The following is a 44,666-nucleotide window of genomic DNA, read 5'->3' on the forward strand; positions in this document are numbered from 1 at the left end:
ATGAGCATGCTAGTATATCCTTTCATAGCTTCGCTACTTTTTATCGCAATATCTTTGATTCCACAGTGGAATACGTCAATGCTTAGTTTTTCAACTGTTTCTACTGCTTCAACAGGCACAGGATATTTTGGAACGATATTGATGATACTACCAATCATAGTATTCTCGTTTAATCATTCTCCTATGATTTCATCATTTGTTATGAAACAGAGAGCTACCTATGGAATAGAAGCTACTGATGCCAAATGTGCTCAAATACAAAAGGCTTGTTATATCATGACATTCGCTGTTGTTATGTTCTTTGTTTGGAGCAGTACCTTGAGTTTGACTCCAGATGATCTTATAATGGCAAAAAAAGAGAACTTGTCAATCCTATCATATCTTGCTAATGAGCTTAATTCACCTATAATCACTATTGCAGCTCCTCTTATTGCTTTTATGGCTATAACAAAGTCCTTCCTTGGCCATTATATAGGAGCATATGAGGTAATGCGTGACATGATTATCAAGTCCGGTAAAAAACGCGGAAAAGATATGGGAGAAAAAACAGTTAAGACAATGATCCTTACTTTTGTCGTATTAACATGCTGGTATGTTGCTTATGCAAATCCAAGTATTCTTGGAATCATTGATGCCCTTAGCGGTCCATTAGTTGCTGCTATCTTATGTCTATTACCAATGTATGCGATCCATAAAGTACCAGTACTAGCTAAATACAAAGGGAAAGCGAGCAATGTATTTGTTATTATTATCGGTATACTTACTGTCCTAGCAAGTATTAAGTCATTATTCTAATTCACTATTTAAACCAAAGAAATCATAGATAAGATCTATCTGTTTTTGGACAGACTTCTCACCTTGAGGAGTTTGTCCTTTTTTGATCATATGCATAACTTCTATTCCAGCAATCACTTTTTTAGCTGTTTGCAATGATTTTAATCCAAGCATATTTGGTGCCGCCCCATGTCCATCAAGCTAGTATTTTGAAGTATCCCCAAAACGAAAAGTTTATATCACTACAACAGTTATTTATGAGAATTTAGTGCATTTTTTGCGTTTTAGGGAACAACCAATTTCTTAAGTTGATAGGTATGTAAAGTGACCCCTATTTAAGAAAACATCTTGTCAATCCAATTATAAATCGCATACAATTTCCCTATTTTGAACGCCACCTTAAATAAAACAGTGCCTGCCCCTACTAAAGCAAATGCAATTATTTTCCATTTATTTTTTACTTTCGGCTTTTTTTCCATTCTATATTCCCTCTTTATCTCTTTATCTCTTTATCTCTTTATCTCTTTATTAATCAAACGTTTGTTTAATAGATTTCACAAGCCTTTCCCCCAACTAATCAAACGTTTGTTTAAATTTCAAAGCAGTAAGAAATGCGCCTTTTTAGGCGCATTTCTATGTCAATCTCCACCGCCGCCATCTCCACCACCACAGCTGCCACCATCTCCGCCAAAAGAACCTCCACAATCTCCTGAGCTGTCACTAGAGTCTGCAAAAAATATTGGTGCACTATATCCTGTACTATCCGTTGAGCCGGAATTGTATCGGTTTCGTCCCCTTTTTCTTCCACTCGATGCATTTGCTTTTACAATAATGGCAAACAGTAAAATAAAAAACATAATGCCTACTACCATTTCCATTTCCACCCTAAAATCCCCCTTTCACTCTTCAGCTAGAGTTCGATTTATCCCGCATTAACGGGCAGTAAGACCCCCACCTCAAAAATCGGCGAAAGCAAAGAAGTTAGGTGGGAGATAAACTGCCTGTAAAAGCCCGATTGGTGAGGGCTGATAATCAGTGGGGGATGCAGAACCCCCCACTGATTAAAGTTTCACTTTATATTTTTCAGGGAAAACAATCACAACTAAATATTTCGCCAAAACTCCCTCCATATCCTCTAATAAAATTACATTTTTACCTAAATTAGGATAATTTTCGAGCTAATTGTACAGATAGCAATCGTTCTCTATTATTTACTTCAAAATCATACGAGCTTCCTTACAAAAGTTTTCGAAATATCTTATTGCGATATATACCAAATGAAGCTGTTCCTTTCATTTTTTTCCTTTCGATCAGTTGTTGAAAACGAAGTGATTTCGCCGTTAATTCTTCTTGTAATTGTTGTCTCTCTTCCTCATCGTGACAACAAGCAATTAAATCTTCTATTTTTAACATCTCTTTTTGTAACTGCATTTCTTCAGGGATCATACCCGCATTTTTTAAAATTTTGTAACTCATACGAAGTTCTTCTGGTATCGTTGATAAATCTTCTAACTCAAGAGGTTTCCCTTTCCCTGGCAGGTCTTCAAATTCACCATTTTTCAGCGCTTGCCGAATACGTTCCTCCGCAAGAATCGAAAAAATATCCATAACACACCTCCTTCTTTCTTCTATAATTTATCCCGCATTAACGGGCAGTAAGACTCCCGCCTCAAAATTCAGCGAAAGCAAAGAAGTTAGGCGGGAGATAAACTGCACGTAAAAGCCCGATTGGTTCAACTAATAATCAGTGGGGGATGAAGAAAACCCCCACTGATTAAAGTTTCACTTTATCCCGCTATTCGCGGGCAGTAAGACCCCCATCTCAAGATTGAGAGAGATGCGAAGAAGAAAAGTGGGGGATGAAAAACCCCCACACTGATGGAAGTTTCACTTTATGCTCTTAACTGGAAACACTTTCCTCACCTATTAAACGCGGTTACCCCAGTCCTGCACTGTCCAAACTTGCGTCACCCATTCTTCATAAAAATCTGGTTCATGGGAAACGAGCAGAACCGTACCTTCATATTCCATAAGAGCTTGCTTCAGTGCTTTCTTTGCCTGAACATCTAAATGATTTGTCGGTTCATCTAAAACAAGTACATTACTTTCTGTTAACATTAATTCACATAAGCGTACTTTCGTTTGTTCTCCGCCGCTTAAAGAGCAAAGTGGCTGCAAAATGTGCTCTTCTGTTAAACCGCACCTTGCCAGTGCTTGCCGAATTTGTTTTTGCGTCATACCCGGCCGCAGTGACCATACTTCCTCAAGCGGTGTTTGCTCGGAAGCAAATTCTTCTTGTGCAAAATATGCTGGGTTTACTCGCTCTCCTATTTGCACCGTGCCACTTAAAGGCTGCAAATACCCAAGTAATGTTTTTAACATTGTTGTTTTTCCAATCCCGTTATAGCCGACGATCGCAATTTTTTCACCGCGCTTTATTTGTAAATCAATTGAACTGAATAAAGGCTCTTTATAGCCAATCTGCATATTTTTCGTCTCTAAAATCCGGCTAACAGGATCCAAATGCACTTGAAACATAAAACGTGGTTGCAGCGCAGAAGTTGGCTTTCCGATTTGATTTATTTTTTCTAACACTTTTTCACGACTTTTTGCTTGTTTTGCTTTACGAATTTTATTCTTTTGAATAAAATTCTTTAACCTTCCAATTTCCCTTTGCTGCCTATCATACGCTACTTGTAATTGCTGTTTATGTTGCTCATAGTTTGTTATGAATGTTTGATAATTACCTATATAGCGTTTCAACCCTTTATGTTCTAAATGATAAATGACATTCGTAATTTCATTTAAAAACCTTTCATCATGCGAAACGACAATATAAGCATGTTCGTAATTTTTCAAATACCCCATCAGCCATTCAATATGCACGTTATCGAGATAGTTTGTTGGTTCATCTAGTAATAAAATATGCGGCTCTTCTAGCAATAATTTGCCTAATAACAGTTTTGTTCGTTGGCCACCGCTTAGTTGTTCCACATCGCGGTCCATCCCAAGTTCTAAAATTCCTAATCCCGCAGCAATCATTTCGATTTTTTCCTCAATATGATAAAAATCAGAATGCTCTAATGCACTTTGTAATTCTCCGTATTGCACTAACAATTGTTCCAGGTTATCACCTGTTGCCATTTTCTCTGCGATTTGCAGCATCCTACTCTCGATATCATACAAGTGAGTAAAGGCACTTTGTAAATACTTCATAATCGTTGTGCCAGCCTGCAAATCGATATGTTGCTGTAAAAAACCGATCTTCATCTGAGGAAACCATTCAATCGTTCCCTTATCAGGAAGTAACGTTCCTGATAATATACGCAGTAACGTTGATTTTCCCGCTCCGTTGCTCCCAACAAGACCAACATGCTCACCTCGAAGTAATCGAAAACCAATATTTTGAAAGATTATTTTATCCCCATACATATGGGTAAGACTTTCAACTGATAACATACTCATTTTACTCTCTCCTTTTCGCTTTACATAGAAAGCCAAACGAGAGAACAGTACAAAAAAACAATATTCAATTCGCTAAACGTAAAAATGGATAAGGCAAACACACCTTATCCATTACAAATTATTATCGTAAAAAAGGAATAAGGTTCTTTATCTACTGTCTTTCGGTTGGCTTTTACTCAAAAATTGGGCAGACTACTCCCTTATCAAGCCAAAACCATTTGAAGAACAGTTGATAAAGTCATCTTATCCTTTCACCTCTTTATAAATTATTATTTGTATATAGAATAAACAAAAATCATACATTTATTCTATCATATGCTAAATTCTGCAAATTTGTTAAAATTCCTTCTTATAATCTAACAAAAAACCCCTTAACAGTAATTGTAGCAAAAACCATTAAGGAACAATGTCTTATTTCCTCATATAAGGAGCTAATATTTTTAAGATCTCTGTTTTATCTTCTTTTAATTCTTCTGACGTTAACATGTCCATCGTTCTAGGGCGCAGCAAGTTCACTTTCACTTCGCCAACAATTGTTGATGGTTGCTGTGACATAATGAAGACACGATCTGATAACAAAATCGCTTCGTCTAAGTCGTGCGTAACCATTATGATCGTCTGTTTCCCTTTTTGCCACGATTCTAGTAACCAGCTATGCACTTCCATTTTTGTAAATGCATCTAGTTTTCCAAAGGGTTCATCAAGCAGCATAATCGGTTTATCACATAAATACGTCCGTAGGAAGCTAACACGCTGCCGCATTCCACCTGATAAAGCATCTGGATAATGATCTGCATACTCATCAAGTCCAAATTGCCTTAGCGCTTCCATACCAATTTCTAACCGCTTTCTTTTTGATTGCCCTTCAATTTCTAAAGGTAATACAATATTATGAAGAGCAGAACGCCATGGAAGCAGGAGATCTTGCTGCGGCATATAACTAACAATATCACGATTCATAACGGATTGGTTTTCGTAACGTACATCTCCATCATTTGCTTGTTCAATTCCAGCAATAATGTTTAATAACGTACTTTTTCCGCAACCACTTGGTCCAACAAAAGAGACGAATTCACCCTCTTGAACCAAGACGTTCATATGTTCTAGCACTGTTTTCCCATCAAATGTTTTCGTAACGTCTTTTACTTGTAATCCGCTCATTTTTCACTCGGAAGGAATTCGTTCGTAAAGGCCGCTTTCACATCAATTTTCTTTTTAATAACTTTATTGTCATATAAGAAATTCATATAATTGGTCCATACTTCTTCCTTCTGTACTCCCCACGCTTTCGCATCATCTTGGTATTTCGTACTTAACCATTTTTGGCTTTCTTGTACGAGCTCTTTATTAATGTCTGGTACATTTTTAATTAAAATATCCGCCGCTTCTTTCGGTTCCTTAATTGCAAAGTTATAGCCATCTGTTGTTGCTTTCATAAATTTCTTCACGAAGTCTTTATCTTGTTTTGCATGCTTTTCACTTGTAATCATAACAGGGCTATAAAAATCTAAAGCCGGATTTAAATCTTTTACCATAATCGTGTTTAGCTCAATGCCTTTTCTCTTTGCTTCAATACCATCCCAGCCATAATAGATCCACTCAAAATCAGCATCACGTCCAATAGATTTAAGGAAATCCGTTTGTCCGAGTACAACCTTTTGCACTTTATTAAAGTCTGCTTGATGCTTATCCATAATTGTTTTTAATGTTGCTTCTTCTGCTGGTGCTCCCCAACCGCCATATCGTTTTCCTTCGAACGCTTTTGGAGATGTGATGTTATCCTTTTTTAGAGATGCAAATGCAGATGTATTATGTTGAATAACTGCACCAATTGATACAACTGGAATATCTTCAACTCTTGCTGTCGTTACGTTCTCTTGATAACTTACACCAAAATCAGCTTTTCCTGATGCAACCATTTGTTCAGCAGAAGTGTTTTCACCTGGCTGAATAATTTCTACATCTAACCCTTGTTTTTTATAGTAGTCTTTCGTCTTCGCTACATATAAACCAGTATGGTTTGTATTTGGAAACCAGTCCAATACCACAGTTACTTTCTTCTCTTTACTCTCTTCTTTCTTCCCTGCTGAGCAGCCTGCAAATGTAAATAATAAAGAAGCTGCCAACAACATTTTTAACCCTTTTTTCATTTTCTCCCATCCTTTCTGTAAACCCACGGTGCTGTTAGTCTTGCCATAAATTCAACAATAAAATACAAGAGTAGCGTCACACAGACAATAACAGCAGCTATTCCAAACACACGCGCTGTTAAAAAAGATTTCGTTGCCCTCGTCAGCATAACCCCTAAACCTTCACTTGCACCAAGCCATTCCCCAATAATGGCCCCCATTACGCTATATGTAACGGCAATTTTTAATCCCGAAAAAAAGTATGGCAGTACTGCTGGAAATTTCACTTTTTGATATACTTGCCACTTGCTTGCCCGCATTGTTTGAAGTAACTTTAGCATCGATTTATCTACCGTTTGAAAACCTTCTAAAATACTAAGTGTAACAGGAAAGAAGCATACGAGAATAACAACCATTACTTTTGGCAGCATTCCGTAGCCAAACCAAATGATAAATAAAGGTGCTAGTACAACAATCGGAACTGTTTGTGAAATCACTAATAATGGATTCATTAACACACGGAATAATGGAATAACATCCATAATAATTGCAATGCTCGTTCCAAGTATAATTGCAAAAAATAATCCTATGAAAACTTCCTGCAAGGTCTGCACTGTATTAGGAAGTAGTAAACCTTTCATTTCTATAAGTTCATGTACAATTGCAGAAGGCTTCGGTAAAATCCACGATTCAATATGGAATATTGAAACAGCTCCTTCCCATATTGTAATGAGAAGGAAAAGCCAAATTGTCGTAATCGCTATGTTAGATCGCTTCTGTTTTTTCATACTCTTCACGATACTTCCACACTTTTTCATCAATCGTTACGCCTGTGCTTGGACGATAGTGAATTTTAATAGAAGTAATTACTTCTTCTGCCCCATCATCTATGCAAGCTTGCTGCGCACGTTTAATAACGGCAAGAAGCTCGTCTAAATCCCCTTCCATCGTCGTTTCCATCGCGCCAACTTCATAGCGCACACCTGATTGCTGAACAACCTCAATTGCTTTATCTACAACCGCATATACATCTTTATGCTTTGCTTGTGGTACAACTGAAAATGAAACTGTAACTTGCTGTGACATACTAAATTCCTCCCCATATTAAATAAAGTGAAACTTCCATCAGTGGGGGTTTTCTTCATCCCCCACTGATGGTTAGTTGAACCAATCGGGCTTTTACGGGCAGTTATCCCCCACCTATCTTCTTCGTTTCTCTCTTAACCTTGAGGTGGGGGTCTTACTGCCCGTTAATGCGGGATAAATTTCATACAAAAAGAAAAGGCTTTCCTGCCGCGAAGCAGGAAAGCCTTATATACAAGTTATCATAGAATAACAATTGCTACGATTCTTGATACAACTCCCTACGCTGGCATTATCCAGATCAGGTTAAGGGTCGATGTATTGTTACATCCTCTCAGCCACATAGGCTCCCCTGTTTCAATTCGTCTTCATTGTAGCACGTATTATTTTTATGAACAAATAAATTTACTTTTTCTTCTCATACTACTGCCTTCAAGTTGAGTTTCATATATCCTATTGTACGCACAAATTGGTAGATATGTATTGAATCATAACTTTCCCGCCTTCCTAGATTAAAAATTTTTTTGTCTTTTGTTCTCTTTTTCAAAGCCATCAAAATCTGGGTATTCAATTTTATAGTGTGTGGATTGAAAAAACATTGCTAGTAATAAAAGTCCTACTGACATTATTCCCATTGTAATATCTCCACCTAATTTATCACCAAAATTTTTATTTAGTTCCGTATTCACAATATGACCTGAAAATCCTGCAGCTCCCCCTCCTATAAATCCTATCCCATATACAATTTTTCCGACTATTGTTTTCGGATTAAGAGCTTCTTTTAGAATTACTTCACGATATGCAAAGCCAATTATTTTACATAATACAAAGCAACCAACAATTCCAATACCTATACTTATTTTGCTCTCCCATCTGTACCAACTTGCAATAAGAACGAATACACAGGATAAATCAAATTGAATAATGACAAAATAAATACGCCAAGCTAAGTTATTCTCTAATTTTAAAAAATAAGATGTAGCCGTTATAATAATGTCTAGAAGGACAATACTAATAATATATATCCCTATATTTGTCCATGTACTAAAACTAATTATGCCAAAGAAAATCGGAAAAAATATTACTCCATACACGCCACTATACAACCTATTTTCTTTTACATGGTGCATATTTGCATCACCACTATATTTATAAAGTTTTTTATGCAAAGATAGACGTTAATTTTTTTCCTATTATAAAGTCATTTAATTTATGTAAAAACAAACAAGTTAACCATAATTATACACACGAAAGAATGGCTTATCTAACCATAAAGAAATTTATATATCAATTTTTCGTTTTTGTATATTAAAATAATATACTCTTCAATTATTTCCATACTATTAAAATATAATTTGAAATCCTTTTTATTTATATTGTTCCTTCCCTCAGGAACAATATAATGAAGAGAATGAGATGATTCACACACCAAATGATTTTACATACGCTTCTTTATATGAAAAGTAGCTTTATTCCTTTCTCACTGAACGAGTTGAAGGATATTTATAGGAATTACACAATTCTCTGTCCACAGATCACAACCTCTAAATCGTTTCGTCTATTTATTAACACATAAAAATATAAAATTCCAAAATAACCCTCTTGTAACATAATTTTAACAAATAGAGTAAATCATATTTTTGATGTGTTATATAATGAAAAAAAAAGCTATTTTTAGAGATTTATTTTATATATCCACTTTAATTTTTCGACATAGAAGTCGCTGCTATGCAGAAGACAACATGATGGTAGGAAAAGGCTCTGACCGTTTCTATGCGCGGCCAGATGCTCTCATCTCCCACCTAAAAAGACAGGTTTTTTATGTCGGGTTCTTAACTTGTATATATATCATTCAACTTTCGAATCATGAAACAAATTAATTATTTGATAATAACGATTAACTATTATCCCGGAGGTGCTATACTATGTTCTGGCTACAGTTTATCATCTTATTACTCTGCATTTTCATCGGTGCGCGCCTTGGAGGTATTGGCCTTGGCGTAATGGGAGGTGTTGGGATGACTATCTTTGTCTTCTTCTTCCATTTACAACCAACCTCTCCCCCAATCGATGTTATGCTTATGATTTTAGCAGTGATTACAGCCGCTGGAGCCTTGCAGGCTGCTGGGGGGATGGACTATCTTGTTCATATTGCGGAAAAAGCGCTCCGCAAAAATCCGAAACGTATTACGTTCTTTGCTCCAATCGTCACTTATTTATTTACGCTTTGTGCAGGAACAGGCCACGTTGCCTATTCCGTTCTTCCTGTCATTGCTGAAGTATCGCGTGAATCAGGAATTCGACCAGAGCGTCCGATGTCAATTGCTGTTATTGCATCGCAGCAAGCGATTACGGCAAGTCCAATTTCAGCAGCAACCGTTGCACTTCTCGCTATGCTTGCTAACTATAAGATTACACTATTAGATATTTTAAAAATTAGTATTCCATCTACCTTTATCGCTTGTATGTTAGCTGCTTTCGTCGTAAGCAAAATGGGGAAAGAGCTAAATGAAGATGAAGAATATTTAAAGCGCTTACAAGAAGGCGTGATTCCAAAACTAGAAGAAAAGAAAGACTTTATTATCCCGAAAGGTGCAAAACTATCTGTTATCCTCTTTTTATTTGCAACAGTTCTAGTTGTTCTTCTTGGATCTTTTGAAACATTACGTCCTGGCTGGATGATAGGCGGAAAACTTGTACGCCTTTCTATGCCAAACACCATTGAAATGGTTATGCTAACAATCGCTGCACTTATTGTTGTTTTTTGTAAAACAAATGTAGAAAGCATCGTGTCTGGTAATGTCTTTAAAGCAGGCGTAACAGCAGTTGTTGCAATTTTCGGTATCGCATGGATGGGGGATACATTCTTTAATGGTAACTTACAAATGATTCAAGGTTCTATCCAAGATCTCGTAACGAGTGCACCGTGGTTATTTGCAATTGCACTATTCGTTCTATCAATCTTGTTATATAGCCAAGCTGCAACGGTACGTGCGTTAATACCACTTGGGTTAACACTTGGCATCTCACCGGTACTATTGATTGCAATGTTCCCAGCTGTAAACGGATATTTCTTTATTCCAAACTACGGAACAATCGTTGCGGCAATTAACTTTGACCGTACAGGTACAACGCGTATCGGTAAATATGTATTAAATCATAGTTTTATGATTCCAGGATTGGTCGCAACGTTTGCTTCCATTGGAATTGGGATGTTCTTAATCTCAATCATGTTTTAACGAACAAAAAGCACAAACTTTTTCGAATAAAGTTTGTGCTTTTTTCTTTTAATCAAACGTTTGTTTAAATTTTTTATTCAATAATTTCTACATTATACCTTTTTTCTCTCACAGGTACTTTTTGATATAGTAGCGCTGCTAATGAACTAGCACTGGATCCCTCTACTAATAATTTATTGCGTTCAAGTAGCATTAGCATCGTTCGCGCAATTTCCATTTCATCCACACAAAAAATATTATCTACGTAGCGCTCTACAAACTGAAAAGTAAAACTTTAATCCATGGAATTTCTTCCCCTGACTATTTCTATATCATGAATTAGAACTTTGCTGAACATTAATCTCTCACTTCACCGCTTTGCTTTCTAGAAATTTCAAGATAAGAATATTAATGCACCAAAGTTCCTGCTAAAACCCTTACTTCTATAAAAACTACATACATCAAATATGAAATGTATAATACCTTTGTAATTGAAAAATCTTTACCGCAATATAACCACATAATAAAGCTGTATCTTCAATGACTCCTTGAATTGCCATTGAGATTTTCAATATAAACTCTTCATAGCTATCTCTTTTAAAAGATATAGAACTAAGAGCATCTTTAATTAATCCTCTTCTTTGGTCTAAGGCAACTTGTAAAACTGCTTGAACCCAAACAGCAAAAGCAGGTGCCCCTTGAATAATTGGTTGCGCAATATAATATCCCATACCTGGCTTAATATCTTCATCTAATGCCATTACAAACTGTTTTTCTCTTTCTCTCACATACCCTGAATAACTACCTTCAAAAGTTCGAATAACATGTAATAATTCATCTATTTTTATAATGTCATGCTTAATCAAATTTCTCCCTCCCTAAATTAAAACCCATTAAATTTTTGATTGCCCTTTCCAAAAGCATCAAAATTCGGATGATCAATTTTATAATGTGTGGATTGAAAAAACATTGAGAGTAATAAAAGTCCCACCGATAATATTCCTAATACAATTCCACCGCCTACATGTTCTCCATATCTTCCCTGCAGCTCTGTATTTAAAAAATGTCCTGCAAACCCTGCATTTCCCCCCCCTAAAAAACCTAATCCATAAATAATTTTTCCAATTACTGTTTTAGGATTTATTGCTTCTTTTAAAATAATTTCCCGGAATTTATAACCTATTATTTTACATATCAGAAAACACCCTACCATTCCAACACCAATTTCCCACATACTTCCCCATCTATACCACGTTGCCATCAAAGTAAATATGCAAGATAAATCAAACTGAATAATACCAAAATAAATTCGCCAACCTAAATACTTCTCCCACTTAAATACATAAGAAAGTACAGCTAACAAAAAGTTTAAAAGCAAGCCAGAAATAACATATAACATACTATCCGGCCATGTAACTAAACATGCACACCCAAAAACGAACGAAAAAAAAACACTATAATAAATCCCTTTATATGGCCTTATATCTTTTTTTGTGTTCAAATTTTCACTTCCCTATATACGTTATATAAATCTTTCAAGAGAAGATTGAGATTACGGATTTTCCAATTGAATTTCCAATTCCTTTTACTTTATCTGAAATCGAATTTCCAACATTTTTTATAACTGCTGATGAACCTTTTAGAAAATCATTTACTCCTTTTTTAAACAGACTCGTTACATCAAAACTTTCTTTTAAAGCACTTTTCACACCATTTCCCAAACTATAATATTTTCCTAATTTTGTATTATCATAGTTATATCTCGTCCCATTTAAACCAGATGTTTTCTTCCACCCTAAATACTGCCTATCCACTATTTTTAGAAAAAAACCTGCACTTTTCTTTAATTTTCCTCCATCTGAAAATCCAGTAAATGGTCTTTTTTGCCCATATAAGTATGTTTTTCCCTTCACAGCATCCAGCTTTATCCTTAAGCCTTTCGCAATTGAACCATATCCAGGTATAATCCCTTTATAGTAGACACCACTTAATGTTTTATATAATTTCCCTAAACCTAGCGCGTTATCTGCATTTAAATTAGAAATACCCCTACTTTTCTGCTGTGAAAGTGCTCCTTCTCTATCTGCTTTCGCAAACTCTTCAGCCTTCTGTCTTAGTTTATCTCCGAGCTCATACTGTTGCTTACTGATATTTTTAGCCACAGTAGAGGCTTGTTGTATTGCATGTTCAACCCGATTCCTTACCTTTACTTCCCATTGTATTTGAGCGTATGAACTTTGAAGTTGCCCACTTGTTTGTTCGATAAAAAAAGCAAAATCCTGTATCTTCTTTGCTAACTGATATAATTTCTCTGGTGTTACTACAATTTTTGTCATCCCGGTAATCACCTTTTTCAAAAAAATAGAATAATCAGTTTTAGCAATTCGATTATAGCATACCATTTTCTCATTACCATAAAAAGGAATAATATAATGATATACACTTCTCATATATATTAAAATGATATTCGTCCTCTCAAAATAACCTATTACTATATAAGAAAAAGCAGCTCATTTCTTTTTAAGCTGCTTTTTCTTTCTTATTTATTTACTTGTTCCATAAGTTTCTTTGTGCTTTCACACGGTGAATCCGCTAAACTAATTGCAGAAATAACAGAGACTCCATCAGCCCCTGCCTCTATAACAGAAGCGGCGTTTTCAATTGTAATTCCACCAATCCCAACAATCGGGATTGTAATCTCCGTCTTTCTAAAATGACGTAATCCTGCTGTTCCTTGTACCGCCTTTGCATCCTTTTTCGTGTTTGTTTGAAAAATTGGTCCTACTCCTAAATAATCCGCACCATTTTCAATTGCAAAACGAGCTTCTTCTATTGTATGTGCGGATACACCAATTATTTTATCGCCCATTTTTTCACGCACTATCTTAATGTTTTCATCATCTTGCCCAACATGAACGCCATCTGCGTCTAACGCTATTGCTAATTCCACATCATCATTTACGATGAATGGAACATTATATTCTTTACATAAAGATTGTAGCTCCCCTGCAAATGCATACCGTTTTTCTCCCGTTAATGCTCCATTACCTTTTTCACGATACTGAAAAAGTGTAACTCCGCCATCAAGAGATTCTTTCATAACTTGTAATGGATCTTTTCTGCAATTATTACTGCCCATAATGAAATACACTTGTAGTAACTCAGACATACGCTGTTTATCAATACGTGCCATTTCTCTCACCCTTTCTTACCAAACTTCTTCGACATTTCCATATTGTTCAACGTCTACTGCAGTGGCGTTTGCTAACTGATTTAAAAATTCAATTTGGAAACTTCCCGGCCCTTGTTCAGCTGTTTTACTTGCCGCAATTTCTGCCGCTACACCGTAAAATGTTACCGCCGCAACAGCTGCTTTTACATAATCTTTTTCAACTGCTGTAAACGCTCCGATAACGGATGTTAATAAACAACCCGTTCCTGTTACTTTCGTTAAAATGGGATGGCCATTACGAAGAATGAAAATTCTTTCTCCATCTGTTATAACGTCTTCTTTTCCAGTAATAACGATGATAGTATTTAGCTGCTTGGCTGCTTGTTTCGCAATGGAAACAACATCACCATTTCCTCCCCCTGCATCAACCCCTTTAATCTCCCATCTCTCATCAATAACATTTGCAATCTCTGCTGCATTGCCACGGATGATTGCTAGCTTTACTTCACTTGGAATATGCCTTGCCACTTCTGTTCGATACGAAGTTGCCCCAGCACCGACAGGGTCAAATACAATTGGTACATTATACTTATTTGCTGATTTCCCAGCCATAAGCATCGCCTCTACTTCCTCTTGGCGAAGTGTTCCCATATTTAAAACGAGCGCTCCAGCAATACTTGCCATTTCAGCTACTTCTTCTTTTGCATACGCCATCACAGGCGATGCACCTAATGCTAGTAAGCCATTGGCAGTAAAGTTTGTCACCACTACATTTGTAATATTATGAACGAGCGGATTTCTTTCTCGTACTGTCTCAACTACTTGTGCAATTTCTTTCATTTTCATATGTATCTCTCCTTCTTTATAATGGGAGATATAGCAAAAAAGACACTTTTGCGCATGCAAAGTGTCTTCATAATGTGCTTTCTACACTCTCCCTACGCTGGCATTACCCAACAGGTTCAAATGGTCAACGACGGATTAGCCGTACTCTCAGTTTGCATCCACAAACTCCCATGTGTTTTCTTATTCATTTACTTCAGAGTCTACTCCGATTCTGTTGAAATAACAAGTTGAAAAAAAGATATAAAAACCCCTTTTTTCGGTAGGCGAGAGCAACTGGTCATGCATAGCAGCGACTTATATGCCGGAAATTTAAAGATGTATGCTATAGTTAACTTACGGAAATTGAAAGGATGTTTGAAATATGGTAAAAAGTATTGTAATTGCTGAGAAACCTTCTGTTGCACGTGATATTGCACGTGTATTGAAGTGCGATAAAAAAGGAAATGGTTACATTGAGGGCAGTAAATATATTGTTACGTGGGCTTTAGGGCACCTCGTTACATTAGCAGACCCAGAAAGTTATGATGTGAAGTATAAAACATGGAATCTTGAAGACCTCCCAATGCTGCCAGAACGCTTAAAATTAACCGTGATTAAGCAAACTGGTAAGCAATTTAATGCGGTGAAAAGTCAACTGACTCGAAATGATGTAAATGAAATTATCGTAGCTACAGACGCTGGTCGCGAAGGTGAATTAGTAGCTCGTTGGATCATTGATAAAGTTAGAATTAATAAACCGATTAAACGTCTCTGGATTTCATCTGTTACTGATAAAGCGATCAAAGATGGCTTTGCAAACTTGAAGCCTGGGAAAGCATACGACAACTTATATGCTTCAGCTGTTGCTCGTTCGGAAGCTGACTGGTATATCGGTCTTAACGCAACACGTGCATTAACTACAAGATTCAATGCACAATTAAATTGCGGTCGTGTACAAACACCTACTGTAGCGATCATTGCAGGACGTGAGGATGAAATTAAAAACTTCAAAGCACAAACATACTACGGTATCGAAGCACAAACAACCGAGAAGTTAAAACTCACTTGGCAAGATGCAAAAGGTAATAGCCGCAATTTTGATAAAGAAAAAATCGATGCGATTGTGAAAAAACTAGGAAACCAAAATGCGATTGTAGTGGAAATTGAGAAAAAACCTAAGAAGTCGTTTGCTCCTGGTCTTTATGACTTAACAGAGCTGCAACGTGATGCAAATAAAATTTTTGGTTATTCTGCAAAAGAAACGTTAAATATTATGCAGAAACTGTATGAACAGCACAAAGTATTAACATATCCGCGTACAGATTCGCGTTATATCTCATCTGACATCGTTGGAACACTTCCAGAACGTCTGAAAGCCTGCGGAGTAGGTGAGTATCGTTCTTTAGCTAATAAAGTCTTAACGAGACCAATCAAAGTTTCCAAATCCTTTGTTGATGATAATAAAGTAAGTGATCACCATGCCATCATTCCAACAGAAAGTTATGTAAACTTCTCAGCGTTCACAGATAAGGAACGCAAAATTTACAATTTAGTTGTAAAACGTTTCTTAGCAGTTTTATTCCCAGCGTTCGAATACGAGCAACTAACATTACGTGCAAAGATCGGTGATGAAAACTTCGTCGCACGCGGCAAAACAATTGTGAATTCTGGCTGGAAAGAAGTATATGAAAATCGCTTTGAAGATGACGATGCAGTAGACGATTTAAAAGAACAAATTTTACCTCGCATCGAAAAAGGTGATACATTAAACGTGAAACTAATTGCAGGGACATCAGGTCAAACAAAGCCACCGGCACGCTTTAATGAAGCAACATTACTTTCAGCAATGGAAAACCCAACAAAATATATGGATACGCAAAATAAACAGCTTGCAGACACATTAAAGTCAACAGGCGGACTCGGTACAGTTGCTACGCGTGCTGACATTATTGATAAATTGTTCAATTCGTTCTTAATTGAAAAGCGCGGCAAAGACATTCACATTACATCAAAAGGCCGTCAGTTACTTGATTTAGTACCAGAAGAGTTAAAATCCCCTACACTAACTGCTGAGTGGGAGCAAAAACTTGAGGCAATTGCGAAAGGCAAATTGAAAAAAGAAGTATTCATTTCAGAAATGAAAAACTACACAAAAGAAATTGTTTCTGAAATTAAATCGAGCGATAAAAAATATAAGCACGACAACATTTCCACAAAAACTTGCCCAGACTGCGGCAAACCAATGCTAGAAGTAAACGGTAAAAAAGGAAAAATGCTTGTATGCCAAGATCGTGAATGCGGTCATCGCAAAAATGTATCCCGCACGACAAACGCACGCTGCCCTCAATGTAAGAAAAAACTAGAACTTCGCGGTGAAGGAGAAGGCCAAATCTTCGCATGTAAATGCGGCTATCGTGAGAAGCTTTCTTCATTCCAAGAACGTCGTAAAAAAGAATCAGGTAACAAAGCAGATAAACGTGCCGTTCAAAAATACATGAAACAGCAACAACAGCAAGAAGAACCTCTGAATAATGCATTAGCAGAAGCATTAAAAAAGTTGAAATTTGATTAAAGGAGTTGGCTTGCCAACTCCTTTTTCCATGCCTGGTAATATATCAGCGCTTTTTGTAATATATCGACCGCTTTTTAAAATATATCGGCGCTTCGGCACACTGAACATACTAGAAATTTCACTTCATATAAACTGATTTTGATTTTCAACATATAAATTGCTGCTATGCAATAAAACATGACCGCTACTTGCTTTCTCCCTTTGTTTTACCCTTGCATGTGGCAGAAAAAGGCTCTGACCGCTCCTATGCACAGCCAGTCCCTCTCGACCATTTAAAAAAATGCTTTTTTATCGTTTTTTCATAAACTACATCTTAATAACAAAAGGTTCCTACCAATTGGCAAGAACCTTTTGTTATTAATTAATGAATCAACTTACTTCCTTTTGCGCTTTCTACAAACTTTTCACTCGACTTATTAATTGGCTTTTTCAGGAGCAATGCAATAACGAGCATAATCCCGACCCATATGCACAATACGAGAAGGTCTTTCCATACAATATCCCAAAGCATACCGCCAACTGTCTCACGAATAATACGAATTGCATACGTGAATGGCAGGAATGGATAAAGCGCTTGGAAGAATTTTGGCGTCATTTGAATTGGGAATGTTCCACCTGAACCAGCAACTTGTAATACAAGTAACACGATTGCCATGGATTTACCGATGTTTCCAAATACAGAAACAAGTGAGTATACGATACAAACGAACACTCCAGCAATTAGCATGCTAAATAGGACAAACCAGAATTTATCAACCACATAAGTGCCTAATATGAACATATCACCCATTGCTACGATAAATGCCTGTGCAAGACCAATCGTTAAGAATGTTAAGAAACGTCCGAAGTAAATGTGATAACTTTTATACTCCGCATCTTCCTCATGTACTTCTACTGTTAATAATGACACCATCAGTAATGCCCCTACCCATAACGCTAGCACTGTATAGAACGGTGACATTGCTGAACCGTAGTTTGGAAGTGGGAATAATTTATTCTCTTTTAAGTTGACTGGATTTGCGAAATAATCACTTTGTTTTTCTACATCATGCTTTAACAAACGAATAATATCCTTTAAATCTTCTTGTGATTCAAATTCGCGAATTTTATTAGCAATTTCTTTAATTTTCTTCTCAGCTTCAGGAAGTTCCGCTTTTATTTTCGTTACGTCTTCTTTGCCGAGAGCTAACCCTTTTGATGCATCCTCTAGCACTTTTTTCACATCAGGCAGCTTTTCATTCGCTGTGTTTAAAACATCTGCCGCATTTTTGTTTATTTTTTTCGTTTGAGCAATTGCATCATTGAAATTTGGGACAATCTCAGAGTCATATCGTGCTAATATATCACCTAATGCTGTTGATGCATCTTTAGATAGGGAATTTAAACTTTCTACAAGATCTTTTGTAGGTTGTTGTCCTTTATTAATAGCATCAAGAGCCTTATTCGTTCCATTAATCCCCTTTTGCATATCTCCTTTTGCATCATTTAATTTCGCTACAATATCAGGAATGTTTGTTGTTTTCCCTGCATGACCAGCAAGTTTATCCACATCATTTAACACAGGAATAATTCCGTCAATCAGATTAATTCCCTTTTGAAGCTGTGATTGAGCGTCGTATAGTCCTTGTTTTGCCGGTTCTAGATTTACGTTACCACCTATACCATTATCAACTTTATTTATTAAATCATTTGTACCATTAATAAAATTATTTGAGCCTTTTTCAACATCTTTTGCTAAACTATCGATTTGATTTAATAAATCTTCAATGGCCGGCTTATTCTTATTGAGATCGTTCGCTGCTTCTGTCGCTACTTCTGTTACTACTTTTGCCTTATCATTGATTTTATTAAGTGTGATTTTAAGGTCCTCTAATTTTTTCACACCTTCATCTTTATTAGGTTGATTAGAACCCTGTAAGGATTTAATAGCTAAATCAATCAGATCGATAGCTCCTGTAGATAATTGCTCCATTCCTTCAACAATCGGTTTGAGTTCTTCCGCAGTTGGTGCTTTATTTAAAACTTCTCTTGCCTTATCTGTATAACCAGGAATCTTTTGTGAAACTTCCTTTACTCCATTTGCTGTATTTTGTAAGGATTTTATCTGATCCTTAATCGTTTCCTTGTTCACATTTGCCAATGGATCTTTTAAGTAATCCGTAATCTGCGCCGTACTATCTGCAGCTGTTTTCGCATACGTTAAGTCCCTCTTAATTGCTGCCGGCGCCTCTTCCAACGTTTGATCATTGGCTGCAAAGAACGTATCTACATCCTTCGTCATCTGCTGACTATCATGAATGATGCTTTCAATCTTTGGCATCGTATCTTGCGCTGTCGTTACAAGATCCTGCGCTGTACCAGCATCTGTTAATGCTGTATCCACAATTTTGTTAATTTCCGGGAACTGCGTTTCTAATTTAAAAACAAGGTCCTTTACCTTTTCAATACTTGGTAAGTTTGTTTCTAAATCGATTCCAAGTTCATTAAAGATTTTAAAAATCTCACCATTTGCTGTTTTGACGAAATTTTTGCCTATTTCTTCAACAATACCAGACGCACCTTTTGAAGTAATCTTTGGTGCAATGGCATTTACCTTTTCATTCACGTAATATTGAATCTCTGGTTTTTTCGGATTATCATCCAATACTGTTGCAATTTTTTCTGAGAAATCTTTTGGAATGGTAATACTTGCATAATATTCACCATGCTTCACACCATGTATTGCTTTCTTCTCATCAACGAACTTCCAGCCGAGGTTTTTATTGTTTTTTAGGGAATTCACAACTTCTTTCCCTATGTTAATGTCTTTCCCTCGTAAATTTGCACCTTTGTCTTCATTAGATATTGCAATTGGAACATCTTTCGTACTCCCATAAGGGTCCCACGAGGCTTCAATATTAAACCACGCATAGAGCGATGGTAAAATTGTAAGGCCTATTATGATAACAATTGCAGCCCAATGTTTTGCGACATTCCGTATGTCTGTCGTATAAATACGCCATATTTGTTTCATATTATTAATCACCTAATTATATGTTTTTTCTTTTTTCCAAATTCATACATGCATTTCGCCATTACAACACTGTTTCTGGAAAAATTTAACTGAAATCATCTATACGTTCCTAAGAAACTGTATACATCATTATATGATAGTTTCAATTAAATATACAAACAAAATGACCATTTTGGTTTTTTGTTCAATAATGAAGATTATATATTACATGCAATAAAAAAAGCAACCAATCCGTATTTTGTACGGCGGTTGCCTTTTTATTACACATTAATTTGAGCCTCGACACCAAAATGATCTGATATTACTTCTCGGTTTATGCCATTAAAAATCACTGTGGAATAAGTAACTTGTACAGGTTGATTGCTTAAAATAAGATCGATACGTAAATTCTTCTTATTCTCATCCCATCCAGCAATCTTACCTTGTACAGTCGTGCCTTCGTCTTTTCTTTCAGCTAATTCATACGTGTCGTATAAACCCTTTTCTATGAGATAATCATATCCCTCATTTTGTATGCGTGCATTATTGTTGAAGTCCCCCATTAAGAACGACAATTCATCATTATCTACACGATGCAGTAAATAATCTACTTGCTTCTTAAATGGTTCTTCTTCATCATTCCACCAGCCAAGGTGACAGGAATAAATTGTCACCGGCTGATTGTAATAAGAAATTGTTACACTTACAATTTTCCGTGTTTTCCAGTACGTTGTATCTGTACTGTCTGATATGAAAAATGAATCACTCTTTGTAATAGAATGCTTTGTTAAAATTGCTAAGCCTTCTTCATACACATCATATCCAATATGAGCAAAGTCCCATACAACGTCATATTTTGCGGCTCCAAGTTTTTCTAATTCCGCTTGTAATAAGCGTACAAAATTATTTTCTTTCATGTTACCGCATACATTTTTTGCTGCAATTGACTGACTTACCTCTTGCAATGCTATGACGTCATAGTCATTTTCTTGAATTGTCTTTGCTAAATAATGAATCTTTGCAAGTTGCTCATCTTCTTGCCACGAATGGCAATTTAATGTTAATAATTTCATTTCTTATATACCTAAAATATCTTGAATATCTGACTTTAATACGTCAGCTTTTGGACCGTACACAGCTTGTACACCTTTATCTTTCACAATTAATCCAAGTGCTCCGTTCTTCTTCCACTGTGCTTCTTGCGCAACGTTATTTAAGTCTTTTACTGTTACACGTAAACGTGTCATACAAGCATCTACATCTACAATGTTTTCTTTTCCACCTAGCAACTCGATAACTGCTGTTGCTAATGAACCTTCTTTTACATTTGCCGCTACTTCTTCAGCTCCATCTTCATTCTCAATGTAGTTACCAGCACGTCCTGGTGTTGGTAAGTTGAACTTTTTAATTAAGAAGTTGAAGATTGCAAAGTTAACTCCAAAGAAGATAGCTGATACAACAACAAAGTTAATTAGGTCTCCCGTTAATCCACCTTTTATAATCATTGGTGTACGAGTTAATAACTCAATAAAACCAAACGCATGAATACGTAAGTGAATTAAATCTGCTAATGCGAATGCCAAACCTGTTGTAATTGCATACACAACATACAATACTGGTGCGATAAACATGAACATAAACTCAATTGGCTCTGTAACCCCAGTTAAAAATACTGCTAATGCTGCTGAGAAGAACATTGGTTTATATTTATGACGTTTTTCTACATCTACGTTACGGTACATCGCAAATGCGATACCAATTAAAGATGCAGTTGAACCGATAACTTGTCCTACTTTAAAACGTGCTGGAACAACATTGTTTAATAAATCATGATATGCTTTCATATCACCCTTAGCTAATAAGTTATTTAAGTCTGTAATCCATGCAAGCCATAATGGATCTTGTCCCGCAACAATTTGTCCTGCCTTGGCACCTGTTAATATTGTGTACGAGCCGCCAAGCGCTGTATAGTTCATCGGAATCGTTAACATATGGTGTAATCCAAATGGTAATAATAAACGTTCTAGCGTTCCATATACAAATGGTGCAAGAATTGGTGCGCTATCCTTTGAAGTTGCAATCCAACGTCCAAATTCGTTTAATCCACTTTGAATGAACGGCCATACTAACGATAAAATAATAGCAGTGATTGTAGAACCAACGATTACTACGAATGGTACAAAACGTTTTCCATTAAAAAATGCTAATGCTTGTGGTAATTTATTATAGTTATAATATTTATTGTATAGCGTAGCTCCTAAGAAACCTGAAATAATACCTACGAATACTCCCATGTTAAGTGCTGGTGCACCAAGAACAGAAGTAAAGTAATCTTTTACAAGTAAATTTCCCGCTAATAGGGAAGAGACTTTCGCTTTTGAATCAACTAACATTACAGCGTTTACACCAAAAATTGCTCCTGTAATTCGGTTTGTTAATATGAATGCTAGCAAGGCTGCAAATGCACCGCCTGCACGGTCCTTTGCCCAAGATCCCCCAATTGCTACAGCGAATAAAATGTGTAAGTTTGTAATAATTGCCCAACCGATATCTTCCATAACTCTAGCAATTGTTTGTACTGCAGTTACATCACCAGCAGACATACCAATTAGTTTACCAATGGAAATCATTAAACCAGCAGCCGGCATAACCGCAACTACTACTAATAAAGCTTTTCCAAACTTTTGCCAAAAATCAAAAGACGCAAGCTTCTTCATTTCTTTGTTCCTCCTCTTTCTAAATTACAATCTCTCATGTATAAATAATAATTGCTTATCCCCTTACGAAAACAAATTTACGCAATCGTTTTCATAAATCCATTTTAATAAAAGCGTTTTCACATTGCAATAACAATTTTATAAAAAACACAAATTTTTATATAAAAAAAGATGCTATATAAGCATCTTTTTTATTAACAAATACGATAAACCCTTGTTTCATATGGTTTTAAAGTAATTGTTGTCACTGCATCATGCTCTTCTACTTCATAGTTATTTAAAAGCAAACGATTGCATTCTAGCTCGAATGCAGTCTCATCATATACAGCTTCACTCTTTGATACATTACTAATTACAACAACTTTTTCATCATTTAACGTACGTGTATACACATAAATTTGCGGATGATCTTCTAAAAGTAAATCGTACGTCCCATACGTAAACACTTCATGTTCTTTTTTCAGTACAACCATCTTTTTATAGAAATTTAAAATAGAATTTGCGTCTTTTTGCTGCACGTCTACATTAATTTCGTTATAATTTGGATTCATTCCAAACCAAGGCGTACCTGTTGTAAAACCAGCATTTTCTTCATTACTCCATTGCATCGGTGTACGTGAGTTATCCCGGCAAGATGCCCAAATAATCTCCATAATTTCTTGATGAGGTACCCCCTCTTCAATCTTTTGACGATATAAGTTCTTGATCGCCACATCGTCATAATCTTCAATACGCGGGAACTGAACATTCGTCATCCCGATTTCTTGACCTTGATAAATGAACGGTGTGCCCTGCATAAAGAAATACATTGCCCCTAAAGCTGTTGCACTTTCGCGCCAATATTGTTTATCATCGCCCCAAGTAGAGACAATACGAGGCTTATCATGATTTTCAATATACAGCGCATTCCAACCTTTATTTTCTAAACCTTTTTGCCATTTCGTTAACACTTTTTTAAGGCCTACAACATCGAGTTCTTTTTTCTTTTCTGCATCCCATAAGCTTAAATGCTCAAATTGGAATACCATATTAAACTTCCCTTGTTCTTCTCCAACCCAAAGATCAGCATCTTCAATTTTTACACCATTTGCTTCGCCAACAGTCATAATATCATACTTAGCAAACGTGTTTTCTTTTAACTCTTCTAAAAGCGGCTGAATGCCATTCACATTCATATGTTTATCGAAAGAAGGCACATACTTTAACCCTTTCGGATTCGGCATATCCTTTAATCCATCTTCCTTCTTAATATGACTAATCGCATCAACACGGAAGCCATCAATGCCTTTATCAAGCCACCAGTTCACCGTGTCATACAATGTCTTGCGCACTTCTTCGTTTTCCCAGTTTAAATCTGGTTGCTTACGTGAGAACAGATGTAAGTAATATTGGTCCGTTACTTCATCATACTCCCAAGCAGATCCATTAAAAATACTTTCCCAGTTATTCGGTTCTTTCCCATTTTTTCCATCGTGCCAAATATACCAATCACGCTTTGGATTATCTTTGGAAGAACGTGATTCAATGAACCATGGATGCTCATCACTTGTATGATTAATAACTAAATCAATAATAAGCTTCATATCACGTTTATGCACTTCAGCTAACAATTCATCAAAATCAGCCATTGTACCAAATTCGTCCATAATATCTTGATAATCACTAATATCATAGCCATTATCATCGTTCGGTGATTTATACATTGGGCAAATCCAAATCACATCAATACCTAGATCTTTTAAATAGTCTAATTTTGAAATAATACCTTGTAAATCACCAATTCCATCACCGTTTGAATCCATAAAACTGCGCGGATAAATTTGATAAGCTACAGCTTCTTTCCACCACGTTTTGTTCATAATCTCTTCTCTCCTTTTGCACAATGTTATGCAAACGTTTTCGTAACACTATCATAACAAAATATAAAGAGTTTGCAACCATATTTTTTACACTTTTACAAAAAACCCTTCTAAAAAAACAAGTCTTCTATTTTTCTCGTTAATCTACATAAAATCCATTTTAATTTTTTGACATATAAACCACTGCTATGCATGGCTAGATGCCCTTGCCCACCTAAAAGAAAGAGGGTTTTATGTCGAGTTTGCAATTTGTATTTACATATATGTATGATTAGTCTTAAACAAAGTGAAACTTTTATCCCGCTTGTTAGCACAGTAATATATAATCTTTATATTTAACAACACGAAAAAGCCCTTTATAAACATATAAAGAACTTTAATTCTAGAAAATGAGAAAAGGAAGATAACAATTAAAATTGTTACTAATATCTTCTTTGTACTTTTCCTACTATCGATTATTTTGTTTTTACATAGAGACTTCTTCAAAATAAGTCGGATCATGTATTGTAATTTTTTTATCTAGAACTGTCACAATACAATCATTTTTTAGTTGCTTTAATACGCCACTAACCGTTTCACGAGACGTCCCAGATATTTTAGAAATTTCAATTGTTGTAAGAGGACACGAAATTAAAATATCTTCTCCAGCTTCTTCCCCTAGATCTTCCATCAAATAACTTAATGTCTGTATGACACGATCTTGGGCGTTTGGAATTGTAATATTTTGGACGCGTCTTTCATTTACTTTCAATAAAGAAGACAATTCCTGAACAACATACATGAGCTGCTTATGATTTGATTTCACCATATCCTCAAAAACAAAGGTGGGAATATAGTATACATCAACATCCGTCATTGCTATAGCTGTATAATTATATGACTTGTCTGTAAACATACCACAATAGGGAAAAATAGAAAAACGCTTTATGTAATCTTCATATAATAAATTCCCACTTTGATTGGCTCGCTCTAATTTTACAAATCCGTCTAACATAAGATAAATTCTATCTCTTGAATCACCCTCTAAAAATAGAAATTGCCCTTTTTTATAGGTCCGCCAATAAACAAGCTCTGCTAAACTCTTCAATTTCTTATCTGTTAGATCAGCAAATAATTCAAATTGCTTTAAGTCTTTAACTATGTTTCGTCTTTGCATAGAACGTCCTCTCTCTTTCTACATCATTGGGGGATTACTGTGGGTTAAGTCATAAAGAAACATATTGAAAGCGCCTTCAAAAATCATTTTATCATATCTAATTGCTGAATTTTTTTTTTATAATGAATACTTTATGAACTTACTTTGCATTCATACATAAAAAGAATGAAGCACAGCACTTCATTCTTTTTATCATCTAACTACTAGTTATATATCTTACTTAGAAATGATGGTACCCGCATTCTCTTCTAACGCTGCATATACTTTTTCCAATGAAGTAATAATTGTTTTTCGTTTTGGATCTGCATCCACAAAATCAATAGCTGCTTGAATTTTCGGAAGCATACTTCCAGCTGCAAATTGATTTTCCTGTATATATTGCTCTAGTTCATTAACTGTAACATTCTCTAGTTTCTTCTGATTTGGTGTATTGAAGTTTACATACACATAATCAACTGCAGTTAAAATAACGAGAATATCAGCATCTACTAATTCAGCTAATTTTTGAGCAGCAAAGTCTTTATCTATAACAGCCTCTGTTCCTATTAATCCATCTTTCGAATCAATAACTGGAATGCCTCCGCCTCCAACAGCAATGACAATATCACCATCCTCCACTAATGCATTAATCACTTTATGTTCATGAATGCTTACCGGTTTTGGCGATGGTACAACACGCCGCCATCCACGTCCTGCATCTTCTTTAAATGTAGCTTTTGTTGTCTCCATTAACTTCCGGGCATCTTCCTCTGTATAAAAGGGACCAATTGGTTTTGTTGGATTTTGGAACGCCTCATCCTTTTCATCCACCTCGACACGAGTGATCACCGTTACGACATCTTTTTCTATATTGCGCTTTTTCAAAGCCTTTTCAATTGCATTTTCCATCCAGTATCCGATCATCCCTTGACTCATTGCACCGCAAGTATCTAGTGGCATGGCAGGTGTTTTTTCCGTTTCTGCTGCTTTTTGCTGTAATAAAATGTTACCTACTTGCGGACCATTTCCATGTGCAATGACAACATCTACATTATTTTCGATAATGGCAACCAATTGTTCTGCTGTTCTTTCTAATGCTTCTTGTTGTGCCTTTGCAGTAGCATCTCCTGATTGGATTGCATTTCCTCCCAATGCAACAACGATTTTTTTTCTTGTCATCTGTTAACCCTCCAATTCCTTTTCATAAGAGTTTCTAAAGAGTAATATTACCTGTTGCCAATTGATAAATTGCAACCAGTGCTAAAGCTCCAATGACTATCGAAGAAATAAGCTCGACACGAGTAAATATTTGTTTTGGATTTGTTTGCTTTTGAACTTTGTAAAAGATAAAAATCCCTGGTGCATATAGTGTCATAGTCAGCAATAAATAACTTAAACCTGCTGCATAAATTAACCAAATCCCATACATACTCGCAACTAAACCAATGACAATATTTTTTGTACGATCTTTCTCTTGAGACTGTAAACTATACTTAAATTGATAAAATGCTGAAAAAGCATATGGAATTAAAATTGCTGAAGAAGCGAGCGAAAATGCAAAATGATAAGCTTGATCTGAAACAACAAATGTCAGCAAGAAGATTTGAATCAGACCATTTGTTAACCATAATGAATTAACAGGAGCTTTATTTTTATTTTCCTTCCCAAACCATTTTGGAAATACGCCGTCTTTCGCAGCCAAGTAAGGAATTTCAGATGCTAGTAACGTCCATCCTAACCAAGCACCTAATACAGAAATAATTAGACCTAAATTAATAAAGATGGCCCCCCATTTTCCGACAACACTTTCAAATAAATATGCCATTGCTGGACTTTTTAAATTTGCAACATCAGCCTGCTTCATAATCCCTAATGATAATAATGTTAAGAGAATGTAAATAATGAGAGTCCCTATTAATCCAATAACAGTTGCTTTCCCAACATCACTTCGACTTTTTGCACGACTTGATAGAACTACAGCTCCTTCTACCCCAATAAATACCCAAAGTGTAACAAGCATTGTACTTTTAACTTGACTTCCTACATCCGCCCAAGAAAAAGTAGCACCTTGGCCCCAAAATCCATCTAAGAAAATATCAATATGAAAAGCGAATATCCCTACAACAATAAATACAAAGACAGGTACTAACTTTGCAATTGTTGTTACTAAATTTACAAGTGCCGCTGAGTGTACACCGCGTAAAATCATCATATGAACACACCAGAGTAATATACTCGCTCCAATAATCGATGCGACATTTTGTCCACCTTCAAAAACCGGAAAAAAATAACCTAGTGAAGCAAATAATAACGTACCGTAAGCTACATTTCCGAGCCAAGCGGATAACCAGTACCCCCAGGCACTATTAAACCCCATAAAATTACCGAATCCAGCTTTTGCATAACTAAAAATCCCACCATCTAAATCCGGTCTTTTCACTGTTAAATTTTGAAACGATAATCCAAGGGAAACCATTCCGATACCTGTTATAATCCAACCAATAATAATTGCACCCGCGCCTGCACCCTTTGCCATATCACTTGCTAAGTTAAATGCTCCGCCGCCGATCATAGAGCCTACAACAAGAGCGGTCAAAGTAAACAGTCCTAATTTCTTTTCTTCACCCATTACACTCACCTCTCTTTTATCAGATAGGAATAAAGTGAAACTTCTATCAATAGAGGGATAAAGAAGGAGGAATCTCCTCCTTCTTTATTCCATATTTCCTAAAGTAGCTGCCATAACCGCTTTAATTGTATGCATTCTATTTTCCGCTTGATCAAATACTTTTGAATGTTTACTACGGAATACTTCGTCACTTACCTCCATTTCTTTTATGCCATACTTTTCATATATTTCCTCTCCGTACAATGTTTCTACATCATGAAATGCAGGTAAACAATGTAAGAAAATCATATTTTCATTTCCAGTCTTTTTAATCATTTCCATGTTCACTTGATATGGAGTAAGAAGTTCAATACGTTCAGCAAATTTATCTTCTTCTCCCATAGATACCCATACGTCTGTATAAATAACATCGGCACCTGCAACAGCTTCTTCCACGTTGCTCGTTACCATTACCCGGTCACTATATTTTTTAGCGGTATCAACGATTTCCTGTGCTGGGAATAATGATTCTGGGGTACAAATGCGTACTTCCATTCCTACCATCGAACCGCCAACTAACAAGCTATTCGCCACATTATTACGTCCATCTCCAACATAGACGAGCTTAATATCCTTTAATTTTCCGAGGTGCTCTTTTACTGTTAACAAATCTGCAAGTGTTTGTGTTGGATGCCACATATCTGTTAGGCCGTTCCATACTGGTACACCTGAATTATTTGCTAGAGATTCTACTGTTGCATGTGAAAATCCGCGGAATTCAATACCGTCAAACATACGTCCTAACACTTTTGCTGTATCTTCAACAGATTCTTTCTTCCCAAGCTGAATATCATTTTTACCTAGGTATTCAGGACTTGCCCCTAAATCCGTACAAGCCACTGTAAATGCACAACGGGTACGAGTTGAAGTTTTTTCAAATAAAAGGGCAACATTTTTACCTTCTAAATAATGATGCGGGATACCATTTTTCTTTTTCTCTTTTAGCTCTGCCGCTAAATCAATAAGATATAATAATTCTTCCTCTGTAAAATCTTTTTCAGCAAGAAAACTTCTTCCTTTTAAGTTTGGTTTTGTCATCATCATCATTCGTCCCTACTTTCTCTTATATTTAGCTTAGATATCTTTTCGAACAATCGGCATACTCATGCAACGTGGGCCCCCACGACCGCGAGACAATTCCGAACTTAATACTTCCACAACCTCTATACCATGCTCTCTTAATAAAGCATTGGATACATAGTTGCGATCATATGTAACAACTACTCCCGGTGCAATTGCTAATGTATTAGATCCATCGTTCCATTGTTCACGCGCAGAAGCAATCGCATCTCCTCCTCCGCAAGGAATAAGAACCAATTCGCTCAAACCTAACACTTCTTTTAAAGCCTCAGTTAAAGAAGTACGATGTGTGATTTTGAGAACTTCTTCACTCTCTCCTTTTTCCAAAATATAAATATTCATATTTCCTTTTGGATCTTGAATAGCTGGATGAATTGTAAATTTATCATAATCAACCATTGTAAATACTGTATCTAAATGCATAAATGCACGACATTTTGGAATCTCTATTGCTAGTACTTTCTTAATTTTATTTTGACGACTAAATAAATTTTTTGCTAATCGTTCAATCGCTTTAGCCGATGATCTAGCTGATACGCCAATCGCAATTGTTTCTTCATTTAAGATAAGCTCATCGCCGCCTTCAATTGGGAAATCATAGTCACGATCTAACCAAACTGGTACATTGTGACTCGCAAAGCGTGGATGATGTTTAATGATATATTCCATAAACAATGATTCACGTCTCCGTGCTGGTTCTCTCATTTTGTTAATTGTTAAACCGCCACCTATACTAGCTGCTGGGTCACGTGTAAAATATAAATTTGGCATTGGATCTAAATAAAATGGATAATGATCTTCCATTAATTCATACAGGTGGGTTTTTTTACTAGTTTCAATTTCGTTTTTACGTACGCCACCCATAATTTTCTGAACCATTTCTTCATTTGAAAAGGAAAGTAAATATTCTTTTAAATTCTGATATGCACCATTTACGTCTGCTTGTCCTTCTTTTAAAATACGATCAACAAATTCTTCACGAAGTTTTTTATCAGCTAACGCCTCAGCTGCTAGTGTTTCTAAATAAAGAACTTCCACACCCCGATTGCGTAATGTTTGCGCAAAATAATCATGTTCTTGTTGAATAATTGGTAAATATGGAATATCGTCAAATAATAATTGTTGTAAATAATCTGGCGTTAAGTTTTCCACTTCTTTACCTGGACGTTTTAATAAAACCGTTTGTAATTCCCCAATTTCTGAAGTAACATGTATCGGATGTTTCATTTGTTGTACCTCCTTTTAAATTTGTTTGATGTCTACAAGTACATAATAAACAGAATGCACATATCAATTTGTGAAAACGCTAACAATATTAAGTGGAATATTTCACATATTATTTTTTAAAAACTATATGTAATTGTATTTTTATAAGATATTTCACCTCATCATTAACTAATGAGGTGAAATATTACGCATATTAGCTGTATAATAGCCTCCTATTTGGAGTTAAAATTTTTTATCTCATATAAGAAAAATCCCGATTAGTGAGAGTTTTCCATCAGTAAAGATAAAGTGAAACTTCCATCAGTGGGGGTTTTTTTCATCCCCCACTGATGGTTGGTTAAACTTTATGTATACATTCATTTTCACTTTTGGACATATAAGTCATTTCGATGCGCGATCAGATACTTTCTTCACCCCTAAAAAGAAAAGGAGGTTTTATATCGTTTTTCAACTTGTATATATAAATTAAAAAAGACTGTTCTAATTTTCATTAGAAACAGCCTTCTCATTTATATGTATAAATATATTTTGATTTTTCGACATATAGATTGCTGCTATGTAGAAAAAAGATCCTGTACTCGCTTTCTCCCTTTGTTTTTACTTCGCATGTAGCAGATCGCTTCTATGCATGGCCAGATACTCTCGCCCGCCTAAAAAGAATGGTTTTATGTCGTTTTTTTAGCTTGTATTTACATAATCAAATTCAATCTATCTTTTAAAATCTTCCTATCTACTGTTGACCCAGAAATTATAAGACATGTATCATTCCCACATATACATCCTATTTTTTCTTTCCAGTCTAAAGAATCTAGTAAAGCTCCGATAACATGAGCATTCCCAGGCAAAGTTTTAATAATAGTCAGTTGTTCTACATAATCGATTTTTACAACAACCTCTCTTATTTTTTTCTTTAGCTGTATATCTGCTCGCTGGTTCTCTTCTGTAAAAATCTTATATATTACTGGTCCTTTTAAAGAAGCTCCCTTTACTAAATTTAATTCATGAATATCCCGCGAAATCGTTGCTTGTGTAACAGATACATCACGTTCCTCTAACAACTCTACCAATTTTTCTTGTGTTTCTATTTCATTCTCTCTCACCAATTGCTTAATTAGTTGTTGTCTTTTCTCTTTTTTCATGAAAGACACTCCCTCTAATATTATAGCTTTATTATATCTTGCTATAATTTTCTTCTGAAAGAGACAACGACAAATGTTGCGGAAACGTTCATATCTTTACTTTTTATAACAATTTTTCTTGTTTTCTATTTATATACGACAATCTGTATTCCCCTTAAATTTTTAACAAAAATAAAGGAATTTGACGATTTATGACTAATTAACAAAAATAAGTTATTTTTATACACCTACATTTCTTTGGAGGGGGATGCATGATACAAGTTCAAAACCTTACGAAATCCTTTGGATCTTTAAACGTGTTAAAAAACATCAATTTGCACGTACAAGAAAAAGAAGTTGTTGTCTTAATCGGTGCAAGCGGTTCAGGAAAAAGCACATTACTTCGCTGTTTAAACTTCTTAGAAATGTATGATAATGGAAAAATTGCGATGCAGGGCGAACAAATTCATCCGAAACATACAAATTTAAACAAAGTCCGCGAAAATGTCGGTATGGTTTTTCAACATTTCAATTTATTTCCTCATATGACCTCACTAGAAAACATCATAGAAGCTCCTATTCACGTCAAAAAGTTAGATAAAACAAAAGTAACAAACATTGCCCACGAATTACTAGAAAAAGTTGGATTGCAAGATAAAGCGAACGTAACACCCGATCTTTTATCAGGTGGTCAAAAACAGCGTATTGCTATTGCAAGAGCACTTGCAATGAATCCAAAAATTATGTTATTTGATGAACCTACATCAGCCCTCGATCCTGAGCTCGTCGGAGAAGTACTACAAGTTATGAAAGATCTCGCAAAAGAAGGTATGACAATGATTATAGTCACGCATGAAATGGGATTTGCCCGAGAGGTAGCTGACCGCATTATTTTTATGGATGACGGACAAATCGTAGAAGATGCACCTCCAGAACAATTTTTCACTGCTCCGTCAAATCAGCGCGCGAAACAATTTTTACGAAATATTTTATAAAAATCGGAGGTGCTTTTATGAAACGAAATATGTTTAAAGCGATAGCAGTGATTACATTATGTGCGTCCTTATTATTAGGTGCTTGCAGTAAAGAAAGTAGTACTGCATCAACCGATGGAAAGAAAGAATTCCGCTACGCAATGAGCGGTGTGTATAAACCGTTTAGTTATAAAGAAAATAGTAAGCTTACCGGCTTTGACGTCGAAATTGGTGAAGCTCTTGCTAAGAAAATGAATATGAAAGCTGTTCCTGTGACAAATCCTTGGGAAACATTAATCCAAGGATTGCAAGCAAAAAAATATGATGTGATTTTAGGAAGTATGGCCATTACAGAAGACCGTCTAAAAGCAGTTAACTTTACGAACCCATATTATCGTTCTGGAGCACAAATTTTCGTAAAAAAAACGAACACCTCCATATCCTCCGCTGAAGATCTAAAAGGAAAAAAAGTAGGTGTTGTAAAAGCAAGTACATTCAAAACACTTATTGCCAAACAAACAGACCAAATTACCGAATACGATAGTGATATTACCGCTCTTATGGACTTAGAACCAGGACGAGTAGATGCTGTTGTGACAGATCAAATGGTAGGTCTTCGTATGATGAAAGAAGGAAAAGCAAATATAAAAGATGCCGGAAAGCTATTATCCCTTGATGAAATGGCCATTGCTGTTCGTAAAGACGACAAAGAATTACTACAAAAATTAAATAAAGCACTAGACGAAATCATCCAAGATGGCACATATGAAAAAATCAGTAAAAAGTGGTTCGATCGTAACATTCTAGGTGAAAAAGAAAAATAGATTTTTTACGTATAAATAGCGCCCCGCATCTTTTGGCGGGGCATCACTACCATAGTAATTAAATAAACCGATATGGAGGTGCTAACCATGATCGATATTTTTATATCTACATATCCAACGTTCCTAAAAGCAATTGTCATTACATTACAATTAACAATAACATCCCTATTACTTGGATCCATAATTGGATTGTTGTTTGCTTTTTTTCGTATTTCAAATAGTAAATTCTTAAATGGGATTGCACATGTATACATTGCCATTATTCGTGGTATACCATTGGTTGTACAAATTATGATCCTCTACTTTGGAATTACATCTATTATTGTATTATCCCCATTTTGGGCGGGGGCAATTGCTCTCGCTATTCATAACGGTGCTTATATTACAGAAATTTTTAGAGGCTCTATTCAATCTGTAGATCGCGGTCAACTTGAAGCAGCTCGCTCTTTAGGGATGTCATATCCATTAGCAATGCGGCGTATTATTTTGCCTCAAGCGTTTCGTCTATCTATTCCGCCGCTTGGCAATCAGTTCATTATCGGCTTAAAAGACTCTTCGCTCGTTGCTTATGTAGGAATGTCAGAGCTGTGGGGTACTGCGCTTTCTGAAGCTGCCGCAAACTTTCAGCAGCTCGAAACATATATGATTGTCAGCGTCTATTACCTTGCGCTTGTACTTCTATTCACGTATTTTGTACATCTTCTTGAAAAAAGATTGGCACGAAAAAGTACGAATTATACACAAGCCGTGAAACAAGAAGAAATCCCTATGTAAAAAGCACGAACTCTTCGCGAGCTCGTGCTTTTATCGTTCTATATATCTTTGCTATACAGAACAAAACGTGATCTGCACTCGCTTACTCCCTTTGTTTGAAACATCGCTCGTGGCATAAAAAAGCCCTGACCGCTTCTATACACGGCCAGGTGCCCTCATCCTCCTAAACTAAGTCACTGCTATGCAGAATAAAACAGGACCTGCACTCGCTTACTCCTTTTGTTTGAAACATCGCTCGTGGCCATAAAAAAGCCCTGACCGCTTCTACGCACGGCCAGGTGCTCTCGTCCTCCTAAAAAAAAGGGGGGGTATATCATTTTTTAAACTTATGTTTATGTTTTAGCCGTTTTTCACAGCTTTTGATTCTTCTATCTTTTCCTGACGATATTCAATATTCGCAGGATCTAACCCATTTCCTAAAGAGCCGTATAAATGCGCTTTATGCGGATCAACTAACTCACTGCCTTGATAATACACACGCGGTGTATTCCAAAGCGCAGCTAATGCTTTCCCCATCGGCATTTCATGATAGCACTCTGGCCACATTTCTTTAATTTTCTCTTTTACTAACGGATAGTATTTCGAACTCATACCTGGGAACAAGTGATGTTCTGTATGATATGAGAAGTTAAAATGTAATACGTCTACCCAGCGCGGCACTGTTACTGACAAACAGTTAGCAAGTGGATCATTTACAGGAACAATCGGGTTTAAACGGTGATTTGTTGCGATATATCCCATTACAATAGCGTTTGCAATTAATAATGGAATAACATAAGCAAAAAACCATTTTGCAGGACCCATAATAAACAATAAACTAATCCACACTGTCCACGGTAAAAGAAGCTGAAGCCATACAGATTTTTGAGTTGATGGCTTAAATTCCTTGATAAAAAGGAAAAACATACGAGACGAATGCACCGTAAATTGAAGTGTTAACGACAAAAAGCTAAAGAAAGAACGAACATGTAATGGTAGGCGATATACCCATCGTAAAAATTTGCTTTTCTTAAACTTATCCATCGTTGGCCACGCATCTGGATCATGTTCTTCATGTTGTGTATGCACATGGTGAGTCAAATTATGCCACTTTCTCCACAATTTCGGTCCAGTTGATAATGGCAGGAACGCAATTGCTCCAAGAAAATCTCGTAACCAAGCTTTTCTTACTACTGTACCATGTAAAATTTCATGTCCAAGAAATCCCATTGATGCAAAACACAATCCTAAAACGATTGCAATTCCAAGATTAGCCCACACATTCAAATTGAATAAGCCAATTGCCAAAAACCCCGCTACCGTAACGAGTAAATAGGCTAGTCCACCAAATAAACGAGCTGGGACTGGTTTAAATGCCTTTTTTGGCAAATGCGGTGATACGCGTGCTGCATACCATCCAAACGTATGAAGATCCTTCATTCTTTTGCCCCTTTCTCTTGCCGCGCTTACGCACTTTGCATACATCGATTGTCGCTTCCAGATTGATAATACGATTATTATAAATTTTCTTTCTCACAGAAAATCATGCTCACTCACTCTTACAATTATTATTCATTGAAAAACATTTCTCTTTTTACCCTTTATCAACCTTTCCACAAGATGAATGATATCAGTACGCTTTCTATATTGTCAACAACTTTTATGACCTAGTAATAAAAGTTGGTTATATTTTCATAATCACTTCCTATGTTACTAAAGGAAACACGTTTATTTACCAACATTCATACTTCCTATCATTCCTTTCTCTTGCCTTCACTAAACATTTTATTCTGTGAAGAATACTATATTCTATCTTATTTGTCTTCCATGATGTCAACCATATACAAATGAAAACTATGTCTAAAAATCACATTAATAAATTATTTTAAAATAATTTATTTTCAACACATGAAATTCTCGTTATTGGAAAAATTAAGTAAAGTAAACTTATTAGAATACGAGGTGCATTTTCTTGGAATATAAACAACTCCCAAAATTTCCAGAACCATATTGGCGTGACTCTATTAACTTCCCTACTTTCCCGAAGCTAACTGAGAACATAAAAACAGAAGTTGCCATTGTCGGAGCTGGTATCACTGGCATCACAACAGCCTACTTACTCGCAAAAGAAGGAATCCAAGTTGCTTTAATTGATGCAGGAAATATTTTAAACGGAACAACTGGACATACAACTGCAAAGATTACAACGCAGCATGATCTTATTTACGATGAACTCATCAATCATTTTGGAGAAGAAAAAGCAAAATTATATTACGAGGCAAACAATGAAGCACTGCAATTTATAAAAGATACCGTACAGCAGCACAATATCCAATGTGATTTCATAGAAGACGATGCTTATCTATATACAAACGAAACCGATAATCTTCACAAGTTAACAACAGAATTAGAGGCATACAAAAAGCTTGATATTCCTGGCGAATACGTAGAAAGTATCCCTCTTCCAATTCCCATAAAAGCAGCACTTGTTATCAAGAATCAAGCGCAGTTCCACCCGCTTCGCTACCTAGCGGCACTTGTCGAACAATTCATTGAAGCGGGCGGCATTATATATGAAAATACAACTGCAATTGATGTGGAAAAAGGATTTTATTCACAAGTTATCACAAAAGATGGACATCGCATCACTTGTAGTTACATTATTTCTTGCTCTCACTTTCCTTTTTATGATGCAAACAGCTTCTTCTTTGCCAGAATGTACGCAGAACGCTCTTATGTCCTTGGCGTGAAAACAAAGCAAGAGTATCCAGGAGGAATGTATATAAGCGTCGATAATCCAAAACGATCCCTCCGCTACACCACAATGGATGGCCAAAAACTCGTGTTAATTGGTGGTGAAAGTCATAAAACAGGACAAGGTATTAACATGATGAACCATTACGAAGCGCTGCAAACATTTGGCGAAGAAACCTTTGGCATAGAAGAAATCCCATACAGATGGGCAACACAAGACTTAATTACACTCGATAAAGTTCCTTATGTCGGACATATTAATGAAAATAATCCTAACATTTTTGTAGCAACAGGCTACCGCAAATGGGGCATGACAAATGGAACTGCAGCAGCTTTATTGCTAAAAGCATCCATTATGAAAATCGATAGTCCCTATAAAGAACTCTACGCACCATCACGATTCCATACGAATCCAGATATAAAAACGTTTGTTACACAAAACCTCGACGTAGCAAAACATTTAATTGAAGGAAAATTGGAATTTGCTCTTCGTAAACCAGAAGATCTCGAAAACGGAGAAGGTGCTGTTGTAAGCGTAAACGGAAAACGTGCCGGTGCGTATAAAGACGATGACGGGAAACTTCACATTGTCGATACAACTTGTACACATTTAGGTTGCGAGGTGGAGTGGAATAGTGGTGACTGCACATGGGATTGTCCTTGTCACGGTTCACGTTTCTCAATTGAAGGAGAAGTAATTGAAGGGCCGGCAGATGAAGCGTTAAAAAGAATTGAGGATATGTAACCCTTGTATATACAGGTTGAAAAAACTGCACCTCCAATTGTTAGACTGTGTCTAACAATTCGGGTGCAGTTCATATGATCAGTGCTCTTTCCAACTTTGATATAACATATCTTGAAACAGTACATTTAACTTCTCAATATCTATAATTGATTTCTTTTCTAAACTCTTCACGTATTCTTCATAATAGGTAATCTGTTCTTCTAAAAATTCATTCAGTAACGTAATTCTTGGTCCTACGTCCATCTCGATACCTGCTTTTTTCTTCTCAAGCAGTTCCCCGATTTCTTGTAAAAGTACAGCATCCAAGGCTAATCCATTCACCAATCTTTCAAATTCAACAGGTGGCAATATTCTTTTCTCTTCTAACCATTTGCACGCCAGTATCGGACGTAATACATAAAAATATTTCTTTAGCTTTACTTCTTCACCTTGTAAAAATGCGCGATAGTTTTTAGATGCCATATGTAAATAATGATATACCGTTGCTTTTGGATCAAAATGACTACTCATTTCCTGCAAACGTTCAGGAAGATTTGACGCCTTAGCATATACAATGGGAGAACTTATCCACTCTAACAAAGCTGGGTTCGATTTAGAAAATAGCTGTAATGCCTTGCGGAGCTCCCAACCGCTTATATCAAGAGCATCGTTAATTGGATACTCAATAACATCCCGCTTCGGCTCAATCGATAAATACCATTCGACTCGGTGTACGTATACAAAACGTACATCATAATCGCTATCTTTTGATGGAAATCCCCATGCACGACTCCCTGATTCAACTGCAAACAAGATTTTCACATCATTCTCTTTCTCAATTCTTTCTAATTCTAATTGGATTTTTTCTCTCATATGTATCACTCTCATTTTCTGATCATTTCCTCGGAAATTCGACAAATAGAATAACATTCCTTCTTTTTATTCAAAAATGTATACAACTCCATTAAATCGGCAACTTTAGAAGTATGATTTTCATTTAGGCAGGTGTATAGGAATGGATTTACACACAGGTAAATTTTTTTGGGACACAACTCTCCCAAGTTCACCCACTTATCCATCTTTACAAGAGGATATAACATGTGATGTGTTAATTATAGGTGCAGGGAGTTCTGGAGCACAATTTTCATATTTCTTAAGTGAAACAGACTTACGTGTCGTTATTGTTGATAAAAGAAAAGTTGGACATGGCAGCAATTTACCGAACACGGGACTCATTCAATATTTAGGTGAAAAAATGTTTTTTGAACTTGTGAATACGTTTGGAGAAGAGCATGCAGTTCGTCACTTTAAATTATGCGAGCAAGCCATTTGCGACATTGAAACTGCTTCTCAAAATTTACCCATTTCATCTGATTTTATTCGTCGTGATAGCTTGTATTATGCCAGCTGTGAAAATGATATTGAGAAACTAAAGAAAGAACTTTATTACTTACAAAAGCATGGATTCAACGCAGTTTGGCTAGCAGAAAAACAAATTGGTCAAAAGTATCCCTTTCAAAAACGTGCCGCTCTTTATACATACAACGATGGTGAAATTAACCCATATAAATTTACGCACGGCCTATTAAAACAGTCCTCAAATAAAGGCGTACAAATATATGAAGATACCGAAATAACAGGGCAGAAATTAGAAAAAGATAACGCCACTTTTTTCACAAAAAACGGTCATTCTATCACTGCAAAAAAAGTGATAATTGCTGCTGGTTATGAAGGGCTAGAGTTCAAAAAAGACAAAAATGCAACACTTAGCTGTTCTTATGCAATTGTCACAACCCCTGTATCTGATTTTTCCTCCTGGTACAAACGGACACTTATTTGGGAAACTGCTCGTCCATATATTTATATAAGAACTACTACTGACAACCGCGTTATTATCGGCGGGCTTGATGAAGATACAGATATCGCAGAAGAACGGGATGCGAAACTCATCCATAAACGAGATACACTATTACAAGAATTTCAAAAGTTGTTTCCCACTATCGATGTAAAACCTGAATTTTATTTTGGTGCCTTTTACGGCGGCACGCATGACGGTCTACCAATGATTGGTATATATGAAGAAATGCCTAACTGCTATTTTATCTATCCTTATGGGGATAATGGCATAGTATACAGCATGGTGTTCGCGAGAATTATGCGTGATGTTCTCATAAATGGTTCAAGTCCAAATCTTGATTTATACAAACAAACACGCCCGATTTTAAAAAGATGAGATACAACAAAGTATCTCATCTTTTCTTCATTTTTGCTTCTCGGCAGCAAGTTCTGCGATCTGTTCAAACTCAGCTTGAATCTCCTCTTTGCATGCATCCACTTTTTCAAAATCCATCGCCGCAATATAAATTTTCTCTAGTTTATCACGCACAGATTTTGCCTTCGCTAAATAGGACATCGCTTCATTCATTTTCTCTCTATAGCGTCTTGATACATCTTGAATTTCTACTGCATATTTCTCATCTGTTCCCGGTTCAATAATAAGTTCATACATATCAATAATTTCATCACTGTCACGAGTTGGAAAATATTCATGCGGCGCTGTACTATCAAAAATAGCAAAGCCAAGTTCTCTTACAATGACCATATCAAGACTATTGGGATCAAAGCCGCAATGATAGATCTCAACATCAAATCCTTTCTCTTCCGCTGCCGCTGCTAATTTCTTTAACATTGTCGATTTTCCAGAACCAGGTCGCCCTTTTATAAAATAACGCTTCGGTACATCTTCTGTTAAATTAGGAACAAAATCAACTGCTCCTTTCGGCGTCGCTGCACCTAAAAAACGGTGCTTCACATTCGCTTTTTTCGTACACGTTTTATCAGTGAAAAATTGCTGCATAAGCTGCTTCGTTAATTCATTTGCTTTTTCAAAATCTATGTGGTCAATATAAAACTTCTCCCATTCATCATGAATCTCTAGTGCCATCTTAAAACACGCATAAGCTGACTGAAACGAATGAGTCGCTTCTGATGTATATTGTACAATCTCACCTTTATGCTTCCTAAGCTGAGCAGAATCCCAAGCTATCCCTAAGTTTACATACTCTTCTACAACACCTGGTACTTTCGGTTCAATCACATGAGGTGCCGTTCCATCAACAATCCCTACTTTTAACGCCGGAATAATCACACCATCAATTGAATGATTGTCAGATGAACAATGTAAAAACTCAATATCGTACCCTTTCTGTACCCACTCACGACCAATCGCCTTCATAAGTGAAGATTTTCCTGTTCCAGGCCCACCTTTTAGAATAAATAATCGGTCTAACCCCGTTACGTTCTCTTCATACAAACTGTAAAATCCCCTTGCTGTATTACCGCCAGCATAATAATTTTTTATGTTTCCTTCCACTGCCTTTCACTCCCTTGTAAGCAGTTTCATTACATAAGCTACGATATGCAAGTAAGAAGGAATAGGTGAATACCCAACTACAAAGTATATGAATACAAATTAAAAAATCATTTGACACAACACCAAAAGGTGTTACAATAAATTCCTGACACCATTTGGTGTTATATCTAAATTTGGAGGCTCAGTTATGCAAACAAATAAAATTTTACCAGAAATCCGTAAAACGGTTGTAATCAATGCTCCGATTGAAAAAGTATGGAAAGCTGTTTCAACATCAGAAGGTATTGCTTCATGGTGGATGCCAAGTACTTTTGAACCTATTGAAGGACATGATTTCATACTTCATGCAGGTCAATATGGTGATTCTCCTTGTAAAGTAACAGAAATTAACCCTATGAACCGTGTTGGTTTTGATTGGGGTAAAGACTGGCATCTTACTTTTGATTTAAAAGAATTAGAAGATGGAAAAATAGAATTCACGCTAATTCATTCTGGCTGGGATGCAGAAAAAGTCACAGAGTTTGGGCAACCTCACTCAGTCGTTCAAGGCTTTATGAACGGCGGATGGGAAAAAATTGTCAAAGAAACTCTTCCTGTAAAAATCGAGGCTTAAATTGACCACATCTCCATCCAATTATGATATTTTTCAAGCAATCGCTGACCCTACTCGCAGAAAGCTACTAAAATTGCTTGCTGAAAAAGAAATGTCAATTACTGCAATTACGGAATACTTTCCTATAACTCGTACTGCAGTTAACAAACATTTGCATGTTCTTTCTGTTGCGGGTCTTGTCAGCAGTCAGAGAGTCGGACGAGAAACTCGGTACAAGCTTCAGCCAGAACCTCTTGCCGAACTAAAAGAATGGCTTTCCTTCTTTGAACAATATTGGGATGAAAGATTATTGGCTCTTAAAGAATTTTTAGAGGCTGATAATGAATAGCGATAAAAAAACGAGAGCGTGATAAACACGCATCTCGTTTTTTCACGTATATTTAATTCACTTCTACTACCGGCAACTTGATATTTACCTTTGTCCCGATACCAAGTCTGCTTTCAAATTCCATTTCACCTTGATGTTCTTCAAGAATTTTATATGTAACCATTAAACCTAAACCCGTTCCATTTTCCTTTGTCGTATAAAAAGCTTCACCTATTTTATCTATTTTCTCTTGCTCCATCCCGCACCCTTCATCAATCACATTCACTACAACCTGATCACCATGAACTATATTCGCTTCCACAATAATATTACCGCCGCCGGGCATAGATTCTATCGCATTTTTAATAATATTAAGAAATACTTGTTTCATCTGTTTTTCATCACACTTTATAGAAGGTAATTCTTTAGCAAACATTGTTGAAATTGTAATACCATATTGAGAAGCTGTCTGTTTTACAATCGAAATCACATAATATAAAATATCTTTTATATTATGTAATACATAGTGCCTCTGTTTCGGTTTTCCAAGAACCATCAATTCACTAACAATCGCATTCATACGTTCAATTTCCTGCACCATGATGTTATAGTATTCTACATCTTCAGGGTGTTTTTCTCTCTGCAACTGCGTAAAGCCTTTTAATGATGTTAATGGATTGCGTATTTCATGTGCAATCGTAGTCGCCATTTTTCCAATGACTGCTAATTTTTCAGCTTGTTGTGCTTCTTCAAACATGTTTTCAATTGTACGTACGTACGATTGAAAACGTGTTAACAGAATAAACGCGATAGTCGCAAAACTTACACAGAGCACAATAGGTACAATTACAATCGGTGCATGTAACATGATTCCTAAAATGGTATACTTTCCAACAATCCCAAGTGACACGATCCGAAAATAGCGTTTATTTACAAAGATGGGGGAAAATAAAAATAAAAATGGTTCTACTGCATTACCACTTTCAAATGGTTTTGTAGTGCCATAATAAATCATTATGTTATCAATAAAATTACTAAAAACATATCCTATAAAAATAATATATTTTACAATATATATATTTTTCTTTTTTATAAAATAGATAGCAATTAACAACAATAAAAACATAAAAGGATACATCCAGAATCCTAAACCACCTTCTGGAAAACCTATACCGCTACCTCCCATTTGCACTTTTGGATAAAAATAATAATACAGGATATCACTCAAGAAGAAGATTATATAAAATAAACCTAAAAAAAGCTTTAATGCTTTCACTTCCTCTTGTATAAATATATGAGCTTTGTCCATGTTAAAACCCCTTTATCGACAACAATAATTTTATAAACAGCCATTAAGCCTAAACTAAAATCACTTGCTTTTTCCCCCTCTTCTTGAAACACCATCGTACTTGGATTCACATTAAATTCCTTTATAGGTTGAAATGTTTTCAAATAAAAAATTTCTACCATTTTCATTATATCGATATATACATATAAACTACAATATTATCTTTAAAAATAACAAACAAGGTTTCCTCACTTAATCTATGGACACATAAAAAAGGAAGAGAATTTAAAACGTATTTTAATATGTAATATTGCATATTAAAATGTATTGATAAAATTGTAAGCGCTTACTATAATAAGGGTATAAAGATGAACCACATCTTAACAACAAGAAAGAGGAGGAAATCATATGGCAATCGCAATGGCAGTTTTATCATTCTTAGGTGGATTACTTCCATTAGTAGCAGAACTTTTAAAAGCAGTAATGTAAGTTCGTTATTCCGCAATTATTTATACAAATTATCATACAAACAATCTGTATAGTAAAGATGAACTAAGGTACAGATTAGAGGAGGAAACCATATGGCAATCGCAATGGCAGTTTTAAAATTTATCGGTGGATTACTTCCATTCGTACAAGAGCTTTTAAAAGCATTTATGTAAGTTCATGATTCCGCAATTATTTATAGGAATTATCATACAAACAATCTGTATACCAAAAATAAGTTGAGGTGCAGATCAGAGGAGGAAATCACATGGCAATCGCAATGGCAGTTTTAAAATTTTTAGGTGGATTACTTCCATTCGTACAAGAGCTTTTAAAAGCATTTATGTAAATTTATTATTCCGCAATTATTTATAAAAATTATCATACAAATGATCTGTATAGCAAGGATGAATTGAGGTACAGATTAGAGGAGGAAATCATATGGCAATCGCAATGGCAGTTTTAAAATTTATCGGTGGATTACTTCCATTCGTACAAGAGCTTTTAAAAGCATTTATGTAAGTTTATTATTCCGC

General features: G+C 35.9%; 39 protein-coding genes, 2 pseudogenes and 2 riboswitches (1 of these 43 cut by a window edge). Of the genes and pseudogenes, 10 read left to right on the forward strand and 31 right to left on the reverse strand.

Going from position 1 to position 44,666, the window contains the following annotated elements; translation table 11 throughout:
* Window positions 1–795: the 3' portion of an amino acid permease gene (locus MR076_RS11815; RefSeq protein WP_242220733.1), read on the forward strand. Its footprint begins 525 nt before the window's first position; only the last 795 of its 1,320 coding nucleotides appear in the window; its start codon lies off the left edge, out of view; the stop codon is at window positions 793–795.
* On the opposite strand, the pseudogene MR076_RS11820 reads toward MR076_RS11815, so the two are convergent.
* From MR076_RS11820 to MR076_RS11865, 10 genes and pseudogenes are all read right to left on the reverse strand, one after another.
* Window positions 787–951 (reverse strand): annotated as a pseudogene (locus tag MR076_RS11820) (IS6 family transposase); the annotation flags it as partial. The gene MR076_RS11815 and the pseudogene MR076_RS11820 overlap by 9 nt on opposite strands.
* 158 nt (window positions 952–1,109) lie before the next feature.
* Window positions 1,110–1,253, reverse strand: a complete 144-nt coding sequence (locus MR076_RS11825; RefSeq protein ID WP_242220735.1) for a histidine kinase — start codon at window positions 1,251–1,253, stop codon at window positions 1,110–1,112.
* A 159-nt stretch (window positions 1,254–1,412) separates the two neighbouring features.
* Window positions 1,413–1,658, reverse strand: a complete 246-nt coding sequence (locus MR076_RS11830) for a hypothetical protein (protein ID WP_242220737.1) — start codon at window positions 1,656–1,658, stop codon at window positions 1,413–1,415.
* 352 nt (window positions 1,659–2,010) lie between these two features.
* Entirely contained in the window at window positions 2,011–2,382 is a 372-nt protein-coding gene (locus MR076_RS11835; protein ID WP_242220739.1) for a DnaJ family domain-containing protein, read from the reverse strand.
* A gap of 318 nt (window positions 2,383–2,700) precedes the next feature.
* Window positions 2,701–4,239: an ABC-F family ATP-binding cassette domain-containing protein gene (locus MR076_RS11840; protein ID WP_242220740.1), complete on the reverse strand. Its 1,539-nt coding sequence runs from the start codon at window positions 4,237–4,239 to the stop codon at window positions 2,701–2,703.
* 411 nt (window positions 4,240–4,650) lie between these two features.
* Complete coding sequence (locus MR076_RS11845) at window positions 4,651–5,400, reverse strand: ABC transporter ATP-binding protein (protein ID WP_242220742.1); 750 nt, start codon at window positions 5,398–5,400, stop codon at window positions 4,651–4,653.
* Window positions 5,397–6,389 carry an ABC transporter substrate-binding protein gene (locus MR076_RS11850; protein ID WP_242220744.1) on the reverse strand — a complete coding sequence of 331 codons (993 nt, stop codon included), beginning with the start codon at window positions 6,387–6,389 and terminating at the stop codon, window positions 5,397–5,399. Before MR076_RS11850 ends, MR076_RS11845 begins: the two co-directional genes overlap by 4 nt.
* The gene (locus MR076_RS11855; RefSeq protein ID WP_242220746.1) at window positions 6,386–7,186 is read right to left on the reverse strand and encodes an ABC transporter permease; all 801 of its coding nucleotides are present in this window, start codon (window positions 7,184–7,186) and stop codon (window positions 6,386–6,388) included. The genes MR076_RS11850 and MR076_RS11855 overlap by 4 nt, the downstream gene beginning before the upstream one ends.
* A complete protein-coding gene (locus MR076_RS11860; RefSeq protein ID WP_242220748.1) occupies window positions 7,134–7,454 on the reverse strand; it encodes an MTH1187 family thiamine-binding protein in 321 nt (106 codons plus the stop codon). Before MR076_RS11860 ends, MR076_RS11855 begins: the two co-directional genes overlap by 53 nt.
* Window positions 7,455–7,712: 258 nt before the next feature.
* Window positions 7,713–7,815: riboswitch (TPP riboswitch) on the reverse strand.
* Between the two features lie 148 nt (window positions 7,816–7,963).
* Window positions 7,964–8,581 (reverse strand): hypothetical protein, encoded by a 618-nt coding sequence (locus tag MR076_RS11865; RefSeq protein WP_242220750.1) that lies wholly within the window; start codon window positions 8,579–8,581, stop codon window positions 7,964–7,966.
* Between the two features lie 795 nt (window positions 8,582–9,376).
* Between MR076_RS11865 and MR076_RS11870 the strand changes: the two genes are divergently transcribed.
* Window positions 9,377–10,690 (forward strand): anaerobic C4-dicarboxylate transporter family protein, encoded by a 1,314-nt coding sequence (locus MR076_RS11870; protein WP_242220752.1) that lies wholly within the window; start codon window positions 9,377–9,379, stop codon window positions 10,688–10,690.
* 97 nt (window positions 10,691–10,787) lie between these two features.
* On the opposite strand, the pseudogene MR076_RS11875 reads toward MR076_RS11870, so the two are convergent.
* From MR076_RS11875 to thiM, 6 genes and pseudogenes are all read right to left on the reverse strand, one after another.
* Window positions 10,788–10,958, reverse strand: a pseudogene (locus MR076_RS11875) (threonine ammonia-lyase); the annotation flags it as partial.
* A gap of 172 nt (window positions 10,959–11,130) precedes the next feature.
* Complete coding sequence (locus tag MR076_RS11880) at window positions 11,131–11,535, reverse strand: hypothetical protein (protein WP_242220754.1); 405 nt, start codon at window positions 11,533–11,535, stop codon at window positions 11,131–11,133.
* Window positions 11,536–11,552: 17 nt separating this feature from the next.
* Complete coding sequence (locus MR076_RS11885) at window positions 11,553–11,903, reverse strand: hypothetical protein (protein WP_242220756.1); 351 nt, start codon at window positions 11,901–11,903, stop codon at window positions 11,553–11,555.
* A 301-nt stretch (window positions 11,904–12,204) separates the two neighbouring features.
* On the reverse strand, window positions 12,205–13,005 hold the full coding sequence (locus MR076_RS11890) for a WXG100 family type VII secretion target (protein ID WP_242220758.1): 801 nt from the start codon (window positions 13,003–13,005) through the stop codon (window positions 12,205–12,207).
* Window positions 13,006–13,208: 203 nt separating this feature from the next.
* Complete coding sequence (gene thiE / locus MR076_RS11895) at window positions 13,209–13,862, reverse strand: thiamine phosphate synthase (RefSeq protein ID WP_242220760.1); 654 nt, start codon at window positions 13,860–13,862, stop codon at window positions 13,209–13,211.
* A gap of 15 nt (window positions 13,863–13,877) precedes the next feature.
* Window positions 13,878–14,687: a hydroxyethylthiazole kinase gene (gene thiM, locus MR076_RS11900; RefSeq protein ID WP_242220762.1), complete on the reverse strand. Its 810-nt coding sequence runs from the start codon at window positions 14,685–14,687 to the stop codon at window positions 13,878–13,880.
* A gap of 70 nt (window positions 14,688–14,757) precedes the next feature.
* Window positions 14,758–14,869: riboswitch (TPP riboswitch) on the reverse strand.
* A 179-nt stretch (window positions 14,870–15,048) separates the two neighbouring features.
* Here thiM and MR076_RS11905 point away from each other — a divergent pair.
* Complete coding sequence (locus MR076_RS11905; RefSeq protein WP_242220764.1) at window positions 15,049–17,238, forward strand: DNA topoisomerase III; 2,190 nt, start codon at window positions 15,049–15,051, stop codon at window positions 17,236–17,238.
* 361 nt (window positions 17,239–17,599) lie between these two features.
* Here the strand turns inward: MR076_RS11905 and MR076_RS11910 are convergent, their stop codons facing one another.
* From MR076_RS11910 to argR, 10 genes are all read right to left on the reverse strand, one after another.
* Window positions 17,600–20,251 carry a YhgE/Pip domain-containing protein gene (locus tag MR076_RS11910; protein ID WP_242220766.1) on the reverse strand — a complete coding sequence of 884 codons (2,652 nt, stop codon included), beginning with the start codon at window positions 20,249–20,251 and terminating at the stop codon, window positions 17,600–17,602.
* Window positions 20,252–20,511: 260 nt separating this feature from the next.
* Window positions 20,512–21,303: an endonuclease/exonuclease/phosphatase family protein gene (locus MR076_RS11915; protein WP_242220767.1), complete on the reverse strand. Its 792-nt coding sequence runs from the start codon at window positions 21,301–21,303 to the stop codon at window positions 20,512–20,514.
* A 3-nt stretch (window positions 21,304–21,306) separates the two neighbouring features.
* Window positions 21,307–22,947 (reverse strand): PTS transporter subunit IIBC, encoded by a 1,641-nt coding sequence (locus MR076_RS11920; RefSeq protein WP_242220769.1) that lies wholly within the window; start codon window positions 22,945–22,947, stop codon window positions 21,307–21,309.
* Between the two features lie 194 nt (window positions 22,948–23,141).
* Window positions 23,142–24,806 (reverse strand): glycoside hydrolase family 13 protein, encoded by a 1,665-nt coding sequence (locus MR076_RS11925; RefSeq protein WP_242220771.1) that lies wholly within the window; start codon window positions 24,804–24,806, stop codon window positions 23,142–23,144.
* 466 nt (window positions 24,807–25,272) lie between these two features.
* Window positions 25,273–25,962 carry a Crp/Fnr family transcriptional regulator gene (locus MR076_RS11930; RefSeq protein WP_242220774.1) on the reverse strand — a complete coding sequence of 230 codons (690 nt, stop codon included), beginning with the start codon at window positions 25,960–25,962 and terminating at the stop codon, window positions 25,273–25,275.
* Between the two features lie 216 nt (window positions 25,963–26,178).
* A complete protein-coding gene (gene arcC, locus MR076_RS11935) occupies window positions 26,179–27,120 on the reverse strand; it encodes a carbamate kinase (protein WP_242220777.1) in 942 nt (313 codons plus the stop codon).
* Between the two features lie 34 nt (window positions 27,121–27,154).
* Window positions 27,155–28,570, reverse strand: coding sequence for an arginine-ornithine antiporter (gene arcD, locus MR076_RS11940; RefSeq protein WP_242220779.1), 1,416 nt, complete (start codon window positions 28,568–28,570; stop codon window positions 27,155–27,157).
* A gap of 84 nt (window positions 28,571–28,654) precedes the next feature.
* Complete coding sequence (argF, locus tag MR076_RS11945) at window positions 28,655–29,653, reverse strand: ornithine carbamoyltransferase (protein WP_242220781.1); 999 nt, start codon at window positions 29,651–29,653, stop codon at window positions 28,655–28,657.
* Between the two features lie 30 nt (window positions 29,654–29,683).
* Complete coding sequence (gene arcA / locus MR076_RS11950; protein WP_242220783.1) at window positions 29,684–30,916, reverse strand: arginine deiminase; 1,233 nt, start codon at window positions 30,914–30,916, stop codon at window positions 29,684–29,686.
* A gap of 689 nt (window positions 30,917–31,605) precedes the next feature.
* Window positions 31,606–32,055: an arginine repressor gene (argR, locus tag MR076_RS11955; RefSeq protein WP_242220785.1), complete on the reverse strand. Its 450-nt coding sequence runs from the start codon at window positions 32,053–32,055 to the stop codon at window positions 31,606–31,608.
* A gap of 251 nt (window positions 32,056–32,306) precedes the next feature.
* On the opposite strand from argR, the gene MR076_RS11960 reads away from it, so the two are divergent.
* The 3 genes from MR076_RS11960 to MR076_RS11970 all read left to right on the forward strand — a co-directional run bounded on the left by MR076_RS11960 (window position 32,307) and on the right by MR076_RS11970 (window position 34,606).
* Entirely contained in the window at window positions 32,307–33,029 is a 723-nt protein-coding gene (locus MR076_RS11960) for an amino acid ABC transporter ATP-binding protein (protein WP_242220787.1), read from the forward strand.
* Window positions 33,030–33,046: 17 nt separating this feature from the next.
* On the forward strand, window positions 33,047–33,832 hold the full coding sequence (locus MR076_RS11965) for an ABC transporter substrate-binding protein (RefSeq protein ID WP_242220789.1): 786 nt from the start codon (window positions 33,047–33,049) through the stop codon (window positions 33,830–33,832).
* 87 nt (window positions 33,833–33,919) lie between these two features.
* Window positions 33,920–34,606, forward strand: coding sequence for an amino acid ABC transporter permease (locus MR076_RS11970; protein WP_242220791.1), 687 nt, complete (start codon window positions 33,920–33,922; stop codon window positions 34,604–34,606).
* Window positions 34,607–34,945: 339 nt separating this feature from the next.
* Here MR076_RS11970 and desB read toward each other — a convergent pair whose 3' ends face one another.
* Window positions 34,946–36,025 (reverse strand): Delta(10) desaturase DesB, encoded by a 1,080-nt coding sequence (desB, locus tag MR076_RS11975; RefSeq protein ID WP_242220793.1) that lies wholly within the window; start codon window positions 36,023–36,025, stop codon window positions 34,946–34,948.
* Between the two features lie 532 nt (window positions 36,026–36,557).
* Between desB and MR076_RS11980 the strand changes: the two genes are divergently transcribed.
* Complete coding sequence (locus MR076_RS11980; RefSeq protein ID WP_277928454.1) at window positions 36,558–38,084, forward strand: FAD-dependent oxidoreductase; 1,527 nt, start codon at window positions 36,558–36,560, stop codon at window positions 38,082–38,084.
* A gap of 78 nt (window positions 38,085–38,162) precedes the next feature.
* Here MR076_RS11980 and MR076_RS11985 read toward each other — a convergent pair whose 3' ends face one another.
* Window positions 38,163–38,936, reverse strand: coding sequence for a nucleotidyltransferase domain-containing protein (locus MR076_RS11985; protein WP_242220795.1), 774 nt, complete (start codon window positions 38,934–38,936; stop codon window positions 38,163–38,165).
* A gap of 142 nt (window positions 38,937–39,078) precedes the next feature.
* Here MR076_RS11985 and MR076_RS11990 point away from each other — a divergent pair, with 142 nt between their 5' ends.
* Window positions 39,079–40,296, forward strand: coding sequence for an NAD(P)/FAD-dependent oxidoreductase (locus tag MR076_RS11990; protein WP_242220798.1), 1,218 nt, complete (start codon window positions 39,079–39,081; stop codon window positions 40,294–40,296).
* A 27-nt stretch (window positions 40,297–40,323) separates the two neighbouring features.
* Here MR076_RS11990 and MR076_RS11995 read toward each other — a convergent pair whose 3' ends face one another.
* The gene (locus MR076_RS11995; protein WP_242220800.1) at window positions 40,324–41,436 is read right to left on the reverse strand and encodes a PRK06851 family protein; all 1,113 of its coding nucleotides are present in this window, start codon (window positions 41,434–41,436) and stop codon (window positions 40,324–40,326) included.
* Window positions 41,437–41,623: 187 nt separating this feature from the next.
* Between MR076_RS11995 and MR076_RS12000 the strand changes: the two genes are divergently transcribed.
* Both MR076_RS12000 and MR076_RS12005 read left to right on the forward strand, forming a co-directional pair.
* Window positions 41,624–42,049: an SRPBCC family protein gene (locus MR076_RS12000; RefSeq protein ID WP_242220803.1), complete on the forward strand. Its 426-nt coding sequence runs from the start codon at window positions 41,624–41,626 to the stop codon at window positions 42,047–42,049.
* Window position 42,050: 1 nt separating this feature from the next.
* Window positions 42,051–42,377, forward strand: a complete 327-nt coding sequence (locus MR076_RS12005; protein WP_242220805.1) for an ArsR/SmtB family transcription factor — start codon at window positions 42,051–42,053, stop codon at window positions 42,375–42,377.
* Between the two features lie 52 nt (window positions 42,378–42,429).
* Here the strand turns inward: MR076_RS12005 and MR076_RS12010 are convergent, their stop codons facing one another.
* Both MR076_RS12010 and MR076_RS12015 read right to left on the reverse strand, forming a co-directional pair.
* Complete coding sequence (locus MR076_RS12010; RefSeq protein ID WP_242220807.1) at window positions 42,430–43,665, reverse strand: ATP-binding protein; 1,236 nt, start codon at window positions 43,663–43,665, stop codon at window positions 42,430–42,432.
* Entirely contained in the window at window positions 43,629–43,808 is a 180-nt protein-coding gene (locus MR076_RS12015; protein ID WP_242220809.1) for a hypothetical protein, read from the reverse strand. The genes MR076_RS12010 and MR076_RS12015 overlap by 37 nt, the downstream gene beginning before the upstream one ends.
* Window positions 43,809–44,666 lie beyond the last annotated feature (858 nt).

It is taken from the genome of Bacillus cereus group sp. BfR-BA-01380, assembly GCF_022663535.1.
GTDB lineage: Bacteria > Bacillota > Bacilli > Bacillales > Bacillaceae_G > Bacillus_A > Bacillus_A cereus_BB.

Coding starts and splice junctions, on each gene's coding strand:
- MR076_RS11835 (WP_242220739.1), bottom strand. CDS start 2,382: ATGGATATTTTTTCGATTCTTGCGGAGGAACGTATTCGGCAAGCGCTG.
- MR076_RS11855 (WP_242220746.1), bottom strand. CDS start 7,186: ATGAAAAAGTGTGGAAGTATCGTGAAGAGTATGAAAAAACAGAAGCGA.
- MR076_RS11915 (WP_242220767.1), bottom strand. CDS start 21,303: ATGAAATTATTAACATTAAATTGCCATTCGTGGCAAGAAGATGAGCAA.
- arcA (WP_242220783.1), bottom strand. CDS start 30,916: ATGAAACATCCGATACATGTTACTTCAGAAATTGGGGAATTACAAACG.
- desB (WP_242220793.1), bottom strand. CDS start 36,025: ATGAAGGATCTTCATACGTTTGGATGGTATGCAGCACGCGTATCACCG.
- thiM (WP_242220762.1), bottom strand. CDS start 14,687: ATGAAAATGAAAGAAATTGCACAAGTAGTTGAGACAGTACGAGAAAGA.
- MR076_RS11960 (WP_242220787.1), top strand. CDS start 32,307: ATGATACAAGTTCAAAACCTTACGAAATCCTTTGGATCTTTAAACGTG.
- arcC (WP_242220777.1), bottom strand. CDS start 27,120: ATGACAAGAAAAAAAATCGTTGTTGCATTGGGAGGAAATGCAATCCAA.
- MR076_RS11905 (WP_242220764.1), top strand. CDS start 15,049: ATGGTAAAAAGTATTGTAATTGCTGAGAAACCTTCTGTTGCACGTGAT.
- MR076_RS11860 (WP_242220748.1), bottom strand. CDS start 7,454: ATGTCACAGCAAGTTACAGTTTCATTTTCAGTTGTACCACAAGCAAAG.
- MR076_RS11865 (WP_242220750.1), bottom strand. CDS start 8,581: ATGCACCATGTAAAAGAAAATAGGTTGTATAGTGGCGTGTATGGAGTA.
- MR076_RS11990 (WP_242220798.1), top strand. CDS start 39,079: ATGGATTTACACACAGGTAAATTTTTTTGGGACACAACTCTCCCAAGT.
- MR076_RS11920 (WP_242220769.1), bottom strand. CDS start 22,947: ATGAAGAAGCTTGCGTCTTTTGATTTTTGGCAAAAGTTTGGAAAAGCT.
- MR076_RS11845 (WP_242220742.1), bottom strand. CDS start 5,400: ATGAGCGGATTACAAGTAAAAGACGTTACGAAAACATTTGATGGGAAA.
- MR076_RS11970 (WP_242220791.1), top strand. CDS start 33,920: ATGATCGATATTTTTATATCTACATATCCAACGTTCCTAAAAGCAATT.
- MR076_RS11965 (WP_242220789.1), top strand. CDS start 33,047: ATGAAACGAAATATGTTTAAAGCGATAGCAGTGATTACATTATGTGCG.
- MR076_RS11910 (WP_242220766.1), bottom strand. CDS start 20,251: ATGAAACAAATATGGCGTATTTATACGACAGACATACGGAATGTCGCA.
- arcD (WP_242220779.1), bottom strand. CDS start 28,570: ATGGGTGAAGAAAAGAAATTAGGACTGTTTACTTTGACCGCTCTTGTT.
- MR076_RS11890 (WP_242220758.1), bottom strand. CDS start 13,005: ATGACAAAAATTGTAGTAACACCAGAGAAATTATATCAGTTAGCAAAG.
- MR076_RS11930 (WP_242220774.1), bottom strand. CDS start 25,962: ATGCAAAGACGAAACATAGTTAAAGACTTAAAGCAATTTGAATTATTT.
- thiE (WP_242220760.1), bottom strand. CDS start 13,862: ATGGCACGTATTGATAAACAGCGTATGTCTGAGTTACTACAAGTGTAT.
- MR076_RS11985 (WP_242220795.1), bottom strand. CDS start 38,936: ATGAGAGAAAAAATCCAATTAGAATTAGAAAGAATTGAGAAAGAGAAT.
- argR (WP_242220785.1), bottom strand. CDS start 32,055: ATGAAAAAAGAGAAAAGACAACAACTAATTAAGCAATTGGTGAGAGAG.
- argF (WP_242220781.1), bottom strand. CDS start 29,653: ATGATGATGACAAAACCAAACTTAAAAGGAAGAAGTTTTCTTGCTGAA.
- MR076_RS11850 (WP_242220744.1), bottom strand. CDS start 6,389: ATGAAAAAAGGGTTAAAAATGTTGTTGGCAGCTTCTTTATTATTTACA.
- MR076_RS11885 (WP_242220756.1), bottom strand. CDS start 11,903: ATGTGGGAAATTGGTGTTGGAATGGTAGGGTGTTTTCTGATATGTAAA.
- MR076_RS11925 (WP_242220771.1), bottom strand. CDS start 24,806: ATGAACAAAACGTGGTGGAAAGAAGCTGTAGCTTATCAAATTTATCCG.
- MR076_RS11870 (WP_242220752.1), top strand. CDS start 9,377: ATGTTCTGGCTACAGTTTATCATCTTATTACTCTGCATTTTCATCGGT.
- MR076_RS11825 (WP_242220735.1), bottom strand. CDS start 1,253: ATGGAAAAAAAGCCGAAAGTAAAAAATAAATGGAAAATAATTGCATTT.
- MR076_RS12000 (WP_242220803.1), top strand. CDS start 41,624: ATGCAAACAAATAAAATTTTACCAGAAATCCGTAAAACGGTTGTAATC.
- MR076_RS12010 (WP_242220807.1), bottom strand. CDS start 43,665: ATGGACAAAGCTCATATATTTATACAAGAGGAAGTGAAAGCATTAAAG.
- MR076_RS11840 (WP_242220740.1), bottom strand. CDS start 4,239: ATGAGTATGTTATCAGTTGAAAGTCTTACCCATATGTATGGGGATAAA.